Origin of the sequence: Sphingomonas humi, assembly GCF_039536725.1 — a bacterium.
Taxonomy (GTDB): Bacteria; Pseudomonadota; Alphaproteobacteria; order Sphingomonadales; family Sphingomonadaceae; genus Sphingomicrobium; species Sphingomicrobium humi.
The window spans coordinates 1,419,820-1,477,490 of the sequence record NZ_BAAAZD010000001.1 but is presented as its reverse complement, the minus strand read 5'-3'; the positions used below and the strand labels follow the sequence as shown (position 1 = coordinate 1,477,490).

Here is a 57,671-nt window from a genome sequence, read left to right as displayed (position 1 = left end):
CGCCCTCGCCGAGACCGATGCCTCGGTCCTCGCCTTCCTCCCCGGCGTCGCCGAGATCGAGCGCACGGCCGACGCGCTCGGCGCCCTGTCCCCGGACATCGTCCTCCACCGCCTCCACGGCGCCATCGACCCCTCGGCCCAGCGCGCTGCCCTCGCTGCTCCGGCTCCCGGCACCCGCAAGCTGGTGCTCTCGACGGCGATCGCCGAAACCAGCGTCACCCTCGATCACGTCGCCGCGGTGGTCGACAGCGGCCTTGCCCGCCGTCCCCGCTACGATCGCGGCGCCGGCCTCACCCGCCTCGTTACCGAACGCGCCAGCCGCGCCGCTGTCACCCAGCGCGCGGGCCGCGCCGCCCGCCAGCGCCCCGGCACTGCCTACCGCCTGTGGGAAGAAGCCGCCTTCAACGCGCTTCCCGCCCACGATCCGCCCGAAATCCTCGAAGCCGACCTTTCCAGCCTCCTTCTCATCTGCCTAGGCTGGGGCGAAGCCGATCCTTCGCGGCTTCCCTTCCTCGATCCGCCCCCCGCCGCAGCCCTCTCCGAAGCCCGCCGGCGTCTCACCGCGCTCGGCGCCATTACCGAGGATGGCCGCCTCACCGACCACGGCCGGGCCATCGCCCGCCTTCCGCTGGAACCCCGGCTAGCGCATATGATGATCGACGCGTCGGCCCGCGGGTTCGGCCAATCCGCCGCGGATGCCGCCGTCCTCCTCACCGAACGCGGCCTTGGCGGTAACGACCCTGACCTCGAACTGCGCCTGCGCCGCTGGCGAAGCGATCGCGGCAGGCGCGCCGACGCTGCCCGCGGCCTTGCCAAGCGCTGGCTGCGATTGGCCGGCGCGTCGGACGGTGGCGGCGACCACCTCGCTGAAGCGCTCGCGCTCGCCTTCCCCGACCGCCTCGCGCGCCGCCGCGATCCTTCGGGCGAGCATTGGCAGTCGGTCGGCGGTCGCGGCTTTCGGCTCGACCCCAGCTCCTCCCTGGCTTCCTCGCAATGGCTCGCCATCGCCGAAGTCGCCGGGACCGCCGCGGGTGCGCGCATCCTTTCCGCCGCCGCGATCAGCGAGGAACAGGTCCTCGCGCTCTTTGCGGGACGGATAGAGACGCGCCACGACGGCGCCTTCGATCCGGCCACCGGCAGTGTCCTCCCGACCCGCAGCCGGCGACTTGGCGCCATCCGCCTCGCTTCCGGCCCGGATCCGAGCCCCGACCCGCTGGCCATCGCCGCCGCCCTTTTCGAAGGCGTCGCCGAGCACGGCCTCCACCTTCTCCCCTGGAGCGAGGATGCGATGGCCCTCCGCCACCGGGCCGCCTTTGCCGCCGCCTTCGATCCCACGCTGCCGGATCTGTCCGACGAGGCCCTTACCGCATCGCTCGATGAATGGCTGGCCCCACTGGTCACGGGCCGGCGCCGCTTGTCCGACATCTCGCCCGGCGCCCTGACCCAGGCCCTTCAGAACCTGCTCGGCTGGGACGGCCAGCAGCGCGTGGACCGGCAGGCGCCGAGCCACTTTCGCTCTGCCGCCGGGTCGGCCCACCCGATCGACTATTCGGCTCCAGGCGGGCCGACGGTCGAGGTCCGAGCCCAGGCGCTATTCGGTATGGCCGCCCACCCTTCGGTCGCTGGCGGCAAGGTCCCGCTTACCCTCGCCATCACCTCGCCGGCGGGCCGGCCGATCCAGACCAGCCGCGACCTTCCCTCCTTCTGGGCCGGCAGCTGGCGCGAGGTCGCCAAGGAAATGCGCGGCCGCTACCCCCGGCACCCCTGGCCGGACGATCCAGCTTCCGCGCCCCCGACCCTCCGCGCCAAACCGCGCTCTTGATTTCGCAGGCTCCTTCCGCCACGTGCGCAGCCCCATGCCTACCGCTCGCATCATCGAACAGGATCGCAAGACCACCCAGTCCGGCCGGGCCAAGGCCGGCAAGTGGACCCTGGAGTTCGAAAACGAGCGCGCCCAGCGCCACGACCCGCTGACGGGCTGGGTCGGCAATGCCACCACCGCGACACAGGTGCGCCTGGCGTTCGCCACCCGGGAGCAGGCGATCGCCTACGCCGACAAGCATGGGTTTGAGTATCGCATCGTCTCCGCGCCGCCGGTAAAGCTCAAGCTGCAGGCCTACGCCGACAACTTCCGCTAAGCGGCTTGTTCGCGCAGCCGTAACGAGTTAGGCTGCCTCTTGCCGGATCGCCTCCTGTTGGAGAGCGCCGGTGCCCCCATCCCTGTTTCTTGTTGTCGGCACGCGTCCCGAAGCGATCAAGCTTGCGCCCCTGGCCCACGCGCTCGCCGCAGCGGGCTTGACGCCTACCTTGGTGGTGACCGGTCAGCACAGTCTGCTCGACCCCGCCGAATACGGCCTCGGTACGTACCCCGCGCTTCGGCTTCATTGCCCGTCAAAGGAGGATCCGCGCCTTCACGCTGAAGCCGTTGCCAGCACCCTCGCGCCCTTCCTGCGCGGCGCGGCGCGACCCGACCTGATGATCGTTCAGGGCGACACCTCGAGCGCGCTTGGCGGAGCGCTGGCAGCAGTGGCGGCCGGGATCCCCCTCGCCCATGTCGAAGCGGGCTTGCGCAGCCATGACCTTGCCCTGCCGTGGCCCGAGGAGGGCAACCGGGTCGAGATCGACCGCCTTGCCAGCCTGTTATTCGCGGCAACCGAGGAAAATGCCGCCAATCTCGTCGCGGAAAAGGTCCGCGGCGAGATCCATGTTACCGGCAACACGGCGGTCGACGCCCTTTTCGCGATCCTCGACGACCTGCCCCCAAGGGTCGAAGGCCACGGCCTGCCGCGGCTGCTGGTTACCTGCCACCGCCGCGAAAACTGGGGAACGGCGTTCACCCCGATCGGCCTCGCCCTGATCGAGCTTGCACAGGTTCCCTGGCTGCGGATCGAGATGGTCCTGCACAGCAACCCGGCCATGGCGGCCGCGGCCCGCCTCCTCCTTGGCGGTCACCCGCGGATCCGCCTGCTGCAGCCGATGGAGCATCACGCGATGGTCGCGGCGATCCGTACCGCCCACATCCTCCTTAGCGATTCCGGCGGCATCCAGGAGGAAGCCCCTGCGCTCGGCGTCCCTCTGCTCGTCCTCCGCTCCACGACCGAGCGCCCGGAAGGCATTGCCAGCGGCAACAGCCTGCTGGTCGGAAACGACCGCTACGACATCGTCGACAATGTCCGCCGCCTGCTCGACGATCCCAGCGCCTACCGCGCCATGGCGGTGCCTGCCCTGCCCTTCGGCGACGGCAAGGCCGCCCCTCGTATTGCCGAACTGTGCGGCCAATGGCTTGCCCGCCAGCGCCGGCCCGACCACGCCCTCATCGCCTGATTGACGAACAGGGTCCACGCGGCCATATGCGCGCCTCGCACCGCAGCGGCCCCTTCGTCTAGCGGTCTAGGACGTCGCCCTCTCACGGCGAAAACACGGGTTCGAGTCCCGTAGGGGTCACCAGCGACTAAGTCTCTGATTTGATTGCGTTTTGTTCTCTGAGGCTTTCCGTATAAATGGCGGAAAACAGCCGTCCGTTAGCGGTGTTTTTCCGCGAGCCTATGCCAGAGACTTCTCTGAGCGCTTTCCTGAGTGGCAAACCTGCGCTTTTTCTCTTGGGCGGCATTGGCATGTCTTGAGACGAGTGGCCTAGCTCAGATGAGCAGCAACGCTTCCTGCTCGCTCCAGCGGAGCGGAAGACCGTCCAGGTTCTGCAGGCTTTTGCTGGTCAGCTGCAACGGCTGACGACCCTGCAGAATCGATTCGACAATCTTCGGTGAGAGGTAGCTCAGCCGGATCAGGCGCTTGAAGCGCTCGGTCGACCTTCCGAACTTGGCTGCAACTTCCTCGAGCGAAAGCTTCGGCTTCGCCAGGGCGAAGGCCTGAGCACGGGCTGCGTCTTGCAGGAGAATGATCAGCTGCTGGTTGCCCGCAGGCTGGTTTGAGATGGTCTTTTCACCAACGATCAGCTTGGCATCGTTGCCATGCCGAATGCGATTGAGCGCGCGCTTGATGGTCGATCCGTCCGCGAGTTCGATGGTCAGCTCGGCGTCGCCGATCACGACCCGACGAATATGCTGAAGGAAAGCCGTTCGCCGCTCGCCGCCGGCCGTGCCAATGAGCTCGGAGGAACCCGCATCGTCGATACTGGTGACTCTCGCCGCAAGATGTTCTGCCAGCAGTGATGCGCAGTGCTGCTCCATCGGCTCGGCAGCGACCCGGTATGCGGCAGGTCCGCCGACCTTAATCTGCTTGGCGTGGGTCACATAATAGCGGAACCGCTGGCCATTCCTGCAGGTATGCGCCGGACTCATCTTACGACCGTGCTGATCGAAGATCATGCCCTGCAGCAAGCTGGCTGATGCAAGCTTTGGAACCCGCATCTGTGCAGTACTGCGGGTCGCCAGGATCGCCCGGGCACGGTCGAACAGCGCTCGATCAAGAATCGCCTCGTGCTGGCCAGGGTAGGCCTTACCCTTGTGCTCCACCTCACCGATGTAGGTTCGATTGCTCAGCAGGCAGCGAAGCGCCCCGTAGTGGAATGGCGTTCCGCCCATTGGCTTGCCGGCGCGCTGTCGCAGCTTGGTAGTCAGCTCTTGCTCCCGCGACCAGAGGACCGTCGTCTGCACTGAGCCAAGCTCGGCGAATGCCTCAAAGACCGCCCGTACCGTCTTCGCCTCAGCCTCATTGATCACCAGCTTGCGCTCCACGACATCGTAGCCAAGCGGCACTGTGCCGCCCATCCACATGCCCTTGGCTTTGGAGGCAGCAATCTTGTCGCGCACCCGCTCGGCGCCGACCTCCCGCTCGAACTGGGCAAAGGAGAGCAGGACGTGGAGCATCAGCCGGCCCATGCTGGTCTTGGTGTTGAACGATTGCGTCACGCTGACGAAGCTCGCCCCATGCTTCTCCATGACCTCAATGATCCGCGCGAAGTCAGCGAGGCTGCGGGTTAGGCGATCAATCTTGTAGATGACGACGACATCGACCTTGCCGGCCGCGATGTCAGCCAGCAGACGCTTAAGTCCAGGCCGCTCCATGCTCCCGCCTGAAAAGCCGCCGTCGTCATAGCGCTCCCGGGTGACCGACCAGCCCTCATGCTTTTGGCTTAGGATGTAGGCCTCGCAGGAGTCATACTGCGCATCGAGGCTGTTGAACTCCTGCTCCAGCCCCTCGTCGCTCGACTTGCGGGTATAGATCGCGCAGCGGACCTTGCTCATTTGGGTAGCCCGAAAAAGCGGGGGCCAGACCAGCGAGTCCCGGTAATCAGGGTCGCAATCTCGCTCAGCGAGCCGTAGGTCCGTTCGTCATACCGGAGGCCTTCTTCAGTAACGTCCACGACATAGGTGCGTCCGCGCCAGCGGCGGACCAGGCGATTGCCCGGTCGAAGCTTCGGTCGGGCCGAGCCCCTGCCCTCTCCGGCCGAATTGAGCTGCCGAGCAAGAGCTGGATACAGACGTCCCAGAGCTCTCTCCTGCAGGCGGTGGGCTAGACCCCGGGCTAATAGGTCCGGCGTGAAGGCCGCTGGCGGCGCGATCTTGAACACCTCGCGCCAGCGCTGCTGGAGCCCCGCCCTGCCGAGCGTCGGCAGGGCAGCAACCTTTTCCTCGATGTCGATCATTCGGGCGCCACCGCACGATAGGTGCGCACACCATCGATCTTGTCGCTGTCGATGACGTAGCCCTTTTTGCGAAGGCCGGTCATTGCTGCCCGCGTAGTGTGCGGACGCCAGCCCATCGCCAACACCATCTGCTCAAGCGTGGCGCCCTCATGGCGCAGCAGCAGCGCTGCCAAGCTCTCCTGTTTGGATGGTGCTTTCGTTGATGCGGAAGGCGCAGCGTGAGGCTTGGTTCTGGCTTCAACCGAAGCCTCGGCCTTGCGACTGATGGAAGTCTTCGATTTCGTCATGTGAGTGCCTTTCGGTTTGAAGCGGCCATTTGCCGCTCCCACCACTCACAGCCCCGCCGGTCTGCCGGTCAGGGCAGCGGCGCTAACCCAGCACCGCGACTCACGCGCACACCAATGCTCGGTTCTCAAGGACAGTCGAGCGGCTTCTGCCAAGAACGTCCGCTTAGACCCACTCGCAGACGCTCAGGCCTGCCCGTAAGCGGACGATCATTCATCAAAGCAGGCTGCGGCCGAAAGGACCCACTCTCAGTCGCTCAGCAGTGGCTGCCTGCCTTCCGTTAGCGGACGATTGTTCATCGGCGTTAGCGCCGGCACGTGGCCCTTAGAAGCATATCGAATCTCAGGGTGTCAGATCAGATAAGGGACGGTGAAGCCTTCCCTATTAACTCGGCACGCATTGCGCGGCATCCATTCACTGGAGACTGGTCATCTCGAGCCGATAGCCGAAGCTCTGAATCGAGGTCAGCTTAAACCCTGCATCGCCCAGACTGAGACGCGAGCGCAAGCGTGAGATATGGACGTCCAGCGTTCGCGTCGGGAGGTCGGGGTTACGGCCCCACACGGCCTCGAGGAGATAGGTCCGGCTGAGCGGGCGGTGCATGTTCTGGAACAGCAGCAGCGCGAGGCCGAACTCCTTGTGGGTGAGGGTCAGCGTTTCGCCGGCAATAGTCACGGTGCACTGGCCGTGGTCAAAGGCGACGCCGTAGTGAGTCTCCACCCGGTCGCCGGTTGCGGCCGGCTTGTAGGTCCGCCGCAGCAATGCGGTGAGCCTGGCGAGGAGCACCTGCGGAACGATCGGCTTGACCACATAATCGTCCGCGCCGGCATCGAGCGCGGCGACCACCGCCTCGTCCTCGGCGCGGCTCGTGACCATGATAACCGGCGGACACGGATCGAGGTTCTGGCGGGCCCAGCGAAGGACATCAACGCCTTCGCCATCCGGCAAGTGCCAGTCCATCAGCAGCAGGTCGAAACTTTCTTGGCGGAAGGCGACCTTGGCCGAGCGGCAATCCGCGTAATGGTGGCAGCTGTGACCGGCGCTTTCCACGGTGGCCCCTATCAGATCGGCGAGCGATGAATCGTCTTCAAGCAACGCGATGCGCACACGAACTCCCTTCTTCCTGGCGCATAACGGAAGAACCTTTGTTTTTCATGCTTGGTGAGCACGTGCGTCGCTGGCTGTGGCCGCGCGATCACATCGGCTCGTCGATAGTCATGGTTACCGTTCTGGTAACCTTTGCTGCTTAGACCGACGGCATGCGTAACGAAACAGGCCTGCAGTTCCGCCTCGCCCAGGCTAAAGAGGCATGCATCGAACGAATGCAAGGTACCGCAGACTGGCTGATTGCCACCGATCCGTCCGATCGCGACGCCCTTCGCCAATGCGGACACCGCCTGGTCGGAACGCTCGGCAGCTTTGGGTTCGGCGATGCTGCGCGAAAGGCCTCGGCGCTCGAACGCGCCTGCGACGCAGAGCCGGAGCAGGTGCGACTGGCCGCTTTGACGCTGGCTGAGACCCTTCGTACCCTGCCGCGATGATCGATAGTCAGGAGGAACTGCGCCAGCGCGTCATCACGCGCTACGGCCTTGGCGAGAGCGACGAGGAAGCCTTCAACCAGCTTAGCAAGACGGTCGCCACCATATTCGACGTGCCGATCGCGTTGCTGACGGTACTTCGCCGCGATCGACAGATCTTTCAGGGGGTCTGTGGCCTCACTACCGGCGGCACCGATCGCGAAAGCGCCTTTTGCGGCCACACCGTTCGTCAATCGGAGGCGATGGTCGTTGAGGATGCGCTTGCGGATCCGCGATTTGCCGACAACGACCTGGTCACCGGAGCCCCCTTCATCCGCTTTTACGCAGGCGCGCCGATCACCATCAGCGGCGTGGCGATCGGGTCGCTCTGCATCATCGACACCAAGCCGCGCACCATCACCCCCGCGCAGCGACAGCAGCTGGCGGACCTCGCGGTGGTCGCGTCCAATCTCATCGAAACGCGTCTCGGTACCCTTGTCGCCGAAAAGCGCGAGCTCGAGCTCAAGCGGACGGCGCAGCTGCTGCGCGTCATGCTCGACAACGTCGATCAGGGCATCGCCTATTTCGATTCCGACCTAAAACTCGCGCTGTGGAACGACCGCTTTTTCGAACTGCACGGATTTGACGATGAAATGAAGCGGCGCGGCACCGATGCCGCGGAGATGCTGGAGAAGAGCCTTCGCTGGGGCTTGTTCGGACCGGATGCGGACGAAGCCATGCTGCCGGCCATGCTTGCGGCCATCCGCCACACCGTCCGGTCCGAAACCGAGATCTCGACCCGCGAAGGCCGGACGCTTCACTCGGTCCGCCTGCGGCTCGACGATGGCCAGGGGTTCATCGTCGCCGTTCGTGACCTTACCGCCGAGCGCATCAGCAACCGCGCGAAAGACGAGTTCATTTCGACCATCAGTCATGAACTGCGCACGCCGCTGACTGCCATCCGCGGTGCCATCGCCCTGCTCGGCGCCAGTCTTGGCACCGGAATCAACGACCGCGCCAGGCAGATGCTCGACATGGCACAGAAGAATGCCGCGCGGCTCAGCACCCTGATCGACGATATCCTCGACATCGAGCGGCTTACCCGCGGGCAGACCGGCTACATCCTGGTGCCGCTGCAGATGAGCGAAGTGATCGGCGACGCGGTGCAGCAGAATGAACCCTTCGCCGAGCGTCTGGACGTTCGCCTCGAAGCAGTGTCCGGAGAGCCGCTGTCGCTGACCGGCGACCCGGGACGCTTGCTCCAGGTCCTCACCAACCTTCTCTCCAACGCTACGCGGCACAGCCCGCCCGGCTCCGTTGTCGAGGTGGCCGGGATGCGCCGCGACCATTTGATCCGGGTCGAGGTGCGCGATTGCGGCTCCGGGGTACCGGAAAGCTTCGTCGACCGCCTGTTCGATCGCTTTTCCCAGGCGGTCGATGCCAATCGTCGCGGCCATGGCGGCACGGGTCTCGGCCTTGCCATCAGTCGCGCCATCGTCGAGCAGCATGGCGGCCGCATCGGCTATGAGCCCCGCGCCAGCGGCGGCTCCTGTTTCTGGATCGAACTGCCCGCATCATGAACGACCTGCGCACCATCATCCTGGTCGAGGACGACCCCGACATCGCCATTCTGGCCCAGCTTGCGCTGACGGAAATCGGCGGGTTCGAGGTTACGCACTACGGCTCCGGCCCGGCCCTGCTGGAGGACAGCGCGGCGATCGTGCCCGACCTCTACCTGCTCGATTACCGCTTGCCGGACATGACTGGGGAGGAACTGCTGGCCAGGCTGCGCGAGGATCCGCAATCCGCCGCAGTCCCGGCGATCTTCATGACGGCCAGCCTGATGCCGGATCGGATCAAAGCGTTAAAGGTGGCCGGTGCGATGGACGTCATTGCTAAGCCTTTCGACCCATTGACGCTTGCCGACGAATTACGCGCGCGCTTCCGTCACGCTCAATCCTGAGGGTGGCGGATTTCTGCGCGGCTACTGTCGCGCACCGCCGCCAGGCTGCGCACGGCCTCGTTGAGATCGACATGAGCCTCGGCCGCGAGCGCGATGATCTGGCCGCTCTGATTACGCAGATGCCAGCGGAAGCGGTCGTCGGAATCAAGGTAGATTTCAAACACCATAACCGGACCGCTAACACGGTTCGTCGCCAGCGCCGCGTAAACAAGTGTAAAGCACGGACGCGATGTAAACAGTTGTAAAAGCAGGTCCGGAGCCGCGCAATTTACAACTGTTGATGAGCGTTAACGGCAAGCCGTGGCTAATGGGGGTGTCGCGCAGGGCCGGTCGCTTCCCCCACGGGGTGCAACCAAGTCCACCAGTGCGCAGACGGCCGGCGTTCCCCTTTCGCTGATTGTCTGCAAGCTTGCGGTCGCGACCTCACGGTCGGTTCTGCGCATCCTTTCAAGGGAGCGCGCGGGAATGACGAGGCAAGCGACAGGACGGATCGGACGGCAGGCGCGTCTTGCGCTGTCGCTCGCCCTGTGCGCTGCATCGTCCACGGCCGCCGACGCCGAGGGCACCCCCGCCGGCAGCGAGATCGTCAACGTCGCGCAGCTGAGCTGGGTCGCCGGCGGCGAGCAGCGCACCGTTCAGTCCAACGCAGCTTCGCTCAAGGTCGACGAGCGGATCGACGTCGCCGTCGCCTCGCTCGACGGTGGCAGCGTACCGGTGGCGGCCGGCGACCAGAACAGGGTGCTGTCCTTTCGCGTCGTCAACGCCGGCAACGCACCCGAGGCATTCGTTCTCAGCGCCGTCGGCGCGATCGGCGGTGACCAGTGGGACCCGGCGATCACCAGCCTGGCCCTCGACACCAACGGCAATGGCCTGTTCGATCCGGGGGTCGACCAGACCTATCGTGCCGGCACGGACGATCCGCTGCTCAAGGCCGACGCCAGCATCACCGTTTTCGTCCTTGGTGGTGTTCCCGCCGGCCTTGCGGATGCCGCGGTCGGCCTTGCGTCGCTGCGCGCGACCGCGGTGACCGGCAGCGGCGCACCCGGCACCGTCTTCGCCGGCCGCGGTGAAGGCGGCACCGAAGCCGTCGTCGGGGGCACCACCGCTACCGCGATCACCCAGGGCAGCTACGTCGCCAGCCTAGCCGTGCCACAGCTCGCCAAGGCGCAGCAGATCGTCGATCCGAACGGCGGCAGCTCGGCGCTTCCCGGTGCGCTCATCACCTACACGTTGACGGCTAGCTACCAGGGGGCGGTGCCCACCAGCGGCGGGCTCGTCGAAGATCCGATTCCGGCCGGCACCAGCTACGTCGCCGGCTCGCTCAAGCTCAACGGCGCAAGCCTCACCGACGCCGCGGACGGCGATGCGGGCGAGGCCGGCACGGCTGGGATCCGCGTCGCCATCGGCGCCCTGTCGGCCAAGTCCAACGCCGTCATTTCCTTTCAAGTGCGTGTGAACAGCTAAGCTCAGGAGAGTTGTATCATGTTGAAGAAGATCATCATTTCGTTTGTAGCCAGCAGTCTGCTGGCCGGCGCTGCGCAAGCCCAAGGCGTCAGCCTGACGGCCCGCGTGCTGCAGGAAAAGACAGTCGAGGAAGCCGGCGTGAAGCGCGTCGTGCTGGTCCCGGCCGGCAACGTCACGCCGGGCCAGGAGGTCATCTATGACCTGAGCTACGCCAATGGCGGCGCCAAGCCTGCCGAGCAGGTGGTGCTGACCAATCCGGTCCCGGCGACTCTCGAATATGTCGCGGGCGACAGCGCCCTGGTCTCGGTCGACGGCGGCAAGACTTTCGCCGTCCTGACTTCCCTCAAGGTCGCCAACGCCGACGGCACGCAGCGACCCGCTGCGCCCAAGGACGTGACTCACGTGCGCTGGAACCTCGCCACGATCGCCCCGGGGGCAAGCGGCCACGTGCTCTTCAAGGCGCGCCTAAAATAGCCGGTTCGCCGGACCGCCTCACCCCGATTTCCTCCGGTCCATCCATCCCATCCACCACCATCGTAACAGCAGGGTAAGATCATCATGAAGAAGGCACTCTACATAGCGCTCGGCACGGCTTCGGCCCTGTCGTTCGCCACCGCCGTGACGGCGGCCGGCACGCCTGCCGGCACCGACGTCAACAACACGGCCACCATCGGTTACGCGACCGGCGGTGTCACCCAAGCGAACGTCAATTCCAACATCGCCACTTTCAAGGTCGACCAGAAGGTCAACCTGACCGTCGCCGAAGTCGGCGGCCTGGTCTCGCCGACCTCGCCCGGCGGCCTCAATTTCGTAACCACTTTCACCGTCACGAACACATCCAACGCGACGCTCGACTTCTCGCTGCTGGCAAGCCAGCTGGCGAGCGGACAGACGGTGGCGTTTGGCGGTACGGACAGTTTCAACCAGAACAACATTCGCGTGTTCGTCGACAGCAACAACAACGGCATCTACGACGCCGGCGTCGACGTCGCGACCTATGTCGATGAGCTCGCCGCCGACGCGACCCGCACCGTATTCATCGTCTCGGACACGCCGGCCGGCCAGGCTGACGCCAGCCTCGCGGGCGTCGTGCTGACCGCCACTGCCGCCGCAGGTGGCACGACCAATGCGCAGGGCAGCGACCTCGTCCAGTCGGCCGGCGCCGACAACCCGGCGGTGGTCGACATCGTCTTCGCCGACATCGCCGGCAAGACCGACGCGCTGCGCGACGGCAAGTCGTCGGCCGACGATACGTACAAGGTGGTCGCCCCGACCCTGGTGCTCGCCAAGAGCAGCAAGATCATCTCCGACCCGTTCAACGGCACCACCAACCCGAAGCGCATCCCGGGCGCGACCGTCGAATATTGCATCGTCGCCACCAACACCGGTGCCGGTGCGGCCAACTCGGCGATCATCAGTGATAATCTCGCCAGCGTCAGCGGCGTGACCTACCTCAACGGTTCGATCTTCACCGGCGTGACGGTTAGCAGCGGCACCTGCAACACCGACGGCACGCTGCAGACCGATGCGGCCGACGGCGACCAGAGCAACTTCAGCTCGAATACCGTCACTTCGAACCTCGGCACGATCAACGGCGGCGCCTCCTCGGCGATCCGCTTTCGCGTGACCATCAACTAAGCGTTCCGCCTCGCTTCTGGGCGAGGCGCCCCCCCCCCGCTGGGTGCCGCTCCTGACCGGCGCCCGGCGGGGTCTTTCTCCCCCTCCCATTCGGATGCTCGATGACCCGCTCAGCCCGCCTTTTCCTCGCCAGCCTGATCGCCCTCGCGGCGATACTGCTTGGTGTGAGCGGGCCGGCCATCGCAGCGCCGATCGAGAACCGCGCCAGCCTATCGCTGCAGCTCGGTGGGGCCCGTCAGACCTATTTTTCCAATACCGTGGTCGCCGACCGACTGCTCCCGCCCTCGCCGTCGAAGGTCATGTTCCTCCGTACCGCGAGCAGCGGTGGGGTGATCGTCCCGACCGACGGCGGGCTGTGCCGCGACGCCAAGGGCAGCTTCTCGTCGAGCGCCGCTGCGCGCGTGGCCGCCGATGGCAGTCAGCAGCAGATGGCGATCGAAACCGCGGCCGCCCACGCCGGCGACAAGCTGATCGTCTCTCTCACCGATGCCAATCGCAACACCGATCCCACCAGCCGTGAGTGGGTCGAGGTGACGCTCACCACCAGCAATGGCGATGAAGAACTCCTCCGCCTCCGTGAGACCGGCCCGGATACCGGCCTGTTCGCCGCCGAGTTCATGACCGCAAGCACGCCCCCGGCATCGACCCGCTTTGATTGCATCCTGTCGATCGATGTCGGAGCGGCGCTGCAGGCGAGCTACACCGACCCTGCCTACAGCTCGGACGTGTCCAAGGCGACGGTCGTCAGCGATCCGATCCAATATGTCTTCGACAGTCAGACCGGCGCGCTCCTCAATGGCGCCGAGATCACCCTGATCGACCGCGCTACTGGCCAGCCGGCCCTCGTTTTCGGCGACGATGGGGCAAGCCGCTTCCCGGCCACGGTGACCAGCGGCGGTATAGTGACGGACTCGGCTGGACGGACCTACAAGCTACCGGTCGGCGGTTTCCGATTCCCGGTCGTCGCGCCCGGCAATTACCAGCTGAAGATCGTGCCTCCTGCCGGCTACACTGCCGCGAGCCAGGTTCCCGCCGACCAGCTCCGCCAGCTGAGCGGCCCGTCCGGTCCGTTCCAGATCGATGCCCAGGGCTCCTACCTGCTGCCGTTCGTGGTCAACGGGCTTGCCCTCTTCCGCATCGACGTGCCGCTCGACCCGCGCCAGCTGCCGCTGCAGGTTCGCAAGACCGCCTCAGTCAGCGAGGCTAGCGCCGGCGATCTCATTCAGTATCGCGTGACGGTCGAGAACAGCAACGCGACCGTGGCCTTGAACGCCACGGTCCTGCTCGACAGCATGAGCATGGGGCTGCGCTACAAGTCCGGTTCGCTGCGCATTAATGGCAAGGCGACCGCCGACCCGGTCCTAGATGCGTCGGGCAACGGCTTTCGCCTGGCGCTCGGCAGCATGGCTGCCCGTTCGATCCGCGTCGTCACCTATGTCGTCCAGGTCACCGGAGCGGCCCCAACCGGCGAAGCGCTGAACAAGGTCGTCGCGACCGCGGGCGGAATCGCCACCAGCAACGAGGCACGCGCCGTCGTCGACATCCGCCCGTTCCTGATGAGCGATGCCGCGACCCTGATCGGCCGCGTTTTCGACGGCGGCTGCGATGCGCCCGAGACCAAGATGGCGGGTGTCCCCGGCATCCGTATCCTGATGGAGGACGGCAGCTACGTCCTGTCCGACCGTGAAGGCCTGTTCCACTTCGAGGGTATCCGTCCCGGCACCCACATCGTCCAACTCGACGTGGCCAGCCTGCCCGAGGGCTATGAGCCGGTGCAGTGCCTTCGCGACACACGTCACGGCGGCAGCGCCATCTCGCAATTCGCCGAAGTGCGCGGCGGCACTCTGTGGCGCACCAACTTCCACCTGCGTCGCACCGGCGCGAAGGAAGCGGCCCCTGCCCCTGCTCAGCCGGCCATCGCGCTTCCCACCGCGGCTTCGGCGGTCGACTGGTTCGCCGGTCAGCAGGCGGGCAACGCGCTGCTGTCCCCTAGTGAGGGCTTCAATCCTGCATCGCCGGCCGTCCGCGTGGTCGTGAAGCATGTCGCCGGCAGCAGCCTCAAGCTGCGCATGAACGGTGTCGCGGTGCCCGACATCAACCTCGACACCAGCGATGCGAGCAAGGACAAGAGCTTCCTCGTCACCCAGTACCAAGGCCTGCCGCTGAACGAAGGCGACAATCGCTTCGAGGTCGAGGTCCGCGGCGCCGGTGGTGCGCTGCTCGGAAAGTTTGCGCAGACGCTTCACTACGCCAACAGTGTGGCTCGCGCCGAGCTGGTCCCTTCCCAGTCGCGCCTGATCGCCGATGGCCGCACCCGCGCGATCGTCGCGGTGCGTCTCACCGACCGTGCCGGCAAGCCGGTCCGCAAGGGTGTCACCGGCACCTTCCAGCTGACCGCCCCCTATCGCGTCGCAAGCGACCTTGATCTCCAGCAGGCCCGCCAGCTGTCCGGCGCCGACCGCGCCCAGCCGACCTGGCAGGTGTCGACCGACGACGGAATCGCGCTGATCGAGCTTGCCCCGACCACCCAGGCCGGGTCGATCGAACTGGCCTTCACCCACCAGGTCGAACGCCGCCAGGTGCGCGAGGTCGTGCGTGGCTGGATGGCGCCGGGCGACCAGCCTTGGGTCGTCGTCGGCTTCGCCGCCGGTACCGCGGGCTTCAACGTTCTGGACGACCATGCCGAGCGGCTCGGCGGCAAGGGCGCGCCAAAGCGCTTCACCGACGGTCAGGTCGCCTTTTTCGCCAAGGGCCGGATTCTCGGCAAGTGGCTGCTGACCATGGCCTACGACACCGACAAGAAGACCGGCCGCGACGCCCGCCGTCCGCTCGGCGGAGTGATCGATCCGCAGCGCTATTACGAGCTCTACGCCGACGGCACCGAGCAGGCCTATGACGCCGCGAGCAGCCGCAAAGTCTACCTCCGCCTGGAGCGCCCACAATTCTACGCCCTGTTCGGCGACCTCGAAACCGGCTTCAACGACACGCAACTGGCCCGCTACAGCCGCAGCCTGACCGGCCTCAAGAGCGAGTTTCGCTCGAACAAGCTGGCGGTCCAAGCATTCGCCGCCGACACCGGCTTCCGCTTCGCGCGCGACGAGATCCAGGGCTCTGGCCTTGCCTCGCTCTATCGCCTCAGCCGCAACGACATCGTCATCAACTCGGACAAGGTGCGGGTCGAAGTGCGCGACCGCCTTCGCTCCAACCTCATCCTGTCGAACCGCGAGCTGACCCGCCACGCCGATTACGACATCAGCTACGAGGCCGGCAGCATCGACTTCCGCCAGCCGATCGCCAGCCGGGACGGCGAGGGCAATCCGATCTTCATCGTCGTCGAATACGAAACGCACGGCGAAGGCACGCGTCGCTGGAACGGTGGCCTGCGCGCCGTCGCCCGGGTTGCTGCTGGGCGTGCCGAAGTCGGCGCGACCGTGCTGCGCGATGCCGACCCGGCGCAAACCAGCGACCTGGCCGCCGTCGATGCCAAGGTCCGCCTTGGCGGCACTACCGAAGTCCGCGCCGAGATCGCCACCAGCCGCACCAACGCTGCGGGCGAGAAGAGCCAGGGCCAGGCCTATCTGCTCGAGGCCGAGCATCGCGGAGAGACGCTCGACGCCCTCGCCTACTTCCGCCAGCAGGACCTCGGCTTCGGGGTTGGCCAGCTCAACCGTGCGGAAGCCGGCACCCGCAAGTTCGGCGCCGACGTCCGGCTAGGCCGCGCACAGGGCTTTTCGCTGACCGTCGGCGGCTGGCACGAGGACATGCTGGCGACCGGCGCCAGCCGCGACGCGCTGCGCAGCCAAGTCGAATATCGTGCACCCCGCACCTCAATCCGCGCCGGCTATCAGTTCGCTCGCGATGACGTCCCTTCGGGCGAGACCCTGATCAGCCGGCAGGTCACCCTCGGCGGCTCGCAGCAGCTGTTCGGCAATCGCCTGCAGTTCGATGCCGATGCCGCGGTCGGCCTGGCCGGCAAGGGCGAGAGCCTCGACTTCCCCAACCGCTACCGCGCCGGCCTGTCCTGGGCGGTCCGCCCCGATGTCCGCCTGCTCGCCAGCCACGAGATCACCGATGGCGCCAAGGTCGACACCGCGACCACCAGCCTCGGCATCGAAGCGGCACCATGGCGCGGTATGCGCCTGGCGACCACGGTCAACCAGCAGGGCATGGGCGAGTTCGGCGGGCGCACCTACGGCCTCTATGGCATCAGCCAGTCGCTGATCCTCACCCCTCGCTGGAGCGTGGACCTCGCGGTCGACGGGAGCCGCACGCTGAAGGGCGCAATTGCCGCCGACAACATCGTCAACGTCAATCACCCGGTCGCCGCCGGCGGCTACCTCGACGAGGGCAAGACGATCAGCGACGACTTCTGGGCGGTGAGTGCTGGAGCTACCTATCGCACTCCAGTGCTGAGCTGGACCGCGCGTGCCGAGCTTCGCCGCGGCGACTTCGACGACCGGGTCGCGCTGTCGACCGCGCTGCTGCGGCAGACCCAGGATGGCATCAGCATGGCGGCCGCCGCTCGCTTCAGCCGCATTCGCAGCGCCGATGGCACCGTCGCCACGCTCGGCCTCGCCAATGGCTCGTTCGCCTGGCGGCCGCTGTGGTCGCGCTGGGCCGTGCTCGACAAGCTCGAGCTGCGCTGGGACGAGATCACCAACGGTCGCGGCGCCAGCGCGATCACCGCTCCCGGCGGCCTGCTCGGCTTCGACGGCCTGTCGGTGGTCGGCGATGCCCGCACTCGCCGGATCGTCAACAACCTTGCCCTCAACCTCGTCGGCGCGGCCGGCATCGACGACCGCGACACGGCGAAGCGCGCGTACCAGCGCTACCAGGTCTCGCTCTACTGGGGTTCGAAGTATGTCTTCGACACCTTCGGTGCCGACGATTATGCTGGCTTCAGCAACCTCATCGGTCTCGAAGTGCGCCGCGACCTCAGCGACCGGCTGGACTTCAGCCTTAATGCCGCGATCCGCCATGTCGCTTCTTCGGGCACCGTCGATTACCTGGTCGGCCCGTCGGTCGGGATCTCGCCCGTCAAGAACAGCTGGATGAGCCTCGGATACAACATCAAGGGCTTCCGCGATCGCGACTTCTCGGATGCCCGCTACACCCGCGCTGGTCCTTTTGTGACCCTGCGCCTCAAGTTCGACCAGGATACGCCCGCCGCTTTGTTCGGCCGGGCCGGGGGCAAGTGACGTGATCCGACTTCGATTGAGCAGGCTGTTCCTGGCACTTGTCGTCATCGCCTTCGGGCAGACAGCGATCGCCAACAATTGCGCCAGCCCGTCGCGCGCCGGCGCGGTGAGCGGCCTTTCGGGGATCGTGAACACCTATTATCCCGGCACCGCCTCGGCCGCTGCCGGCGCGACCAGCATCACGCTCGGCGCGGCCCAAGGCGCCTCCAACCCGATTGCTGCCGGCGACCTCCTGCTCGTCATCCAGATGCAGGACGCGACCATCGATATCACCAATGGTGCGAGCTACGGCGCCGCGACCATCAACAACAGTGGCCGCTATGAGTTCGTTCGCGCTGCCAGCAACGTCGCCCTGACCGGCGGGACGCTGACCTTGGTCGGCGGCAGCGGAGCCGGGCTCAGCTATGCCTACACCAACGCCGCTTACGGCGCCTCCGGACAACGCCGCTTCCAGGTGATCCGCGTTCCGCAATATTCGGACTTGACGCTGGGAGGAACGGTCACCGGCGCCGACTGGAACGGCACCAGCGGCGGCGTTGTCGTGCTCGACGTTGCCGGCACGCTCAACCTCAATGGCGGGACCATCAGCGCCGCCTCGCTCGGCTTCCGTGGCGGCGGCGGACGCGCGCTTGCAGGAGGCGCCGGCTTCAACACCGATTATCGAACGCTCGCAACCAACGCCGCTAACGCCAGCAAGGGCGAAAGCATCGCCGGCACGCCGCGCTACCTCAACGCCAGAAACAGCCTGCTCGACACCGGGGTCGAGGGATATGTGAACGGCAGCTACGGCCGAGGCGCACCGGCGACTGGCGGCGGCGGCGGTACCGACGGCAATCCCGGCGCCAACGACCAGAACACCGGCGGCGGCGGCGGTGCGGGCTATGGAGCAGGCGGACTCGGTGGACATGCCTGGTGCGGCACGGCACCGATCGGCTGCCCCCAGACCGGCGGCGTCGGCGGCCGCGCGGTCACCAGCCTTGCGGTCGACCGCGTGATCATGGGCGGCGGCGGCGGCGCGGGAAGCACCAACAACGCGACCGGCACCCCGGCCGCCGGCTTTGCGTCGAGCGGCGTCGACGGCGGCGGCATCGTCATTGTTCGCGCGGACAAGCTGCGCGGTTCGGGCACCATCAACGTCAGTGGCGAGAGCGCCAACAACAGCGTGCTCAACGATGGCAGCGGCGGTGGCGGCGCCGGCGGCAGCGCTCTTATCAGCGCTCTCGACGCCGCCGGTGCCAGTGTCACGGTCAATGCCAGCGGCGGCAATGGCGGCACCAACACCGGCGGCGGTGCGGCGCATGGACCGGGCGGCGGCGGTGGCGGCGGATTCGTCGCTAGCAGCTTCGCGCTGAGCGCCAACGTGACAGGCGGAACGGCCGGCACCACCGCCAACGGCGGCACGTTCGGTGCCTCTTACGGAGCGCAGGGCGGTAATGGCGGCGCGGGCGCGACCATCGTCACCTCGGCCATTCCCGGCATGTCGTCAGGCGCGGAATGCACCCCGGTCATCACCAAGGCCTTTTCGGTCTCGCCGATCGGCATTGGTCAAAGCTCGCGACTGACCGTGACCGTCCAGAACCGTAATCCGACGCTCGCCATGAGCTCGGTGGCCTTCACCGACATCTACCCGACCAGCATCGCGAACGCCGTGCTGCCGAATGCAACGACGGGCTGCGGCGGAAGCGTCTCGGCCTCTGCCAGCGGTTCCTCGCTGGCCCTGAGCGGCGGAAGCGTCGCCGCGGCCTCGACCTGCACGGTCGCCGCCGATGTAACCGGCAAAACGGCAGGCGACGCGGTCAACACAATTCCTGCAGGCGGCCTTACGGTTGCTTATGCAACCCAGACCGTCGCCTCGCTCAGTTCGGCCACGGCCACGCTGAAGGTCCTCGCCCCGCTCACCGCGTCTAAGGCTGGCGAGGTTTACTGGGACCCGATCAACCTTTTCGCCAACCCCAAGAACATTCCCGGCGCGATCGTCACCTACACGATCACCGTGGCCAACCCGAGCGGCCAGCAGACCGACCTCAACAGCGTGGTGCTGAGCGATGCCATTCCCGCCAACACCAAGATGCTGGTGCGCGATTTCGGCCTGGCTGGCAGCGGCCCGATCTCATTCGTCGATGGGGCAACGGCGAGCGGGCTGGCTTACAGCTACGTCGCCTTGTCGAGCACCGCCGATGACCTCGAATTTACCACCGCCGCGGCTCCCACTGCCTCTGACTGGGGATATGTCCCTACCGCCAATGCCGACGGTGTCGATCCCGCAGTAACCTTCTTCCGCGTCAAGCTGAAGAACCGGCTCGTCAGCAACGGCTCCTTTAGCATTCGCTTCCGAGCGTTGGTGCAATGAGCTGGCTTCCCTTCATGCGGCTAAGGGGTGGTAAGCTCGCGATGCGCGCCAAACATCCACTCCGAGTGTGCCCTGTACCTGACAATGCAACCACACTCCGACGCAAGGCTGAAACCGTCCGAACCGCAGAAGCGCGGCAGCAGCTTATTGAAACTGCAGAGTTGCTCGAGACCTTCAACGAGCCTCAAGGTAGAAACAAAAGAAGCACTAAATGAGTGCCTGATCGTGAATGCGGAAAGTCGTGTGCTTGAGGTCCAGCATGGGCGCGAAGCCGAAGCCACCGCAACACATGAACGGACGTCAGTTATCCGCACCAGCGAGCCACAATCCGCCAGTCCGCTTTCCACCAAAAAGCAGCTTGCCATGATCGATGGTGCGAAGGTCTGATACCCGAAGAGGGCGCTTGTCTCGAAGAGGCGAGCTGCGATCGTGGCGATCCAATCCCTCAACACGCTTAAGCCCGGCTTCAAAGTGCGTTAACTTCGCCGGCCTAAGGGGTCTGCCATCATGGGATTTCGGTTTAGGCGCTCGGTCCGGATACTGCCAGGCGTCAGGCTGAACCTCGGCACTGCCGGGATCAGCACGTCCATTGGGCCGCGTGGCGCTTCGGTCAACGTCGGGAAGCGGGGAACCAGAGCCAACGTCGGCTTACCGGGAACCGGCGTTTCTTACAGCACCCAATTGGGAGGAAAGCGACCGCAAGCTGTTGCCGGGCAAACCAACAGCAGCGCCGGGGGCTGTGCGGCCCTAGCTATCATCGTCGCCCTGCTCGCAGCCATCGGGACCTGTTCGAGCGACAGCAAGATCACGCAAGCCGCAGCGGCAGCAGACAGCGGCAAGGTCGCTTACGTCGCCGCCAGCGCCGCCAATTGCCGGATGGTTCCGGACAGCGCGGCGACGATTGTCACCAAGCTCGCGCGCGGTTCAAAGGCCAACGTGCTTGAGACTGGCAACGGATGGACCAAAGTAGAAGCCGGTGCGGCCGTATGCTGGGTCTCAACTCCCCTTCTGAGCGACGTGAAGCCAATCGATCCAGTCGAGCCTGTCCCCGATCCGAGCAGTCTTTCGTCGAGCCAGAGCCTTGGCCTTTACGCGGGCGCAGCGGACGCATCGAGGCGCCAATCGCGACCAGGCGCCTCCTCGCACCGATCATCATCAACTCGCTCTCGCCCACGCTCACACAAGCGGTTCTACGAAGACGCTGGATGCCCTTGTTCGGGCGACCGCGTCTGCATAGGCCCGCGGGGAGGACGCTATTGCATCACGTCGGGTGGCAACAAGCGATACGGCGTCTGACAGTAATCGACGTTGCCGGCGCGTGGCTCTCAAAGCACGGGTGCTCTCAAGAAGGTGATCTCCTCCGCACTTCATCAAGCTTTTGTTGAAGCTCCCCGGGTAACGCGCTTAGCTGACAGTGTAGATTCAAGCGGGGGTAAGTATGTCCAACGAGTTCGAACAAGTGGCTTTCGGTGGTGCCGAGTTTGCGGAAAACCCCGAGCCGCGTTGCCCATGCCTCCTCCTTCTAGACACGTCCGGCTCGATGAGCGGTCAGCCCATCAGCGAGCTGAACGCTGGCCTCACGACCTTCCGCGACGAGCTCAATGCCGATGCGCTGGCTGCCAAGCGGGTCGAGATCGCTATTGTCACTTTCGGTCCGGTTGAGGTCCAGTCTGACTTCACGTCGGTTTCTAACTTCTTCCCGCCTGAACTGCAGGCTGGTGGCGTGACCCCAATGGGTGAAGCCATTGAGCGTGGTCTCCAGATGCTCGAGGCTCGCAAGAACGAGTATCGAACGAACGGCGTGTCCTATTATCGTCCCTGGATCTTCCTCATAACCGATGGCGCTCCGACCGACTCCTGGCAGCGTGCCGCGGAGCAGGTGAAGGCTGGTGAAGCAGCCAAGCGCTTTATGTTCTATCCGGTGGCGGTGCAGGACGCCGACCTGCGGATTCTGTCACAGCTATCCGTCCGCGAGCCTTTGAAGCTGAAAGGCCTCGCTTTCGGCGAGCTGTTCAGGTGGCTCTCGAGCTCGCTGAGCTCGGTCTCGCGGTCAAACACGGATGATCAGGTTCCGCTCCAAAATCCAACCGCTCCCAACGGCTGGGCCGTAGCCGGCTGACGTGACCGCCTGGTCCTGGGCTGCCGCGAGTGTTCGCGGCACCTCGCATGTAAAAAATGGCACCCGCTGCCAGGACGCTAACCAGTGCAAGCAGGTAGGCGAAACCCTCGTAGCAATCGTCGCCGATGGGGCGGGAAGCGCTGAATTCGGCGGCGAGGGCGCAAGCCTCGTTGCCCGAACCATCATGCGCAGGGCCGAGCGAAGTTTGGCTGCCTCGCCTACCCTTCCGACGGAGGAGACGCTCTGGTCCTGGCTGGACGAGGTGCGTGATCTCCTTGCCTTGGCCGCGGAGCGCCGCGGATCGGTTCCACGCGCCTTTGCTTCGACGCTTATCGCTGTGCTGGCCAATCCGACCGAGACGCTCGTGCTGCATATTGGCGACGGCGCTGCCATCATGAAGTTCGCCGCCGAAGAGGAGTGGTCAGTGCCGCTGTGGCCGGCGCATGGAGAGTATGCCTCCACTACCTACTTTGTGACCGACGATCCCAGTCCTCAACTCCGGTTCGAGCGATTGGGCAAGGCGGCATCCGGGCTGGTCCTGATGACAGATGGGCTGGAGCGCCTCGCCCTCGACTTCAGCGCCAAGACGCCGTTTGCGCCATTCGTCACCAACATGGTGCGTCCGCTCGAGAGCAACGCTGGAACAGGGCGGAACGGAGATCTTTCGCTCCAGCTCAGGAGCTATCTCGACAGCGAGAAGGTGAACAGCCGCACGGACGACGACAAGACACTGGTCATTGCCGTTCGCCGATGAATAAGCCAGTCCTCTTCCGCTTCGACGGCACACAGCTGGCGCTTGGCGATCGTCTTGGTCGCGGCGGCGAAGGGGAAGTCTACGCGCTCGCCAACGACAATGCCCGCGCGGTGAAGGTCTACTCAGGTAATGGCGCCAGAGAACGTCAGGAAAAGATCCTGGCGATGGTGGCAGCTCGCCTATCGGAGCTCACCACGCTCGCTGCCTTTCCGATCGATCCTGTTCGGAAGCGCAATGGCGAGTTCGCCGGCTTCATCATGCGCAAGGTCAGTGGTCATAAGCCACTGTTCGAGCTCTACTCACCAGGAGCCCGCAAGAGCAGCTTTCCACAGGCGAATTACCCGTTTCTGGTCCGAACCGCGTCTAACTTCTCCAAGGCAATCGGCGCCGTCCATGCGAGCGGCTGCGTCATTGGCGACATCAATCCCTCCGGCATCTTCATCGCTGATGACGCCAGGGTCACGTTGATCGATGCGGACTCGTTCCAGCTCAGCCAGGGTGCAAAGCGCTTTCTCTGCAAGGTCGGAGTTCCCGATTACACGCCGCCCGAACTGCAAAGCATGTCGCTGGATGGCACGGTCAGAACGACCAATCACGATAACTTCGGCCTAGCCATTGTCGTCTTTCAGCTCCTTTTCATGGGCCGCCATCCATTCTCGGGATCCTACTCGAAGGGCGAAATGCCGATCGAGAAAGCAATCCGTGAGTTTCGCTTCGCTTATGGCAAGCGCCCCGTCGGCATGGTGCCACCTCCAGGGGCGCCGCTCTTCAAGCACTTCCCGCCAGCACTGGGTGGCGCATTCGAAGCTGCCTTTGGACCTGCCGCGAGCAGACCGAGCGCGAAAGACTGGATTGGTCTTCTCGACCAGCTGACTCGTGGTCTGAAGGGCTGCCGGGACAATAGCCTCCATCACTATTGGCAAGGCTCGCCTGAATGCCCGTGGTGCCGAATGGAACGGACGCAGGGCATCATGCTGTTCCTGCCTCCCTTCAAGGCAGCGTCACCGAGCGCCCCATCTCCAAGCAGTATCTCCTTCAATCTCGAGGCGGTTTGGCGAGCGATCGAGGCAATCGCACCCCCAGGTGCCTGCCCGCCAACCCCGAGGCTTCACGACATCTCGCCCGAGCCCTCGGCAGAAGCACGACGCCTTCGAGCCGAGGCCTGGAAGCAGAAAGGGCTGGGTGCTGGAGCAGTTGCACTCGCCGGCGCCATCCTGCTGGCAAGCCCTGGGCTGTGGATCTTCTACATTCCGGCCGGTTGGTTCGGCCTCGCGCGACTGTTCGGCAGCGCGGGTGACGTAGGCGGCCTCAAGAGCCAGCGCAGCAACCTTGACCGGCAATGGACAAAAGCCCTTGGCGATTGGCAGAATCGCTGCGGCAACGAGCCCTTCAGCAAGCTCAAGGCAGATCTTTATAAGGACAAGCAGGCCTATCAGGGCCTCTCCGCTGAGCTCAACCAGCGCCTTCAGTCTTATCAGCAGAACCGGCGGACCACTCAGCTCGAAGCATTCCTGAATGGCTTCTACATTCGAAGAGCGCAAATACCCGGCATCGGTCCGGCCAAGACGTCGACGCTTGCTTCCTATGGCTTCGCAACCGCAGCCGACATTACCACGCCGCACCGCATCGAACAGGTGCCAGGCTTCGGTCCGTCGAATGCCTACAAGCTGATTGCATGGCGGCGGCGCCTCGAAGCACAATTTGCCTACAATCCCAACCCTAATCAGGCTGACCAGGTTCAACTCAACAACATCAAGTCAGACATAAGCCGAAAGGAAGTCTCCCTTCGGCAGAAGTTGGCCGACGGACAGGCAGCCTTGACCAGGGCTGCCCAGCAGGCGCTCTCCTTACGTCAGGTGCCCGACGCTCAGCTTCAGAAGCTGCACGAGCAAAAGCTGCAGCTCGATGCGGACATCAAGCACGTTCACGGCTCATTCTCAGCCCCAATCGGCTGGGCCGCTGCCATATTCGCCATCATCGCCGTGCTCGTCGCCATCGGAAGCTGGACGCCTACAGCGCCCGTGGTTCAAACCTCCAACACTTCGACCAGCCTCACTCCTCCCGTTCCAAATGGCTTTGCGCCGGTCGACGCTTCTGACGAGGGCACGGGACCAGACCAAGTCACTCCTGAAGAAGAGTCGGCAGCCAGTTCTCACTACGCAGTGCGCGAGACGAACGTGAGGTTTCGTGCCAGCACTTCGACACCCATTATTGGCAAGCTTCCACGCGGAGCCCAAGTGATGGGAGTGGAGGTAACGCCGGAAGGCGAAACCAAGAAGTGGCTGAAGATCACGTCGGGACCCTACAAGGGCTATTACGCGTCGGCAGAGTGGAACCTATCTCTGAACGAACGGCCAGCGCTCGATACAAGCGCTACCGGTCAACGGATAATCCTCGAGAGCATTTCGGCCCTCCGCGAACCCGATCCGGATGCCGAAACCGTCAAGGAGCTGGTTGCGGGCACGCCGGTGACCCTGATCGGGTTGACGCCAGACGGCTATGCAGAAGTGTCGCTCAAGGGCGGCACGATCGTCTACGTCCCGCCCTCATTCCTAAGCGATCCTGCTTCAACATACGAAAACCCGTCGACCGGCGTGGACGACGGACCAGGTGTCCCGCTGGGCCAAGCGGTCACGGCGCCTATCCCGCATCAGGCCCTCGCATCACTGATTACAGCAGACGATTACCCCGCAAGCGCTCTCTACGCCCGCCAGGAGGGCAAGGTCAGAGTCTCGATCGACGTGGATGAGCGTGGCGGCGTATCGGACTGCACCATGATCGTGAGCAGTGGATTTCCCCTGCTGGACAACGCGACTTGCCGACTGATGCGGGCGAGAGCGAAGTTTGCGCCAGCTCAAGACGCAAGCGGCAATCCCGCCCCCTCCGCTACTACCGTGACCATATACTGGACGCTGCCGAGGCTCGATTAGCTAGCGCAGGGAAGACTCAGCGAATGTCTGCAACGGGTCGTAAGCGGACATTCTTAGTTTGGTCGAACGGCCGTCCGCTATACGAGTGCCGTACCCGAAAGAGGACCGTCCGCTTTCCACCAATTGCGGACGTTCGGCAGAACATTCAAAAACCCAGCTGTTCTCCTTACGATCGATTGAGATCAGCAGTTGACGTCGTGGGGTGAACGGCTCCGGCGAGGTGGGCACCTTATCTCTCAGGATGGCAATGGCGCACTCGCCTTCCCATATGCTTGAGGAAGGAGAGGCGCATGGCCGGCGGTTGGACGCGCGATGGCGCGGTTCAGGATCAGATTGATGATACAGTAGCGGACGCGGTGCTGGCCGCTCGGGCAAGCATGCCCAGTGGCGAGAGTGAGCCGTTCTGTACTGTGTGCGGAGATGACATCCCCATGGGTCGCCGCCGAGCAATGCCGGGAGTCCGCACCTGCGTGACATGCCAGAACGGTCGCGATCGACCATTGGCGTCAGCGTTCAATCGACGCGGCAGCAAGGACAGTCAGCTGCGTTGACACCTTTGTCTCTGCGAGGTTTCTCGTTTTCTAGACGTTCAAGGCGATTGTGGGGAACTGCTCTCCAAAAGCAGCTCCTCACTCATCACTCAGGCGGATGGCTGCTACGGCCGCCGATACCGGTGGTCGCGAACCAGCTTTCTTGATTCAAAATTGCCATTCATCACGGCGCTGATCGAGATGGTGCTCAGCAGCCCTTACTTCGCTGCCAAGAGCGTAAGTCTATGGATCTGCGGGGGCTCGACGAAGAGTTCTTCCGCCTTCTCCATCAACGCCGCAGCAACCTTGCCATCCAGATGGGTCAGCCGATCTCCCTCGGTATCGAATGTGTCGAAGATCGCGTATTCGCCATCGCCTTCTTGGATCGCATACCAAGTCAAGGTCCCAGGTTCGGCTTCAACTAGGGGTAGCGCGGAAGTGAGAAAGGCGGCGACATCGCTTTCCTTACCGGGTTTGGCCTTCAACGGCACGTACAGCGCAAGTTTCGGCATCTTTGACTCCTCGATAGAAACGACCAACTCCCGGCCGGTTACATAACGAGCGAGCGGGTGAGAACGATGCGTCCGCAATAGCGGACCACTACTCGCTCAATTAAATAGACCCTCGGGCTTTACAGCCGAAGGTCCGGAGTTCGAGCCCCTCGGAGCGAGGCTAACCTCAATATCTGGACTTCGACTAACGCTCGAGGCGAATGCCGCCTTTCCAAGGCTCATCATCAACGAACCAGCCATCGGCTATCGATTTAGGATCTGATTCACCCAGCGGCCGCTTACCGGGTGAAGCGTCGGATCCCTATATGCCAGGAACGGGCGCAAGCGAGTCGTCACGCTCCGCATGAACGAGCGTCCGCTATCCGCCTCAGTTCACCCGAAAGCAGCCGGTCGGCTAACCACCACCAGCCGACCCTTAGCAGGCCAGGCTAAACAGGGTCGCTTTTTGCACAGGCCTTCCACCAACCCTCGATAGGTTGTAGTCGAAATTGTGATCTCGTCCGGTGAAATGTCTGCAGCCTCGTCGCACAGTGCAGACCAGCTTGGTCAAAGACCAAGTGAAACGATGCTGACTTCGTTTGACTGGTCGGGTTTCCCACTGGGCTCGCCAGACCACTGGCCGAGCGCACTAAAAGTAGCCTTATCGCTCTGCGTCGGATCCAGCTTTCCCACGGCGATCTACTGCACTCGAGAACTCCGCCTAATCTACAATGACGCCTGGGCCCCGATTGCCGGCGAACGCCATCCATGGGCATTCGGCCGTCCTGGCGCCGAAGTCTGGGCCGATATCTGGCCCGTCGTCGGCCCTCAATTCGACGAGGTCTGGCGCACAGGTCAGGGCTTCGCGACGTTCGACCAGTTGCTCCCCATGCGCCGTGGCGGAGAGGTGCAGGAGACGTACTGGAACTACAGCTTCACCCCGATCCGCGACGAGGACGGCGAGATCGTCGGAATTCTTAATCAGGGCAATGAGACGACCGCCCGTGTGATGGGTGAACGAGCCCAGTCCTTTCGCCTCAACCTAGAACAGTCTCTTAGGACCCTCGACGATCCGGTCAGCGTGATGCGCATAGCAGCGGAGCAACTCGGGGCGACCATCGGTGTCGGCCGGGCCGGCTACGGCGAGATCGACGCCGAAGGCGAAATCATTCGCGTATCGCGCGACTGGACAAGAACAATGCCCAGCCTTGCTGGCGAAGCTCGCCTCCTCGACGGGTTTGGAGAAGCGATCGCGACCGAATTGCGCGCCGGTAGAACCCTTGTGGTCAACGACAGCGATTTTGATCCGCGCGTAACTGGGACCGGAGTGGCCGAAGCTTGGGCCAGTATGGTCCCTCGCGCGATCATCGCGGTGCCCCTCGTCAAGGAAGGTCGGCTCGTTGCCTTCCTCTACGCGCATGAGAGCAAGCCGCGGCAATGGAAAGCGACCGAGGTCGCGCTGATGCAGGATGCGGCCGAGCGCACCTGGGCAGCCGTCGAACGCGCCCGGGCCGAGCAGGCGCTGCATGAGTTGAACGAGACCCTAGAGGCGCAGGTCGAAGCCCGGTCTGCCGAACGAGACCGGCTCTGGAACCTGTCGCAGGATATGCTCGCGCGGGCGGACTTTACCGGCATGATGTCGGCTGTCAGCCCGGCCTGGACGCAGTTGCTCGGGTGGACCGAAGCTGAATTGCTTAGCCGTGGCTACGCAAGCTTCATGCATCCCGACGACATGCCGCCGACCCTTGCGGCGATCGAGGGGATGAGTGCGACCCGCCAGCCGGCGCGCTTCCAGAACCGGATTGCCACGGCCGACGGCGGATGGAAGCCGATCGAGTGGACGGTTGCCCCCGAAGCCGATGGGCGGAATTTCATCGCCGTCGGTCGTGACCTCAGCGATGCCAAGAAGCAGGAGGCCGAGCTCGCCGCCGCGCAGGAAGCGTTGCGGCAAAGCCAGAAGATGGAGGCGATGGGCAGCCTCACTGGCGGCGTGGCGCACGATTTCAACAATCTGCTGACCCCGATCATCGGCTCGCTCGACATGTTGGTGCGCAAGGGCATCGGCAGCGACCGCGAGCGCCGGCTGATCGATGGCGCCCTCCAGTCGGCCGAGCGCGCCAAGACACTTGTACAACGCTTGCTCGCGTTCGCCCGTCGGCAACCACTGCAATCAACTGCGGTGGATACCGCCACACTCATCAGGGGCATGGCGGACTTGATCGCCTCGACCGTCGGGCCGACCATCGACCTCAGCCTCGACGTGGACCCTGCGCTTCCCCCAGCCATCGCCGATGCCAACCAGCTCGAGATGGCGCTGCTGAATCTTGCGGTAAATGCGCGTGACGCGATGCCAAAGGGCGGGCAGCTCACCATCGCGGCGCGAAGCGAGCGCATTTCGGCACGGCATCCGGCCGGTATCGCGCGCGGCGACTATGTCCGGCTGAGCGTAAGCGACACGGGCGCCGGAATGGATGAGACGACGCTGCGGCGGGCGGTGGAGCCTTTCTTCTCGACCAAGGGCATCGGGAAAGGAACGGGCCTTGGACTTTCCATGGTGCACGGCCTTGCCGCGCAGCTCGGCGGCGGGCTGACCATCGACAGCGCTCCGAACCAGGGGACCAATGTCACCCTCTGGCTTCCTCTCAGCGCCAAGCCTGCGACCGGACAGGTGCCGTCGTCGAGACCGAGCCAGACACCGTTGACGCGCGGCACCGTGCTTTTGGTCGACGACGAGGATCTGGTGCGGATGAGCACTGCCGACATGCTCATCGAACTCGGGTTCGACGTCGTCGAAGCGACCTCGGGCGATGAAGCGCTAAAGCTGCTCGACGCCGGGCAGGCCCCCGACCTTCTCGTTACCGATCACCTCATGCCAGGGCTTAGCGGCGCCGACCTTGCGAGCTTGGCTCGAGCGCGGATCCCCGCATTACCAGTACTGATCGTCTCGGGATATGCGGAAGTCGACGGCATCTCGCCCGACCTCCCCCGCCTGACGAAACCTTTCCGCAACGCTGATCTTGCGGCGCAGTTGGCTGAAATCCTGCCGGTCATATGAAACGAAATTGCATGAACGCATCAGTGTCAGTCTGATCGCTATACGTTCCATGAAAGGACGATTTTGTGTGCAGCGGATTGCAGGTGCAGTGACCGCTTCGAGGCACCTAGCCGTCATCTTGATCCGCCTGAACGAACGGCAGTTAATCAGCCTTCTCACCGCAAAGCCGTCGGTCTGCTTCCCACCATCACAAGCCCATTCGCTCGTTTTCTCCTTGGCCGCTGTTGGCCTGAGGAGATGAAGCATGGGACATGCAATCTACGATCCCGGTCAGGACGACCGCCCCGCGTGGAATGTTGGCCGTAAGCTCGGTGCGAAGCGCCCGCTTCTACCCAAGCAGGTCTGGGCGGTGCGCTTCTTCCTAGAGCAGGAGCAACGACTTCGCGATCGCGCGCTCTTCGACCTTGCGATCGACAGCAAGCTCCGCGGATGCGACCTCGTGAAGATCAAGATTGATGAGGTGGTCAGTGGAGCCCGCATCCGCCAGCGAGCTATCATCGTCCAGAAAAAGACCGGCCGTCCGGTGCAATTCGAGCTTCTGGAGCCCGCCCGCACAAGCTTGCTTCAATGGCTCGAACGGCGCGGTGGTTCGCTTGAAGAGTATGTCTTTCCCAGCCGCGTCGATCGGCTCGCTCACATCAGCACCCGACAATACGCTCGCCTGGTTGACGAGTGGGTTACTGCGATTGGCCTGCGCCGCGAGGACTATGGCACTCATTCGCTCAGGCGCACGAAGGCAGCCCTGATCTACAAGCAAACAGGCAATCTGCGGGCCGTGCAGATCCTACTCGGCCACACAAAAATCGAGACGACGGTTCGATACCTTGGCGTTGAGGTGGAAGATGCCTTGGCGTTGGCTGAAGCAACCGAAATCTGACGATGGGATGGTGGGCTCGGTAGCCAGCCCACCATTTCCGCGGATCGAACCGTCGCCGAGACTCGATGGAGAGCGAGCCGTTGCAGCAGGATCAAGGCTGCTTCCGGCCGGTTATCCAGCAGAATACAATTTTTGCTAAATTGCATGATAACCCTGCAGAAAACTGCAAATTCTAAAGTCTGAATCTGGCCGGAAGCGGATGGTCTGCTTTTGATGCGCAGATCTAGAAAGCAGACACAGCTAGCTTCCTGCGATGGCCAGTATCACACCCTGAGCCGATATGGGCTTACTTCAGTTGACTGTCCTTGCTGCCCCTGCGGTTGATGCCGGCAGCGGCGGTGCGCCTATCGCGGCTTGACTGGCAATCGACGCAGGTGCGGGCTCCAGGCATCACGCGGCGGCGGCGTTCGGGAATTTCCTCGCCGCATACTACGCAATGGGTCTCGCCTTCGCCCTCGCCGGCGGCGAGGCGCGCCCGCGCCGCTAGCACCGCGTCCTTCACTGTGTCGTCAATCTGATCCTGTACCGCGCCGTCGCGCGTCCATCCGCCGGCCATAAGGAACTCCTACTCTGGCGAATGGGATAAACCACCAATGTCTGCTTTCGACCCAAAGCGGACAAGTGATGATGGCTAAGCTCGCTGGAGCTTGATGAGTCCTGTTGCGTTCTGCACGACCACATAACGGAAGGCTTCGCCTGTCTCTCCGATGAAAAGCCAACGCACATTGCTGGTTGGGTCTACGAGTGTGGTGTCCGAAACCGCCACGAACTCGATCGGTGCGGCTCTGGGGTATGTGACGACGTAACGGCCCCCGCGCCGCGCAACCTTCAACAGACCCCCATTAGGGCCGCGATACTCGCCGACGAACCGTTCTTGCGCTTGCTCACTAAGTTTGATCTCGACAACTTCTGGCGGCAAGCGAGTCCAATGAGAGGCGGCCACCCGCCACGTTCCGGCTTGCTTCACGAACGTGTCGGTGGCGCGGAGCAGTATCTCATGGTTGCCAGGCTGACGCTCTCGCACTTTGGCGGTGGCTACCGCAGTGGCGCTATACAGGACGACTTGCTGATCTTCGAAGACGAGTTCGGCCTTTTCCCGTTCCGTCCCGTAATGCGATACGGCGTTGGACCGGTCGAGGATGACGCCCGCCGTATTCGTAAGAACGAACTTATCGCTGACTAGACGCCGAACGGTCGGCTCGTCGCCGTCGGTATAGGCCTTCTGCCAAACCCTCTGAAGGCTTGCTATCTTTACTTCCTCCCGGCCGACACGCCCGGGTGGATCGGCTCTGCTGCCCGCTGGCAGCGTGATGAGTAACAGGACGTATAAGGAAGCTACCACCCGTCGCATAACAGCCCTCCAAGTGAGCGGTATCGCGCATCTTCACGGGAGAGCCAACGTCCGCTTTCCACCCATTGCGGACCGGCCGGAGTGGTGTGCGGTCATATTTTTGGAGCGGGTGCTCTAATTGTAGACGGTCAAGACGATAACCATCATGGCTCCGAAAAAACCGACGGCGGCAGTGATCCAGCCGATTTGCCTCGACCGCAGCCAGCCACAGCATCCGAGGCTCCCCAGCAAGGCAAGCGTTCCGACCATGAAGCCAAGGAGCATCGACATCTGAATGCGGGCACGGGGGAAGTCACTCACGAACGATGGGGCGTTCGGGTGATAGATGGCAATTTGCACTGTAGAGGCGATGACCGAAATAATGAATGCGACAGCAGCGACGACGGCCAGTGTGATCGTAACCGTTAACAGATGCCCTTCACGCTTGATCGTTAGCAGCGTCGCTAAAAAGGTGGCCGCGAACCCGCCGAGGAAAGCACTCAAAGATCCTATCTGTGACGCCAGCGTCGATATGTATGCAGGTGCAAGCAGTTCCACTTCGTGGAACAACCATGAACGCACTCCAAAGGCAACCGCACGCAGTCTCTGCCACATCTAACTCGCTGGTTCTCAATGTCCGCTTTCCACCCAAAGCAGACATTCAGCACTACGCCTGCCTCAGTGGCCGGCTGTGGTGGAAAGCGGAACGACCGCTTTCAAGTGCTGCTAGGCGGAAAGAAGACGTTCCCTCGTGCGGAGCTGGAACTGAGGCAAGTGGTCGCCAGCGCTACCAACCGGAGTGCAAGGATTTCTTAGCCGAACTAGAGTCTTTGGGGCGGCGGATCCTTGAACGGCGCCCTTACGTGGCAAACCAAGCCGCTTTCGAGAAAATCGAGTTCGACATCGCCTCCAAGATCCGTTGCCAAGACGCGCTTGAGCATCCGTGTCCCAAAGCCGGTCCGATCCGGCTTCACTACTGCCGGCCCACCTGCTTCCGTCCAGACGAGCGTGATCCAGTCATTGACCAATTGCCATTCAACGCTGACCTGGCCGCTGGCCGACAGAGCACCATACTTTTGCGCGTTTGTAGCTAGCTCGTGAAGCGCCAGCGTTAGGCTAACCGCGAAAGCCGGCGCGACGCGCAGTGCCGGACCGTCGATGATGCACCGCTGCCCCGAGCAGAACGGCCTGAGCGCCTGCTCGACTAGGTCGCGCAAATCGACGGTACCCCAGTTCTCGCGGGTTAGAAGATTGTGCGCAGTGGCAAGTGCGCTCAGTCGCCCCTCGTAGACTTTGATAGCCTGCTCAGGTTGCGGTGTTCCCTTGAATGTCTGGTATGCAAGGCTTTGCACCACTGCCAACGTGTTCTTTACGCGGTGGTTAAGCTCAGCGATCAGCAGCTCTTGGTGACGCTCCCAGCGTTTTCGTTCGGTCACGTCACGGCCGACCACGTGAAGCCCCATCGGTCGTCCTGCCTCATCAAAGGTCAGACCGGAGTTGATCTCCCAATACAGGGGCTGGCCGGATGCGCCGCGTACCCGCACATCGTATCGGGTCGTGCCGCCAGCTTCGAGTTTCTGCCGGAGCATCGACGTGGTCCGCTGATAATCTTCGATCGAGATAAACTCCGAAATCTTGCGGCCGATCGCCAGCTCGCGAGCTATGCCGACCGCCTCGGCCGCCGCCGGATTACAATCGGTTATGACCTGCTCGAGATCAGCCGTCAGAATAAGGTCGCTAGCTTGCTCGAAGACGCGGCGGTAACGTTCCTCGCTCGCGCTCGCCTGCGCTTCGGCACGGGCCCGCGCTACCTCGGCCCAGGTCCGCTCGGCCACGTCCTGCACCAGAAGCGAATCAAGTTCGGACCAGCTCCGGGGCTCGGCGGTATGAACGTAGAGCGCCGCGACTAGCCGGCCTCCGCGCACCAATGAGGCAGTGATAGCCGCTCGAGTCTCGATGGCGTCGAAGGCAGCAACGAAGGCGGGCGCGGATGTCCGGGGGTCCGTAGCGACGTCTCTCACCACAAGCGGTTCGCCGCGTCTCAGAGCCTCGTGGATCTCTGGCCCAAAGCCCGCAAGGTCGTGAGTGCCGTGACGCCCCGGGACACCGTTGGTCCAATTATCGAGGGTGGTGAAATAGCGCCCGCTTGCCTCGACATCTCCATATCCGACGCGGTTCGCTTCCAGGACCTCACCAAGCCGTTGCTGGGCGGCTGCAATGATTTCGCGCGGCTCATCGAGGGAACGCAAAGCGTCGCTGAGCTGCAGAAGGAAATTATTGCGGCGCTCAAGTAGGACCCGCTTAGTGGTCTCCATACAGACACAGAGAGCGCCGGGAACCTGGCCCTCTTCGTCGATGACGGGGCTGTAGGAAAAGGTGAACCATGCGTGTTCCAGCAGGCCGTGGCGTCGAAGCCGTACGGGCAGGTCCTCAAAGTAGCTTTCTTGCCCGCCGGCGGCCGCATCAATGATTGGTTCGACCGTCGCCCTGACGTCGGGCCAGACTTCGAAGAACGGGCGGCCCATCGCCGAAGGGTGCAGGTCGCCCAGAATCCTGACGTACGCGTCATTGTAGATGAGTGTGCGTTCGCCGCCCCAAACAAGGAACATCGGGAAGGGCGAGTTCAGAACGACTTGCACGACGTTCACCAGCGCAGCCGGCCAGCTGCCGCGAGGTCCGACTGGAGTCTTTCCCCAATCTAGATTGTTCAGGAGTTCACGAGTGGGAGAAGACGCGGACATCTGCACATCATGGCGCAGAACGGGAGTCACTCACAAGGAGCGACGAGCAAACACAGGTTGCTGCCGGCGAGATCACCCGAGGCAGCACTGTTGAACCTAGTTAGGGCCGTTGAGGCGACCGGCAGGAAACCCGATAATTGCTCAGTCGTGACTCCACTCGTGGGCGCGCGTCGCCAGTCCGCGGCCTCTCTTGCTCAGAGCCGGTATGAGCCATCGTCTGGCCGTGGTGGGAAGCGGAAGGGCAGCTTTCGGGCGGCGATTGGCGAAGTGGACATTCGTTCAGTCGCGCCGCGCCGGCAGCATTGCGCCCGTTACGGACGGTCATGGCGGCCGAGCGACCGCCAAAAAGCGGTCGTCCGTTCAGCTATGGCAATTTCCTCCTATGAGTGAGCAGCAACCCATGCTGCGAAAGCGAGGGTCAGCGGGACAGCGACGATAGCGAGCTTGTCGAGCAGCCTTTGCTTTCTCTTCCTTCGCGCCTTCTTGCGGCTCTCAACCAATCCAGCCCTCCAAGGTGGCAGCCAGCGTGACGGAGTGGTCAGTCCGGTGCCGCTTAAGTGCGGCAGGCTCGTGCTACCCTTCGGTCGTTGTCGTAACGCTGAATGTAGCGGACGCCTGCGATGCGGAGCATTCGGCAGTTCAGATTGACCCGGCCTGCGAAGGCCATGCCCAAGAGGCGTCCATACCGGTCTCTGCCTACCGGTTCGATCCGAACGGGGCCTAACCGCAGCGCTGAGCGCATAGCTTCCTTTGCCACGCGTGCCTGCCGATCGCTGCAAACGTGATCCCCGAACCTCTGCCGGCACGGTCTCGAGTTGGTCGGGTCGGGTGCATCGATCCCGAGCAAGCGCACCTCGCCCAAATTACGACAGCGTATCCCATCACCGTCGATCACCGTGGCAGCGAGGCAAAACAGCAAAGACATGCCCCCAGGTCTAAAGGGGTAAGTGGTGACCGGAAAGCGGGCCGAGCGCTGGTCTGCTCCGGGGACCATCTATCTGCACGGTCAGGCTCAGCGGTGTCGCCGTCGTGATCCGCCTTTCTCCGAGAGGCAGCCGCAGAAGCTAATGTCTGCTTTCGACCCATTGCGGACATTCACATCGAAACACTTGAGGTATTCTCATCACTGATGTGAAACCATTGGCTCATAACGATGAGGCGTCCGTTGAGATGTCGGGAAGCATGATTGACCAGAGACGAGGAAGATGAGGCGATTGTCGCCGTAGCGCTGCTCACTCGCAGCGAGCTGACTTCGTTGGGGCCCGCCTTCGCAAGAGCATGGCCAGTCGAGATGACCCCGTGTTTCGGGGAGCTGATAGCAGCTATCGATGATGCCGATCGTGAGTACTGGCGAACAAGGGACCCTTCTGCGGTAGAATAAGGCCGTACCCCTAGTAAATCACTGGTCGTAGCCAGTTAATTGAGATGAGTTAACGACGCGACTTGATTGAGCGTCGATCGCCAGCGGTCCGTTCTCAGTGTATTGGCGGCAATAACCAGACGCGTGAGAGGTAGTTCGGCCTTGGCATTGCACGAATGCAAGGCTAAGAGTGCCGACACTGGACGATGACTACCGCAAGCTTCCGTCCCGCTGAGAGACTCCCCGCGCTCCCGCTTGCAACAGAGGAGCGGCTATGGACCGCGAGTACTGCCTTCGTCGCCATCAGGAAGAGGTAGAGAAGGCAGCAGCAGCCGTAAATGAGGCAGCTGCCGCAGCACATGAACGACTAGCTCAAGCCTTCAAGGAAGCGGCTGAGCGGCCTGAGGCAACCAATGTTGTGTCTTTTCCTGCGCCAGATCGAATCTGAGACTCGACCAATAAGCTGCCACGGTTCTGTTGCTAAGTAGGTGCTACCGATCGTCCGCTGTCCACCCATATCGGACACTCGCGACGCTCTGACCGTAGCTCCTTTAGCAATCGCTGGAGGCTCACATGCTCAACCTGTCACTACCACTGCCTGCTCGGCCGGCTCCCAGCCGTAAGGCCACTGGCGCTAAACTGGCGCTCAAGCCGGTGCATGTTTAGGGCATCCGCATTCGCTTGCAGGTGGCATTGAAGGCGAGAGACCTGGCACTGTTCGACTTGGCACTCGATAGCAAACTGCGCGGCTGTGACTTGGTGGCTTTAAAGGTCTCCGACCTCGTTTCGGCCTCTGGCGTGCGATCCCGCGTGATGATCCTTCAGCGCAAAACCGGCCGACCTGTTCAGTTCGAGGTGACGGAACAAGTTCGACGCTCGATCGCAGCTTGGCTCACGCATAAGCGGCAGGCGCACGGTGACTGGCTCTTTCCCAGCCGCAGCAAGGCTGGCGCTCATCTGAGCACGCGGCAGTATGCTCGGCTGGTGGACAAGTGGGTAGCTTTAATCGGCCTCGATCCGGCTGCCTATGGCACTCATAGTATGCGCCGCACGAAAGTGTCCTTGCTCTACAAGAAGACCGGCAACCTTCGCGCCTGCCAGCTCCTGCTTGGCCACACCAAGCTGGAGAGCACTGTGCGATACTTGGGCGTCGAGGTAGATGATGCGCTGGAGCTGTCCGAAAGCCTCGAACTGAAGCTCGGTCAAGGAAGCCTCTTGCACGATCGTACCCCGTTTGTTCTTCAGCCTGCATGCGCCGACTCGGACCTGCTCAGCTCGAAGCTCTGGCGTTGGATGCGGTCGAGGAGGCCGCCGCCGCCTCCCACGTCACCCCTGTTGAGCGTACTAGAGGCTTGGCGCTTGCCCTTGCTTGGCTTCTGCATTGCAGCCGGCCGGATCAAGACCTGCCTCGCTGGCCATTTGAGAGCTTCTGGGAGGCTTTAGGCTGCGAAAGGGAGTACGACCGTTGGTCGGGCGTAAATGCGGCTGTGAACGCGATCTACGGCGCTCTGAAGGTCAGACGCGATCTCGACCGTATCAGCCGCCACGAAGCCCGAGCGAACCAGCGGCGGTCACGGACCGATGCCCCGCGAGCAACTCAGCGGGCGAACGTCTGATATGGGTGGAAAGCGGGCGCGCGCCTACTGTGGCGTGGCAGAGTTCAGGAGTGTTGAAATGGCCGTTATGACCTGCGCGAACGCGAACGGCTTCTGGAGCATCACGCTTTGCGGGACGCCCTTGCTCGTATGTTCGTGAGCACTGTCTCCGGACATGTAGACGACAGGCACATCGGGGATGAGTTCTCGGGCGTGGCGCGCGACTTCCCAGCCATCAACCTCGCTGTCAAGACGAATGTCCGTAATGAGGCCACTGAAGTCGGCATGCTCCGCGTCCAGCATTGCTATCGCTTCTTCGCCGCTCATCACCGGCCTTACCGAGAAGCCAGCATCCTCAAGCGCGTCTTGGACTGATACCGAGACAAGGGCCTCGTCCTCAGTCAGGAGGATAAGCAATGATGACTGCACGCGCTGCTCCGCAAGGCTATGAGTAGGAGCCCTCGCGAGGGTCACCTTGCGCGAGCAAAGCCAAGAAAAGCGGGCGTTAGAACTCTGCTACCAGACCTTCGCGTGCCAAGCTAGCTAATGTCCGCAATGGGTCGAAAGCAGACACTCGCTCATCCTAGAAAACGCTGAAAGTTGCAGGAAGGCGACGATCTGCTTCACACCTCCTCAGATGCAAAGCTGAGCTCGCCAACTACTTCATCAGACCGGTTTTAGCGGGGGCGTTCCCAACTGTGTCGCCAGGCGAACAAGCCAATTGTCAGGGGCAAGGTGGTGTAGGCCATAGCAGCCCAAACACCATATCGAGTAAACGAAACAGCAAGGGACACCGCTCCGGTATCAGCGAGTGTCGACCAGGTTCCCCGCTCTCCAACAGCCTTAGACTTGATTGTTCCCGTTAGCAGCTCACGCAGAACGTCGTGGAACAAGGCCGCCATGATGGTGGCCATCAAAGCGAAACCGCTGCCATAAATTGCGAAAAGAGCTGGTAAGCTCCCTCTGAAGCCAAGCCCCCGCCTGAGATCCCGACGCTTGTGACCGCCGCCATGCTTCGCAGCGGCTGAACGTGGATGAGCACGAGGAAGACGAGCAACAACGTCAGTGCCAAGGATCTACGATCTCCTGAACCCCTGAGCTTCCGCCAGCGAACATGCCCGAGCCAGAACAAGGCAATTACGGCGAAAGCGAATGCAAATGCAGGGATGTCGGAAAGGGCGCGCGAAAGTTGCTCGAGGTTCTTTGGTGCTTCGCTCCCCCCGATCACAAAAAGAGTGACGGCGAAGGCGAACTCCGAATCCGTGAACGCATCGATGCGTGCTGTGCTGTCCCCCATGACATCAGGCTACATCTTAAGCGGACTAGGGCAAGGTCGATACTCAAGGCCGGTTTAAGAGGTCCGTAAAGTGCGCAGTGAGTGAGAAGAGAACATCAGTCTAATCGGGTCTGGCACCGTGAACAGCGGGCCTCTGGAAGCGCCCTGAGCCCCATCGTGAGGCAGCCACCGGCCGTTTCTAGAGGCAGGTTCTCCTTGATATAGATTGACTTGTCGCAAGAGGGGCAGCGCTGGGTGTAGGCGAGCGTCCACTGGACGGCGCACATAAGCAGCCCCGTGACAGCGAGAGCCCACCCGCCCCAAGCTCCCCACCAACCTGCAAACAGGCCCAAAATGGCAAGCCAGAAGCCGCCAATTGCCATACCGCTTGCTGCCACGAGACGACTGCGATGCATTCCGTTGTCTTAGCCCGCCGTATCGGCCCCCACCATCCATCCAACCGAATGTCCGCAATGGGTCGAAATCGCACATCGGGAGGCTCGGGGAGATTCAAGCTTGGGCCGCTATGCAATGTGATTCATCTGCGGAGCCAATCTCGTTCAGTTGACATGAACCCAGAAGGGTCTGAGCGTCTGCTTCTGTTCGGGGGATTTGGGGGGGCATTATGCGCAGAAGTGTCAGTGTGACGGTAGCGATGGCGTTGGTGGTCGGAGCTTGCTCGTCCCGGCCTCGTGAATTTCGGCCTTACATGTCGGCAACGCCGTCCACGGTAAACCAGGCCAAGTTCGACGCTGATGTGCGCGAATGCCGGGATTTGCTGGTAGCCGGAAAGCTAGACAGCAGCGGCAAACTGGCTTCGGCCGGAGCCGGGGCAGCGGCCGGCGCAGCCACCGCTGTCGGTGGTGCCGCTTTAGCAAGCAGCGCTGGCTTATATGGCGGCATGGCGGTGGCAAGCGCGACAGTCGCGCTGCTACCCTTTGCGGCAGTAGGCGGTGCCTGGATGATGGCGAAGGCAAAGCGCAGCAAGAAGGAGAAAGCGATTCAGAGGGTCATGGCCGGCTGCCTGACCGATCGCGGCCACACAATCCTTGGTTGGGAAAAAACCGGCAAGAAGATGAAGGTCGATCCGATGAAACGACAAAAGCTGTAGACCTAGAGCGGCCCCCAGCGCCGCTGGAAATCTGCGACGACTTGTCGGCGCGGTAAACCCGCCAACGACGTTTGACGAGGACCTTGCTGCAAGGCTTGTTCACCTGCCCGGTGACGTTGCATTGATCGGCTACACGGCGATCCTGACCTGCGCCCTTGCTTGTGCACTGCGCGGACGACCGTGGCGAATGAACGTCGGACCAATGATCGGAGGGGTTGTGGGCCTGATCGTCTGGCTGAACATGCTCGGTCCGATGCTGTTACCCTGACGTCCGATCCCATTTTTCTTGACGCCGAGCGGCAAACTCGACTGTCCGCAATGGGTCGAAATCTGACGTAAGCGAGGATCAGAAATTGCTCAGCCAACCGTCATGACAATACGCATCTCTCAGCGGCAATCCTCTCCCAATGCGAGGAGAGAGCGCAATGCGGTGGTTCAAACCCTTTGGAATTGCATTCGTGCCAGTGTCGCCGGTTGGATGGTTGCTGACTGCGGCAACTACCGCATTCTGCGCAAACACATTTATGATCATAGACGGTCACTCAAATTCCGTGACTGACACCCTCTACGGCATCTTTCCCTTCTGGGTACCAGCCCTCTTAGCGCTGAGCTGGATCGCAGATCGAACCTGCGGACGAGGATCTGAAAGCGTCTGAAAAGGCATTCTCACCCTTAGGCCTAAGCAGAGTGAAGAGCGGACGGTGCCTCTCTCAATCGTGTTTAGGGTAGCGTCATTTACTTCGCAGCAACTATCCTACGTTATTGACCAGGAAAGTGACTTCGCGTGGTGTGGAGCAGGACCGTGAGCATCGAGGGATTCCAAAGCAGACCGGATCGTCAAGGCAAGCACCTAATAGGCTTTCTGCGGCGTCCTGGTCGTAATGTAGAACCAGCCACTTTTGAGGACGTCTCGGATCAAGGTTGCTCCCTTATGGGCGAGCTCAGTATCGGTGAGCACCTCATTGTCATGCTTCCGAAGATCGGCACTCGTGCTGCGCAGGTTCGCTGGTCCATCGGCGGGCGTGCGGGTCTCCAGTTCACCGAAATGACTAGCGGCTCACGCTGACGGCAAATGGTCCACCGCAAGCTATCCTTCGCTGCGCTTGGTCGTGAGCGGCAAGCTGGACCGTCCTGTTATGCAAAGCGCGACGTTCTCCATTCTCCTGTGGCGCCGAGAGCTAACCGCATCGCAGTCAACTTGCCGGCGGTGATGATTGCCGCGGACGGACATGAGACAAGCGTGATCATAAGGGATCTATCGTCGGCTGGGTTTCGACTTGAGCACCAAGACGACCTGTTTGTGGGCGACCTGATCACGCTGGTCATAGCGAAGGGGGAGCGGGTCGCTGCCACCGTCCAATGGAGCTTAGGCAACGAAGCTGGCGGCAGGTTCGCTTCACCTTCGGAGCTATCCGGCGGAAGGCCTGACTGACATCGAAAAAGGCTTGGTCGACGTCGGATGGTCTAAAAGCTTGACCGCATAACGCGCCCGTTGCTCGATTTCGTTCGATTGATCAATTTTTTGAGCGCTTCGGGGGTTGTCTTCGTATCTATCACACAAAATTTTCGACACCACCGACAGCATGGGCCGCCTGATTCGTAACGTGCTGCTGACGTTCGCACAGTTCGAGCATGAATTGCCGCCTCGAATGCGCGACAAGAGGATGGTGATGAAGCAAAGTGGGCGGTGGGCTGGCGGAAATCCGCCTCTTGGCTTCTGCCTCAGGCGTAGTCGGCTAATTCACGATCCGGCCGAAGTATTGGCAGTCAGCTGCATTTCGAGACGTACGCAAATTAGTAGAGCATCTCAGCCGTGTATAAGGCTCTTATGGCCGGCGAGCACCGTCGCAGCATAGGGCGGCAGGCTGATGGCAGCCGTGTCGGAGGAACACCCATCAGCCTCACTTCGCTGCACCACCTTCTGCAGAACCCTGCTTACATTGGTGAGGTGACGCACCGTGGCGAGCGGTTCCCGGGTCTTTCACGAGCCGATCGTCTCCAATATCGTCAGCGACGAGAAACATCTCTGCCTGTGTCGCCGTGCAACGAACCGTCTTGCCCAGACGAGCAACTCACAGCATTTATGGACCACGTGTGCAAGGCGCAGGGGCTTCTCTACCGACATCGCGACCTTTCCGTGGCGGAGCCTGCGTGGTCGGTAGGCAAGAAGCCCCTACACTTCTCGCGCCTGATCCGTCTCAATTATCTGGCACCGGATATTATCGCCGCGATAGTCGATGGACGTCGGCAGCTCGACTTACTCGCAAGGTGCTGATGAAGCAGGATCTTCCGCTCGATCGGGCGCTGCAGCGTAGGCAGCTGGGCTTCCATCCACTTCATATGATGCCCGAGCCACCGAACCCTGCTTAGGGGCTCCTCGATGAAATGAGGTAAGGCCTCTGCCATTAGGCAGTCGCAGCAGAAGCAGTTGAACGCACCGAAAGGTATGTCTTGTCTGTGGGCGGCGTAGGAAAGCCCAAAATGGCTCGCTGCTGATGCCAATCCGCAGGTAGAGGCGAATACAAAAGCTTCCACTCGGTGAGGTCAGAAGGCTGACGCCCGTCCATAATCGCTGCCTTGATATCAGGTGCCAGATAGTTGAGCCGCAACAGTCTTGAGAACTTGCTGGGAGTGAGTTTGAGCAACTGCGCATGCTTGTCCAAGTCTCGCGTGACGTCTTCCAGAAAGCTGACTTCCGCTTGCGCAGCCTTGTGCAAGAGCGTCACAAGGCGCTTGTTGAGACACTCACCGGGCCTGTGCTCATAAGGTAGGCCCAACTTAACCCGGTGCGGACCCAAGATCGTGTCTACCCGTAGAAGGTGCAGGTCGTTTTGTGATCTGGAGAGTTCTGGGACCGTGTTGAACAACCCTATGCCATTCCAGTTAAGGTATGCATCTAGGACGCGCAGGCTCACCCAGATACGGACCTCTGATTTAGCTACCTCGACCCGGCCGACCAGCCCTTCGAAGATCTGCCGGAGCTCTAGTCCTCCTGCGGCTGCGATCCTGTCCGCCGCGATGGGACCTAAGCGCTGCATCTCATACGCGAGATGCGGATCACCATACGCACGGCAGACAGCGTGTCGAAGCTTCTCGGTATCCCGAAGAAACGCCACGAGTGCACCAATAACCACTCCATCAACCTCAGCGCCCCTGATGCGAACGCGGTCACGCCTTTGTCCTTTTCGCAATTGCCTGCTGACCGTCTCATAATAGCGCTGAGGCCATCGCTTGCTGCCCCGCATCCGTGGCGCGAGAAGCCTGTCGGTCTCATCGAAAATAAGACCCGCGAGAGGGTGCACGCTGTAGTCTACCTTCCCGCTCTTCTTGGTACGCGTTGCAAGGACAACTTGTAATTGTTCCCATCGCTCAAGCGAGATGTAGGGCTCATGGCTCGCCCTGACCAACTCCCCATCCACGTATTGATAACCGGCGTATATTGGGTTGCGGAACATCTTCTGAGCCGAACCACCGTACCAGAGGGGCCGCCGACGTTTTGTCTTGAACCGGAAGGGAGAGACAAGCTTGCCCATTCCCTCTTGATCAAGCGCTCTCAGCAAGCCTGCAACACTCGGGTAATCGTCGAAGCGATCAAAGGCGGCCTGGACCAGTTCAGCCTCGCGGGGAATTTTCTCTAAGCGTCCCTTCTTCGAGACATAGCCAATCGGTGCCAAGCCACCGATGAAAAGGCCGCTCCGACGCATCGTGTTTTTCTTGTCGCGAATGCGATCTCCCATCATCTCGCGCTCAAACTGCGCGAAGGTGAGAAGGATGTTCAGCACCATCCTCCCCATGCTGTCTGACGTGTCGAAGGACTGCGTTACGCTAATGAAGGAGATGTCGAAGTGCTGAAACGCATCCATCAAACGGACGAAATCAGCTAGTGATCGAGTGAACCGGTCGATTTTGTAAAATACGATAGCATCTATGCGCCCTTCTCGAGCATCAGTGAGAAGCCGATGGAGTGCCGGCCGTTCCAGATTACCACCGGAGAACCCCTCATCATCATAGTACTGTGGCAACTCGACCCAGCCCTTGTGTGCTTGGCACTTGATGTAAGCGGAACACACCGCCCGTTGACCGGCGAGAGACGTCATCTCCTGGCCTGTCGGGCTCTCTGTACTCTTGCGCGTGTAGATCGCGCACCGAACCACATTCGACATCGAGGGAAGGTCTGGCATGCACCACCTCCTGCTGGAATGCATGCTACTCCTTCGAAGCGAGTCGTAAAAAGCGAAGGATTTCTCTTGCGCCGCCGCAAGGCTTGATCATCTTCAATGGAATGGAGAACTCAGAAGCTCTCGCACTTGCTGCCCTTTGGGGATCGATCCACAATCTCCGAGTGCTTGTGAATAGTGGCCTCGCAACTCCGGCCGACGTTGACTCGTTCGCGGAAGCCGTTCTCGAAGGCATAGGAGAAGGGTCAGAGACGGGCCTCGTTTGGGAACTCGAGCTCACTCCCTTGTTCGCGGAAATGAAGACTGCTGCCGCAGCGATGGCTCGCAAGCTAAAGGACGTCTAACCGATGAGCAGTATAGCTCCGCAATGGCTCGGCGCGAATCGTTGTAGGTAGCTGAACGAACGTCGGAGATCAGGCCGTGCTGACCCGAAAGCAGAAGGTCCGCTTTCCACCACGATCGGACGCTTAAGGGAGCCGGCCTATCGGCTGCAAGTGGCCGTACTCGGACTTTCCGGTCCTCGCGGAAAGCTAGGCTGACCGGACGTTCATTCACGAGCGCACACAGAACTTCAACTCCCTCTCTGCGTTACTGTCGTACACATAACAGATCGGGAGCTTCGGCAGTTATGCCCACCCACAAAGCCAAGCATGTTCTCATCTACGCCGCCATGCTCGCATCGAGCCCCGCACTGGGAGTTGTCCAGACGCCGCCAGCCATCGTTCCGGGTATGATGGTCGTCGACCCTAGCGGAGCAACCGTCGGAACGGTCTCGAGCGTCAAGGGGCAGGAACTGATTGTGAAAACTGACAAACACGAGGTACTCCTCCCAGTCACGTCCTTCACACCTAACGAGGGCAAGCTGTTGTTCGCACTATCTCAGGCGCAATTGAACGCGCAGACTGAGCAGGCAATCGCCGAGGCTAATGCCAGGCTCGTCGCCGGAACTTCAGTCTACGGCCAAGCCGGGACGCTTGCCGGCACGATTGAAGCGATCGATGACGCGACCGTGACCATCAAGCTTACCTCGGGATCGCTGATCCGCATTCCTCGCAACGGCATCGCGCCGGGGCCAAAAGGCGCCATCCTCGGGGTCAGCGCGGCCGAACTCCAAGCGCTTTCGGCTCAAGCGCAGAAGTAGCGCCATCCGCCGGGTTACGCCTTGTCTTGGCTAAGTGGGCGTGTAGCAGGGTCGCCCGGCGGATGATCCGAATTATAAGCGGCCTACAAGGGGAAGAAGGTAAGGATGGCTGCCATTCCGGCTGCCCAAGTGATGAGATTGAGCGGAAGGCCAACGCGAACGAAATCCATGTAGCTGTATTTGCCCAGCTGGTAGACGATGACGTTGGTCTGATAGCCAAATGGCGTCGCGAAGGCCGCGCTGGCCGCCATCATCACGGCGACCAAGAAGGGTCTTGGGCTCACACCTAGACTCTCTGCTAGCGCCACTGCGACGGGCGTGAAAAGAACGGCTACCGTGGCATTGGATAGCACCTCGGTCAGAAACAGGGTCGCACCATAAAACAGGGCGAGGGCGAGAACAGGTCCGAGCGGCTTTGACGCCCATACGAGGGCGTCGGACGCAGCGCTGGCAAGGCCGCTTTCCTCCAGCGCGATGCCAAGTACGACCATGCCGGCGATGAGGAGCAGGATCTCGGGCCGCAGGCCCTGATACGCTTCGTCAGCGCTGATCACGCGCAGCAAGATCAGCAACACCGCCCCCGCGAAGGCGGCCGCAGCGATAGGAGCGATGCCGACGCCCGCCGCGGCGATAACGCCGAGGAAGACCAGCATCGATAGAGCCGCACGGCGACGATCGAGATCAACATGCGGGCGAAACACTTCGGGCGCGCCGACTTGGGCGCCCGACATGTCGATAAGCTGATCTGCATCGTCGCGGGGTGGCTCGCTGGTGCTCGTCGCCCGGATGAGCCGACCGCTCAGCAGCAGGAGGTAAAGACCACCTGCCGCGGCGATGCAGAGGCCCACCGGGGTGATTTCGAAGAGGCCGAAGGTCGCCTGACCGGACACCCGCGCCATGTCGGCGACGAGGAGATTGGTCGAGGTACCGATAAGCGTACAGCAGCCGCCGAGGATGCACATGTAGGACAGGGGCATCAGAAAGCGCTTGGGGTCGAGATTTAGCTTTTCCGCGCTTTCCTTGATTACCGGTGCTGCAAGGACAACGATCGGCGTGTTGTTGAGAAAGGCCGAGGCCGTACCGCACAAACTAATGGTCAGCCATAATCCAAGCGCGCCAAGCTTTCGGCCCAAGTCGACCGCAGCAACGATCATCCGGTCCAGGAGACCGGACAGTTCCATCGCGTAAACGATGACAAATAGGGACGCGAGCGCGATCAACGCGGGGCTGGCGAAAGCTCCCTGAACCTCGCTTGGTCGCACCACGCCGCTGAACAAGAGCACCGCAGCGCCAGCAAGGGCGACGACATCCGATCGGACCTTGTCCCAGATCAGCGCCGCCACAACAGCCGCGAGCACGAGGAGGGTGACGAGTTGATCCGGCGTCATCGAGAGCCGCTTTGCGGCCTGCACGCCTGTTGTGGCAAGGAGAGATGAATGAAAGCGACAGTTGCCGCCGGGTCGGATGTGGACCAGCTACGAACGGAATGAGCGTGATCTTATGAATTGGCGAGCCCTCCTGGCAGGAGGCGTGTTTCTTGCGCTGCTGATCGCTGCGGTACTGATTGCGCGTCCCGGTACGAAGACGGTCGACGAGGTTTCGCCTCCGGCGCCCCGACCGGTGCAACCGGAACAGCCCACTACTCTTACGCCGCTTACCCGCGCCGACCTCATCGATGTGGCGGCAAGGGCGGCCGACGCGCATGCTCGGGGCGTCGCAATTGCCCCAGAGGACAACGCCTTGGTGGGCCGCCCGTTTACAGTGACGCTGCCGTTCGGCTGTGATGGACCGGCCGCGGCCGCTAGCGAGGCCCCGCTGCGCTGGAGCTACGATCCAGAGGCGGAAACCCTAAGGGTATGGGTGACCTCCAACATATGGACCGATGCCGCGCCAGTGCGGAAGGCAGCAGAAGGAATCGACTACGAGGCGGCCGAGGGATTCTGGATCGAGCGACCTTGGCTACGCAGTGGGGAGTGCCCCGTAACACCGCAGCTCAACGAAGCGGGCGCCGCTGCTCCGGGCGCTGCTGAGGGCAATGAGACAGCCGTGCAGGCCTCTTTGGACGAGACCGCAAGCCCGGGCGACAGCGAGACAGCGCTCGTTTCCGCTCGCCAGACCCTTGCGCTCGTGGAGCTGTTCGAACCCGGCTCGCGCCGGGCGGCCCGGCGCAACGGTCGACCTTACACAGTGGTCACCAAGCTCGCCCCGGACGCGATTGATCTCTCCAAAGGACTTCGCGTCGTGGTCACGGGCCGACTGGCGCGACTGACAGCGGGTGGGCCGGTCGCATGCGACGGCACGTTCATCAATGAGCGGCCGCTTTGCCTGATCGGCGTGGAAATCGACCGGGTGGCGATTACCGACGCATCGGGAGAACGGATTTTGGGTGAGTGGGGGAGCTAGCGTCGCTGACCGGGCGTTGCCGATCAACCCTAAAGCGGCTCCTGCTCGAGCAGGTCGCCGCTTCGCAGATCGTTCGCCTCTTTCCTTCCCGCAGGTGTCAGTACGGCAGCAGCGGCCGGTAAGGGACGGTTGCCCCTCAGTCCACTGCGCTCGATATCGGCGATGAGCGATTTCATCTCGGCGATTTCCTTGACCTGGTCGCGGGTGATGCGGTCGGCAAGATAGCGCACGCGCGGGTCACGAATGTCGGCTTCCCGCGAATTGTTGATGGCGATGGAATGATGCGGAATCATCGACTTCATGTAATCGACATCGCCGATCAGCGCCTGCGAACGGTTAATAGCAAGCAGGCCGATGCCACCGACGATCGCAATGGCGAGTACAGCGATCTTGAATGCCTGCGGCCGGTACATCGACCACATGAACGCCAGCATCACGGCCGTCATCACGCAGCCCATCACCAGTGACGACACCAGCCGCGTCATGCTGAATAGAGCATCCTCCCAGCGGTAGACCAGCTGATACATTAGGAAGAACATGATGACGGTGGACGTGACAATCATCGCCGCGAAACGGCCCCACCCCATTCCTTTGCCGGCGTGTTGATCCATTGCGCTGCTCCTTTGTCGAGCCAACGGGAGGCCGCGCCATAGGTTCACTTCGGCCGGTTAGGCCGCGGCTCGTTGCTTTCGATGTTCGATGACCCGCGCGATGGTGCCGCCCTGCACGATGACGGCGAACAGAACGACGAAATAAGTGGCGGTGAGGAGCAGGCTGCGCTCCTCGGTAAACGGGAGACTAAGCGCAAGGGCGACCGAGATGCCGCCGCGCAGGCCGCCCCAAATCAGGATCGGCGGAGCTAGCCGACCAAGATCGAGCAAAGGCCGCATGGCAGCAAGCGGTCCGAGCACCGACAGCGCCCGCGCAACCAGCAGTAACGGAATGGCGAGAACGCCGATCGCGATCGAGCCCGGCTCTAGGTGGATCGTGACAACCTCGAGGCCGATCAGCAGGAACAGGATCGCATTCAGAATGTCATCGATGAGCGACCAGAATTTGAGAAGGTAATCACGCGTCGTGTCGCTCATCGCATGCCTCGTCGGTTGCGGAAGTGAAGGCGCTGGTGCTCGAAACCACTGGCGACATCAGCGTGCTGATTGGCAACGACCTCGACGACCATCTGCTGGAAGGTGTTCGCGGCGCCTAAGTGCCATCGAGCTGCAGTGCGGCAGGAAACCAATTCCCTGGCTCGTCCGTCTCTTGAATCAGGAGGCGCAGATTGGCTGCAAACACCGCGCTCGAAGTGTTCGGGATCACGCTCGTCGGCGCGACCCCGGAAAACGGCAAGAAGCTTTTGCTCACCGTCGCTCTGGTCGCGCTGGTGCTGCTGTTCTCAGCCTTCGTGCGTCGCTTGCTGGCCCGCTCGCCCGGGGAGCAGCTCGGGTCGGGCAAGGTCCGCTTCTGGTTGCGTCAGGCCGTCGGGCTGGTCGCCGGTGCCGTTCTGGTGCTCGGCATTGTTTCCATCTGGTTCGACGACCCGGCTCGGCTGACCACCGGGCTTGGCCTTGTCACGGCTGGAATGGCCTTCGCACTCCAGCGCGTCATCACGGCGGTCGCAGGTTATTTCGTCATTCTGCGCGGCAAGACCTTTAACGTCGGTGACCGGATCGTCATGGGCGGGGTTCGCGGCGACGTGATCGCCTTATCTTTCATGCAGACCAAGATTCTCGAGATGGGGCAACCGCCGCCCGTCAACTCGGCCGAACCTGCCATGTGGGTGCATTCGCGGCAGTTCACCGGCCGCATTGTCACAGTCAGCAACGACAAGATCTTTGACGAACCGATCTACAACTACACCTATCATTTCCCCTACGTCTGGGAGGAAATTCGCCTTCCCGTCAGCTATCGCGACGATCGCGCGGCCGCGGAGACGATCCTCCTCGAGCCGGCGCAGCACCATGCGGTGCAGCAGCAGGACATCGAGCAGCACCACCTTGCACAGCTCGAGCGTCGCTATGGCATCCATATCGGCGACGTCGCGCCCAAGGTCTATTGGCGGCTGACCGACAATTGGCTGGAGCTGGCCGTTCGCTTCCTTTCGCCCGACCACGGCACCCGTGAAATCAAGGACGCGATGAGCCGTGAGATCCTCTCGCGACTGGACGCAGTAGGGATCGGCATCGCCTCCGCAACCTACGAGATCACCGGCCTGCCGGCGCTCACCGTCGAGCAGAAGGGCGTGTCGGCGTGAGCCTGACAACTCTGATCATCCTACTGACCGTTCTTGCCTTTGTGCTTGTGCATGTGTTCGGCGGGAAGCTCGCCTTTCTGTCGGGAACGCCGCGAAGCGTCTGGCTGTCGGCCGCCGGCGGGGTCTCGGTCGCCTATGTGTTCGTGCATCTGCTTCCCGAACTCGCCAAGCATCAGGAGGTGATCGGCGATCGCGCGCGCTCGGCGGGACTGCTCGGCGCGGTCGAGAGCCACGCCTATCTGATCGCCCTCTTCGGGCTCGGGCTGTTCTACGGAGTGGAGCGCTTCGCCCGCTCGGCCATGGGGGAGCGGCGACCGCAAGGCGAGGTAAGGTCCCCTAGCGTCTTCTGGGTGCACCTCGGTGCCTTTGCGCTCTACAACGTGCTGATCGGCTACCTGCTGCTGCACCGGGAGGAGAACGATCTTCGCGGGCTCATCGTCTACGCGGTGGCCATGAGCCTCCATTTCATTGTCAACGACCAAGGCCTGCGGCAGCAGCATGGCGAGACCTACCACCGCTATGGTCGTTGGATCCTTGCGGTCGCGCCCGTGGCTGGGCTGTTACTCGGCCTAACCACCAACGTGTCCGCGCTCCTGCTCAGCTCGCTATTTGCGGTCCTGGCCGGCGGAGTGATCTTGAATGTGCTGAAAGAGGAGCTCCCGGAAGACCGTCAGAGCCGCTTCTCAGCCTTCGCGCTCGGGGCCATCGCCTATTCCGCGTTGCTATTGCTGACCGCATGAACCGGCTCCGCGCCCATCTTAGCGCCATCCGGGCAAGCTACTGGTTCGTGCCGGGGCTGATGGCGTTATGCGGTATCCTGCTCGGCGGCTTCATGATCTGGGTCGATGCCAGTGTCGGCGCCAGCTGGATCGAAGGGCTGGGCTGGTATCAGCAGGTTCGCACCGACGGTGCCCGCGAAGTGCTGTCCACCATTGCCGGCTCGATGGTGACAGTTGCCGGCGTCGTCTTCTCGATCACCATCGTCGCCCTTTCCTATGCGTCGAGCCAATATGGTCCGCGCGTGCTCACCAACTTCATGAGCGATCGCGGCAATACCATCACGCTTGGGACCTTCATTGCCACCTTCCTCTACAGCCTGATGGTGCTGCGCACGATCCGCGGCGGCGAAGAAGACTTCGTGCCGCAGTATTCGGTAATCGTGGCATTGCTGCTGGCTGTGTGCTCGATTGGCGTGCTGATCTTCTTCATCCACCATGTCCTGCAGAGCATCCACATTAACCATGTGGTGGAAAGGATCGGCCGCCGACTGATCGAGGACGCAACGCTCCGCTTTCCCCGACTGATCGGCGAAGCGCCTAAGGCTCAACACGAGCCCCCGGCCTCTCTCAGCGGTGAGGTTGCGGTGACTGCCAGCGACCGAACCGGTTACATCCAATCGCTCGACGGCGATCGACTCGTCGAGATCGCAAGGCAGGTCGACGTGCTGATCAGGCTTCGCTACCGACCCGGCGATTTCGTCATGGAAGGGCGCGGACTGGCAGACATCGCACCGGAGGCGAACTGGTCGGAGGACTGCCACAATCAGCTTCGTGGCTGCTTCACCGTTGGAGCCAAGCGGACTCCAGACAGCGACCTCATGTTCCTCGTCAGCGAGCTGGTGGAGATTGCCGCGCGCGCTCTGTCGCCAGGAGTGAACGATCCGATGACGGCGGTCACCTGCCTCGACTGGCTGGGTGCCGGCGGCACCGAGTTTGCAACCCGCGAGTTGCCGGGCGCGGTTCGATTGGATGCTGATGGAGTGGCGCGCCTGATCGCCTTCGCCGACGACTTCGGCTTCTTTGTAGACCGCAGCTTCGGTCGCTTGCGCCAATATGCGGCGGCCGACACGATTGCCGCGCTACACTTCCTGCGAGTGCTTGGGGAGGTTGCCGCCGCATGCCGCCGGCCTGACCAGATCGACCGGCTTCGCGCCGAGGCATTCGCCTTCGCCGAGCTTGCCCGAGAGCGGCTCGAGGGAGCCAATGGCCGTGAGGTGCAGGAGCGCGCGACGGCCCTGCAGGCACTGCTGTCGCGCGGTGCTGGTGCGATCGACGCGCGGCAGGCTGCCTGGCTGGGCGGAAGCGCCTAAGCGCTGAGCATCAACACAGAACGGTCTGCCTCGCTGAGCGTTGTCAGTGCAGAGGTTTGCGCACTCCGCGCGCCATTCCAGCATCAACGGAGACCGTCAGTGCTTTCTCGTCTTGCGCTTGCCGCTGCTGCACTTGCAGCGGCGGCGAGCACCCCCGCCGCAGCCCAGCAATCCTCGCTCGACCGGGTGCTCGAAGCCCAGATACTGCTCGACCGCCAGCATCACTCGCCAGGAGTGATCGACGGCCGGCAGGGAAGCAATACGCGACGCGCCGTTCGCGCGTTCGAGGCGCAGCAGGGCCTACCCGTCGATGGAAAGCTTGATCCCGAAGTGATGTCCCGCCTTCGTGCCTCGTCAGCAGAGCCCCTGCTGATTGCCTATACGATCACCGAAAGCGACGTCGCGAACTTGGTCGACGTGCCGCCCGGCATGACAGCTCAGGCCTCGCTTGACCATCTCGGCTACGAGACCGCGTCCGAGGCTCTGGCCGAAAGATTTCACATGAGCGAGGCTTTTCTCAAGCGGCTCAATGCCGGGGCAACCTATGCGGCTGGAGAGACGATCAAGGTGGTCCGCCCGCGCTCCACCGAGATAGCAGAGCAGGTCGCGCGGATCGAGGTCGACAAAGGTCGCTCCGAAGTGCGGGCCTTCGGTGCGGCGGGAACGCTGCTCGCCACCTATCCGGGCACCATCGGCAGCGATCGCTTTCCCTCGCCAAGCGGAAGCATGGAAGTGCGTGCCGTCGCGCCCGCGCCTGCCTACTATTTCGACCCTTCAGGTCGCGATTGGGGACCCGACAAACGCCTGACCATTGCTGCGGGACCGAACAATCCGGTTGGCGGCACCTGGATCGACCTTACCAAGGAGGGCTACGGCATCCATGGATCGCCGGACCCCCGGCTGATCGGCAAGACCGCCAGCCACGGCTGCGTTCGCCTTACCAACTGGGACGCCGCCGAGCTCGGCAAGGCGGTGAAGCAAGGCACCGCCGTGGTCTTCGAGTAAGCCGCCCACATGTCCTCATCCGACGCCCCCTCTCGCAGCGATCTTGCCGAAGATCGCACGATCCTTGCCAACGAGAGAACCTTCGGCAGCTGGATGCGCACCAGTCTTGCCTGCATCGCCATCGGGGTCGGCTTCAAGGGCTTGTTCCCGAGCATGGAGCCATCTTGGGTGCCACGCGCGATTGCGACCGGTTTTCTGGTTCTTGCGGTGATTGTGATCGTGGCGGCAGAGAGGCGCGCATCGGCCGTCCTTGCACGGCTGGATTCGCACGTTGTACTCGCCACTAAGGGCCTCAATCTGCGCCTTTTTGCCTGGCTCATCGCCTTGGGTGCAAGTGCCCTCACGTTGGCGATCTGGACGACGCGGATCGGATAGAGGTTGTGGTGGAGCTTTGCACAAAGGAACAGCGCCGATACGACCTCGTTAGTCAGATACCCGACGCATTCGGTCGCCAACTCATGTACCGCACCTTTGCAGCGCGAGGATCATGCCGTTACCCGTTCCACCGCCGAGTTTGTTGAACAACGCCGTCCTTTTTCTTGATTTCGACGGCACTCTTGTTCCGATTGCGGATCGCCCCGACGCCATCTCTGTCGCGCCCTCACTCTTGCCGCTGCTGGAGCAGCTTCAGGTGAAGCTCGAGGGACGCGTAGTCTTGCTTAGCGGACGAGCAACGGCGGATGTCCGGCGATGGCTGAACCCAAGCAACGTGCGAGTGGTCGGAAGTCATGGGCTGGAGCGCGACGGCGCTGCGCCCCGGCGCTCGGCGGCGTTCGACGAATGCCTACCCTACCTGCGTGAGGTACAAGTGCAGCATGCGGGCGTGATCGTGGAAGAAAAACCGTTCGGGGCAGCGATCCATTTTCGCGAAGCACCCGACGCCGAAGCCGCGTGCCATGCAGCCGCTGTGCACGTCGCGGCAACCACCGATATGCGGGTCTTACCGGGCAAGATGGTGTTTGAAATCAAGCCTGCTGACGGCAACAAGGGCACTGCCATCGTGGCCATGATGAAGGAACCTGCCTTCACCCTCCGCAAACCCGTGTTCATCGGTGATGACGTCACCGATGAATATGGTTTTGCCGCCGTTCGCGATCTTGGCGGGGCGGGCATCCTCGTCGGGCCGGAACGGGAGACGGCCGCGCTGTTCGGGCTGGAGGCTGTCGATCAGGTTCACCGCTGGCTGACCCAGGCGTGCGAGGAAACGGCATGAGTACGCTGGACCTTTGGCCGATCGGCAATTGCCAGGTCAGCGCCTTACTCGACCGCGCTGGCACAATGGTCTGGGCCTGCGTCCCCCGGGTCGATGGCGATCCCTTATTCTCCAGCCTGCTCGGCGGAGAGGAGCGGGCTCGCGGCTTATGGGCGATCGATCTCGACGGGGAGGTGAGCGTCAAGCAATCCTACCAGCGTAACACACCTATTCTCGTCACCCGGAAGATCGATGACGCAGGCAATGTCATCGAGATCGTGGATTTTTGCCCTCGCTTCCAACGCCTTGGTCGCGCCTATCGTCCAGTCGCCTATGTCCGCATGGTCCGCCCGGTCAGTGGCAGCCCACGTATACGGGTACGGCTTCGCCCGACCCAGAGTTGGGGCGAGGCGGCCGAGCCGCTACCCGGCGGCTCCAACCATATTCGTTACGATCTTCCGGCCCTGCCGATGCGCCTCACGACCGACGCGCCGGTTACTCTGGTGCGTGAGGAACGGATGTTTAGACTGGAGCGGCCACTAGTCTTCTTCTTTGGACCCGACGAGCCTTTTACCGATGACCTATCGCGGGCCGCCAACGACATGCTTCGCAGCACGGCAGCGGAATGGCAGGAGTGGGTGCGCGGCCTCGCGACGCCGGTGGAATGGCAGGATGCCGTCATTCGCGCTGCCATCAGCCTCAAGCTCTGTCAGCACGAGGAGACTGGCGCGATTGTCGCGGCGCTTACGACGTCTATCCCCGAGCATGCCGGATCGCAGCGCAACTGGGATTATCGCTACTGCTGGATCCGCGACGCTTATTACACGGTGCAGGCGCTGAACCGCCTCGGCGCGCTCGATGTACTCGAAGGTTATCTAAGCTACCTCCGCAACATCGTCGACGAAGCCAGAGGCGGTCACATTCAGCCGCTTTACGGCCTCAGCGGCGAGGCCCGGCTGGAAGAGCGCATTGAGGAGGGGCTCGCCGGCTATCGAGGCATGGGCCCGGTCCGTGTCGGCAACCAGGCCTACGAGCAAGTCCAGCACGACGCGTACGGGCAGATCGTTCTGTCCAACGTCCAAGCCTTTTTCGACCAACGCCTTTTCCGCATGGCGACCGAAGAAGATTTTGCCGCGCTCGAGAAGGTCGGTGATCGCGCCTTCGACCTGTTCGATCAGCCTGACGCGGGGCTGTGGGAGCTTCGCACCCGCAAGCACGTCCATACCTACTCGGCAGCAATGTGCTGGGCGGCGTGCGATCGCCTCGCCCGCGCCGCAGAAGCGCTTGGTCTGGAGGACCGCGCAGGCCACTGGTCGGAGCGTGCGGCGACGGTCCGAGGCCGGATCGAGAAAGCCGCCTGGCGCGAGGATAGCCAGCGCATTTCCGCCACCTTCGAGGGAGACGACCTCGACGCCAGCCTGATCCAGCTCCTCGACCTTCGCTTCTTCACCCCCGACGATCCTCGCTTCAGCGGGACATTAAAGGCTGTGGAAGAAGGGCTGCGGCGCGGTTCGCACATGCTGCGTTACGCGACCGAGGACGACTTCGGGCTCCCCGAAACCGCCTTCAACGTCTGCACATTCTGGCTGATCGAAGCGCTTAAGGCGACCGGGCGCGAAGCCGACGCGCGCGCCTTGTTCGAAGAAATGCTTTCGCGCCGCACCTCCGCCGGATTGCTGTCGGAAGACATCGATCCGCAAACGGGCGAACTCTGGGGCAATTACCCGCAAACCTACTCGCTGGTCGGCACCATCAATTGCGCCGTCCTCCTCAGCAAACCATGGAGCTCGGTGCGATGAGCCGGCTGATCGTCATCTCGAACCGCGTGTCGGCCGCCACCGGCGGCGCGGCCGGCGCGCAGGGCGGCCTGTCCGTCGCCCTGACGTCGGCCCTGCGGGAAAGCGGCGGCCTGTGGTTCGGTTGGTCGGGCGAAGTTACCGACCAGTTTACCGGCCAAATAAGCTTTCACCGCGAGGACGGGGTCACCACCGCGACTGTCGATCTCGAGGAGCAGGACGTCGAGGAATATTACAACGGATACGCCAATCGGACGCTCTGGCCGCTATTCCATTATCGCATCGATCTAGCCGAATACGAACGCGGTTTTGCCGGTGGCTACCAGCGCGCCAACGAGCGCTTCGCCGAGACCGTCCTGCCGCTGATCGAGCCCGACGACACGGTTTGGGTGCAAGACTACCATATGATCCCGCTCGGGCAGGAGCTTCGTAAGCGCGGCTGCAAGAACCGGATCGGCTTCTTCCTCCATACGCCATGGCCGCCGCGGCGCCTGTTGTTGACGCTGCCCGAAGCATCCGACCTCGTCGCAACTCTGTTCGCCTATGACGTCATAGGCTTCCACACCGACGAATGGCTACAGTCCTTCGTCGACTTCGTGGTTCTGGAAAGTGGCGGCGTGTTCGAGGACAGCATTCTCCGGCTCGAGGGTCGCCAGATCCGCTTGATCACCTGCCCGATCGGTATCGACAGTGACGAGTTTGCGACATTGGCCAAGGGCGAGGAAGCCCGGAAGACCTTTCATCAGATGCGTGAAAGCGCCGGCGGCCGGGCCATGATGGTCGGGGTCGATCGGCTCGATTATTCGAAGGGGCTGGAAGAGCGCTTCCTCGGCTATGAGCGCTTCCTCATCGAGAACCCCGAAGAGCGAAAGGAGGTCTTCCTCCTCCAGATAGCTCCACCATCGAGGGTCACGGTGGAAAGCTATCAGCGAATTCGGAGCAGCCTAGAAGGGCTGTCAGGTCGCATCAACGGCGCCCATGCCGATTTCGACTGGGTGCCCATCCGCTACGTCAATCAGGGTTATCCCCGCGCCGTCCTAGCCGGCATCTACCGGGCAGCGCGGATCGCGCTGGTGACGCCTATCCGTGACGGTATGAATTTGGTGGCGAAGGAATTCGTCGCCGCACAGGATCCCGACGATCCCGGCGTCCTCATTCTTTCGCGCTTCGCCGGTGCCGCCGCGCAGCTCACCGAAGCGCTGTTGGTCAATCCCTACAGCGCCGAGGAGATGTCCGACGCTATCCGCAGCGCGCTAGCCATGCCGCAGGCCGAACGAATCCGCCGGTGGCAGGCCATGTTCAACGTGATCTGCGAGCAGGATGTCCTCTGGTGGCGGCGCCGATTTACCGATGCCTTGGAACGAAGCACCAGCGTGTAGTGCAATCAGATGCGAGGGTCCTTATGTCCGCTCTCGGTCACGATGATC

At 62.6% G+C, this 57,671-nt stretch carries 49 protein-coding genes and 1 tRNA gene (1 of these 50 running past the window's edge); 33 read left to right on the top strand and 17 right to left on the bottom strand.

All coding sequences use genetic code 11. The features are described 5' to 3' along the window. The 4 genes from hrpB to ABD729_RS07320 form a co-directional block, all read left to right on the top strand. Window positions 1-1,822, top strand: the 3' portion of a protein-coding gene (gene hrpB / locus ABD729_RS07335; protein ID WP_344709652.1) for an ATP-dependent helicase HrpB. The gene continues 629 nt to the left of window position 1, outside the view; 1,822 of the gene's 2,451 nt are visible here — the last part of the coding sequence; the start codon falls outside the window, past its left edge; the stop codon is at window positions 1,820-1,822. A 34-nt stretch (window positions 1,823-1,856) separates the two neighbouring features. Continuing rightward, the gene (locus ABD729_RS07330) at window positions 1,857-2,138 is read left to right on the top strand and encodes an NADH dehydrogenase ubiquinone Fe-S protein 4 (RefSeq protein WP_344709503.1); all 282 of its coding nucleotides are present in this window, start codon (window positions 1,857-1,859) and stop codon (window positions 2,136-2,138) included. Between the two features lie 70 nt (window positions 2,139-2,208). After that, complete coding sequence (gene wecB / locus ABD729_RS07325) at window positions 2,209-3,324, top strand: non-hydrolyzing UDP-N-acetylglucosamine 2-epimerase (RefSeq protein ID WP_344709502.1); 1,116 nt, start codon at window positions 2,209-2,211, stop codon at window positions 3,322-3,324. A 47-nt stretch (window positions 3,325-3,371) separates the two neighbouring features. Next, a tRNA-Glu gene (locus ABD729_RS07320) sits at window positions 3,372-3,447 on the top strand. Window positions 3,448-3,638: 191 nt separating this feature from the next. On the opposite strand, the gene ABD729_RS07315 is transcribed toward ABD729_RS07320, so the two are convergent. The 4 genes from ABD729_RS07315 to ABD729_RS07300 form a co-directional block, all read right to left on the bottom strand. Continuing rightward, the gene (locus tag ABD729_RS07315) at window positions 3,639-5,204 is read right to left on the bottom strand and encodes a recombinase family protein (RefSeq protein ID WP_344709501.1); all 1,566 of its coding nucleotides are present in this window, start codon (window positions 5,202-5,204) and stop codon (window positions 3,639-3,641) included. Beyond that, window positions 5,201-5,605: a DUF2924 domain-containing protein gene (locus ABD729_RS07310; protein ID WP_344709499.1), complete on the bottom strand. Its 405-nt coding sequence runs from the start codon at window positions 5,603-5,605 to the stop codon at window positions 5,201-5,203. Before ABD729_RS07310 ends, ABD729_RS07315 begins: the two co-directional genes overlap by 4 nt. Further along, window positions 5,602-5,892 carry a DUF3489 domain-containing protein gene (locus ABD729_RS07305; protein ID WP_344709498.1) on the bottom strand — a complete coding sequence of 97 codons (291 nt, stop codon included), beginning with the start codon at window positions 5,890-5,892 and terminating at the stop codon, window positions 5,602-5,604. The genes ABD729_RS07310 and ABD729_RS07305 overlap by 4 nt, the downstream gene beginning before the upstream one ends. A gap of 412 nt (window positions 5,893-6,304) precedes the next feature. After that, window positions 6,305-6,997 carry a response regulator transcription factor gene (locus ABD729_RS07300; RefSeq protein ID WP_344709497.1) on the bottom strand — a complete coding sequence of 231 codons (693 nt, stop codon included), beginning with the start codon at window positions 6,995-6,997 and terminating at the stop codon, window positions 6,305-6,307. A gap of 215 nt (window positions 6,998-7,212) precedes the next feature. Here ABD729_RS07300 and ABD729_RS07295 point away from each other — a divergent pair, with 215 nt between their 5' ends. From ABD729_RS07295 to ABD729_RS07285, 3 genes are read left to right on the top strand one after another with little or no spacing between them, the layout of a single operon-like run. After that, window positions 7,213-7,431, top strand: a complete 219-nt coding sequence (locus ABD729_RS07295; protein WP_344709496.1) for an Hpt domain-containing protein — start codon at window positions 7,213-7,215, stop codon at window positions 7,429-7,431. Next, on the top strand, window positions 7,428-8,987 hold the full coding sequence (locus tag ABD729_RS07290) for a sensor histidine kinase (protein WP_344709495.1): 1,560 nt from the start codon (window positions 7,428-7,430) through the stop codon (window positions 8,985-8,987). Before ABD729_RS07295 ends, ABD729_RS07290 begins: the two co-directional genes overlap by 4 nt. Further along, a complete protein-coding gene (locus tag ABD729_RS07285) occupies window positions 8,984-9,370 on the top strand; it encodes a response regulator (RefSeq protein ID WP_344709494.1) in 387 nt (128 codons plus the stop codon). The genes ABD729_RS07290 and ABD729_RS07285 overlap by 4 nt, the downstream gene beginning before the upstream one ends. Here the strand turns inward: ABD729_RS07285 and ABD729_RS07280 are convergent. Further along, window positions 9,361-9,537, bottom strand: coding sequence for a YegP family protein (locus ABD729_RS07280; protein ID WP_168068581.1), 177 nt, complete (start codon window positions 9,535-9,537; stop codon window positions 9,361-9,363). The two genes, ABD729_RS07285 and ABD729_RS07280, sit on opposite strands and share 10 nt — an antisense overlap. 298 nt (window positions 9,538-9,835) lie before the next feature. Between ABD729_RS07280 and ABD729_RS07275 the strand changes: the two genes are divergently transcribed. The 11 genes from ABD729_RS07275 to ABD729_RS07225 all read left to right on the top strand — a co-directional run bounded on the left by ABD729_RS07275 (window position 9,836) and on the right by ABD729_RS07225 (window position 26,374). Then, entirely contained in the window at window positions 9,836-10,834 is a 999-nt protein-coding gene (locus tag ABD729_RS07275) for a hypothetical protein (protein WP_344709493.1), read from the top strand. Between the two features lie 18 nt (window positions 10,835-10,852). After that, window positions 10,853-11,308, top strand: coding sequence for a hypothetical protein (locus ABD729_RS07270; RefSeq protein WP_344709491.1), 456 nt, complete (start codon window positions 10,853-10,855; stop codon window positions 11,306-11,308). Window positions 11,309-11,392: 84 nt separating this feature from the next. Continuing rightward, window positions 11,393-12,472 (top strand): hypothetical protein, encoded by a 1,080-nt coding sequence (locus ABD729_RS07265; protein WP_168068575.1) that lies wholly within the window; start codon window positions 11,393-11,395, stop codon window positions 12,470-12,472. Between the two features lie 101 nt (window positions 12,473-12,573). Then, window positions 12,574-17,670, top strand: a complete 5,097-nt coding sequence (locus tag ABD729_RS07260) for an MSCRAMM family protein (RefSeq protein WP_344709488.1) — start codon at window positions 12,574-12,576, stop codon at window positions 17,668-17,670. Between the two features lies 1 nt (window position 17,671). After that, window positions 17,672-20,020, top strand: a complete 2,349-nt coding sequence (locus ABD729_RS07255; RefSeq protein ID WP_344709487.1) for a DUF7933 domain-containing protein — start codon at window positions 17,672-17,674, stop codon at window positions 20,018-20,020. Window positions 20,021-20,104: 84 nt separating this feature from the next. After that, window positions 20,105-20,407, top strand: a complete 303-nt coding sequence (locus ABD729_RS07250; protein WP_344709486.1) for a hypothetical protein — start codon at window positions 20,105-20,107, stop codon at window positions 20,405-20,407. A 120-nt stretch (window positions 20,408-20,527) separates the two neighbouring features. After that, window positions 20,528-21,316 (top strand): DUF4236 domain-containing protein, encoded by a 789-nt coding sequence (locus ABD729_RS07245; RefSeq protein WP_344709485.1) that lies wholly within the window; start codon window positions 20,528-20,530, stop codon window positions 21,314-21,316. Between the two features lie 142 nt (window positions 21,317-21,458). Beyond that, complete coding sequence (locus ABD729_RS07240; protein WP_344709484.1) at window positions 21,459-22,139, top strand: vWA domain-containing protein; 681 nt, start codon at window positions 21,459-21,461, stop codon at window positions 22,137-22,139. A 1-nt stretch (window position 22,140) separates the two neighbouring features. Further along, window positions 22,141-22,893: a PP2C family serine/threonine-protein phosphatase gene (locus ABD729_RS07235; RefSeq protein WP_344709483.1), complete on the top strand. Its 753-nt coding sequence runs from the start codon at window positions 22,141-22,143 to the stop codon at window positions 22,891-22,893. Beyond that, a complete protein-coding gene (locus ABD729_RS07230; protein ID WP_344709482.1) occupies window positions 22,890-25,823 on the top strand; it encodes a TonB family protein in 2,934 nt (977 codons plus the stop codon). Before ABD729_RS07235 ends, ABD729_RS07230 begins: the two co-directional genes overlap by 4 nt. 290 nt (window positions 25,824-26,113) lie before the next feature. Further along, a complete protein-coding gene (locus ABD729_RS07225; RefSeq protein WP_168068274.1) occupies window positions 26,114-26,374 on the top strand; it encodes a DksA/TraR family C4-type zinc finger protein in 261 nt (86 codons plus the stop codon). Between the two features lie 197 nt (window positions 26,375-26,571). Here ABD729_RS07225 and ABD729_RS07220 read toward each other — a convergent pair whose 3' ends face one another. Further along, on the bottom strand, window positions 26,572-26,865 hold the full coding sequence (locus ABD729_RS07220; protein ID WP_344709481.1) for a putative quinol monooxygenase: 294 nt from the start codon (window positions 26,863-26,865) through the stop codon (window positions 26,572-26,574). 490 nt (window positions 26,866-27,355) lie between these two features. Here ABD729_RS07220 and ABD729_RS07215 point away from each other — a divergent pair, with 490 nt between their 5' ends. Then, on the top strand, window positions 27,356-29,899 hold the full coding sequence (locus ABD729_RS07215) for an ATP-binding protein (protein WP_344709480.1): 2,544 nt from the start codon (window positions 27,356-27,358) through the stop codon (window positions 29,897-29,899). Window positions 29,900-30,143: 244 nt separating this feature from the next. Next, window positions 30,144-30,776: a tyrosine-type recombinase/integrase gene (locus tag ABD729_RS07210; RefSeq protein WP_344709479.1), complete on the top strand. Its 633-nt coding sequence runs from the start codon at window positions 30,144-30,146 to the stop codon at window positions 30,774-30,776. A 286-nt stretch (window positions 30,777-31,062) separates the two neighbouring features. On the opposite strand, the gene ABD729_RS07205 is transcribed toward ABD729_RS07210, so the two are convergent. The 5 genes from ABD729_RS07205 to ABD729_RS13855 form a co-directional block, all read right to left on the bottom strand. Beyond that, window positions 31,063-31,332 (bottom strand): DksA/TraR family C4-type zinc finger protein, encoded by a 270-nt coding sequence (locus ABD729_RS07205; protein ID WP_344709478.1) that lies wholly within the window; start codon window positions 31,330-31,332, stop codon window positions 31,063-31,065. A gap of 75 nt (window positions 31,333-31,407) precedes the next feature. Beyond that, on the bottom strand, window positions 31,408-32,127 hold the full coding sequence (locus ABD729_RS07200; protein WP_344709477.1) for a nuclear transport factor 2 family protein: 720 nt from the start codon (window positions 32,125-32,127) through the stop codon (window positions 31,408-31,410). 114 nt (window positions 32,128-32,241) lie between these two features. Further along, window positions 32,242-32,664: a hypothetical protein gene (locus tag ABD729_RS07195; protein ID WP_344709476.1), complete on the bottom strand. Its 423-nt coding sequence runs from the start codon at window positions 32,662-32,664 to the stop codon at window positions 32,242-32,244. Between the two features lie 263 nt (window positions 32,665-32,927). Continuing rightward, on the bottom strand, window positions 32,928-34,754 hold the full coding sequence (locus tag ABD729_RS07190; RefSeq protein WP_344709475.1) for a PAS domain-containing sensor histidine kinase: 1,827 nt from the start codon (window positions 34,752-34,754) through the stop codon (window positions 32,928-32,930). A 646-nt stretch (window positions 34,755-35,400) separates the two neighbouring features. After that, window positions 35,401-35,772, bottom strand: a complete 372-nt coding sequence (locus tag ABD729_RS13855) for a thermonuclease family protein (RefSeq protein WP_425564858.1) — start codon at window positions 35,770-35,772, stop codon at window positions 35,401-35,403. Between the two features lie 1,122 nt (window positions 35,773-36,894). On the opposite strand from ABD729_RS13855, the gene ABD729_RS07185 reads away from it, so the two are divergent. Next, window positions 36,895-37,650 carry a tyrosine-type recombinase/integrase gene (locus tag ABD729_RS07185; protein WP_344709651.1) on the top strand — a complete coding sequence of 252 codons (756 nt, stop codon included), beginning with the start codon at window positions 36,895-36,897 and terminating at the stop codon, window positions 37,648-37,650. Window positions 37,651-37,847: 197 nt separating this feature from the next. Here the strand turns inward: ABD729_RS07185 and ABD729_RS07180 are convergent, their stop codons facing one another. After that, window positions 37,848-38,276, bottom strand: a complete 429-nt coding sequence (locus tag ABD729_RS07180; RefSeq protein ID WP_344709474.1) for a response regulator — start codon at window positions 38,274-38,276, stop codon at window positions 37,848-37,850. A gap of 439 nt (window positions 38,277-38,715) precedes the next feature. Further along, complete coding sequence (locus ABD729_RS07175; protein WP_344709473.1) at window positions 38,716-39,099, bottom strand: TMEM175 family protein; 384 nt, start codon at window positions 39,097-39,099, stop codon at window positions 38,716-38,718. A gap of 688 nt (window positions 39,100-39,787) precedes the next feature. Between ABD729_RS07175 and ABD729_RS07170 the strand changes: the two genes are divergently transcribed. Together ABD729_RS07170 and ABD729_RS13850 are read left to right on the top strand one after the other, a co-directional pair. Further along, window positions 39,788-40,189, top strand: a complete 402-nt coding sequence (locus ABD729_RS07170; RefSeq protein ID WP_344709472.1) for a hypothetical protein — start codon at window positions 39,788-39,790, stop codon at window positions 40,187-40,189. A 1,072-nt stretch (window positions 40,190-41,261) separates the two neighbouring features. Further along, entirely contained in the window at window positions 41,262-41,621 is a 360-nt protein-coding gene (locus ABD729_RS13850; RefSeq protein WP_425564857.1) for a PilZ domain-containing protein, read from the top strand. A gap of 973 nt (window positions 41,622-42,594) precedes the next feature. On the opposite strand, the gene ABD729_RS07165 is transcribed toward ABD729_RS13850, so the two are convergent. Continuing rightward, window positions 42,595-44,370: a recombinase family protein gene (locus ABD729_RS07165; RefSeq protein ID WP_344709471.1), complete on the bottom strand. Its 1,776-nt coding sequence runs from the start codon at window positions 44,368-44,370 to the stop codon at window positions 42,595-42,597. Window positions 44,371-44,995: 625 nt separating this feature from the next. Between ABD729_RS07165 and ABD729_RS07160 the strand changes: the two genes are divergently transcribed. Beyond that, entirely contained in the window at window positions 44,996-45,508 is a 513-nt protein-coding gene (locus ABD729_RS07160) for a hypothetical protein (RefSeq protein ID WP_344709470.1), read from the top strand. Window positions 45,509-45,591: 83 nt separating this feature from the next. On the opposite strand, the gene ABD729_RS07155 is transcribed toward ABD729_RS07160, so the two are convergent. Then, window positions 45,592-46,896 carry an SLC13 family permease gene (locus ABD729_RS07155; protein WP_344709469.1) on the bottom strand — a complete coding sequence of 435 codons (1,305 nt, stop codon included), beginning with the start codon at window positions 46,894-46,896 and terminating at the stop codon, window positions 45,592-45,594. Between the two features lie 142 nt (window positions 46,897-47,038). On the opposite strand from ABD729_RS07155, the gene ABD729_RS07150 reads away from it, so the two are divergent. After that, window positions 47,039-47,911 (top strand): hypothetical protein, encoded by an 873-nt coding sequence (locus ABD729_RS07150; RefSeq protein WP_344709468.1) that lies wholly within the window; start codon window positions 47,039-47,041, stop codon window positions 47,909-47,911. A 29-nt stretch (window positions 47,912-47,940) separates the two neighbouring features. On the opposite strand, the gene ABD729_RS07145 is transcribed toward ABD729_RS07150, so the two are convergent. Both ABD729_RS07145 and ABD729_RS07140 read right to left on the bottom strand, forming a co-directional pair. Continuing rightward, window positions 47,941-48,522, bottom strand: coding sequence for a DUF305 domain-containing protein (locus ABD729_RS07145; RefSeq protein ID WP_344709467.1), 582 nt, complete (start codon window positions 48,520-48,522; stop codon window positions 47,941-47,943). Window positions 48,523-48,579: 57 nt separating this feature from the next. Beyond that, the gene (locus ABD729_RS07140) at window positions 48,580-48,999 is read right to left on the bottom strand and encodes a cation:proton antiporter domain-containing protein (RefSeq protein ID WP_344709466.1); all 420 of its coding nucleotides are present in this window, start codon (window positions 48,997-48,999) and stop codon (window positions 48,580-48,582) included. A gap of 191 nt (window positions 49,000-49,190) precedes the next feature. Between ABD729_RS07140 and ABD729_RS07135 the strand changes: the two genes are divergently transcribed. The 8 genes from ABD729_RS07135 (at window position 49,191) to ABD729_RS07100 (ending at window position 57,623) form a co-directional block, all read left to right on the top strand. After that, window positions 49,191-50,162 (top strand): mechanosensitive ion channel family protein, encoded by a 972-nt coding sequence (locus tag ABD729_RS07135; RefSeq protein ID WP_344709465.1) that lies wholly within the window; start codon window positions 49,191-49,193, stop codon window positions 50,160-50,162. Next, a complete protein-coding gene (locus ABD729_RS07130; RefSeq protein WP_344709464.1) occupies window positions 50,159-50,902 on the top strand; it encodes a hypothetical protein in 744 nt (247 codons plus the stop codon). The genes ABD729_RS07135 and ABD729_RS07130 overlap by 4 nt, the downstream gene beginning before the upstream one ends. After that, window positions 50,899-52,251 (top strand): DUF2254 domain-containing protein, encoded by a 1,353-nt coding sequence (locus tag ABD729_RS07125; RefSeq protein WP_344709463.1) that lies wholly within the window; start codon window positions 50,899-50,901, stop codon window positions 52,249-52,251. Before ABD729_RS07130 ends, ABD729_RS07125 begins: the two co-directional genes overlap by 4 nt. A 99-nt stretch (window positions 52,252-52,350) precedes the next feature. Next, the gene (locus ABD729_RS07120) at window positions 52,351-53,256 is read left to right on the top strand and encodes a L,D-transpeptidase family protein (protein WP_344709462.1); all 906 of its coding nucleotides are present in this window, start codon (window positions 52,351-52,353) and stop codon (window positions 53,254-53,256) included. A gap of 9 nt (window positions 53,257-53,265) precedes the next feature. Beyond that, the gene (locus tag ABD729_RS07115; protein WP_344709461.1) at window positions 53,266-53,631 is read left to right on the top strand and encodes a YidH family protein; all 366 of its coding nucleotides are present in this window, start codon (window positions 53,266-53,268) and stop codon (window positions 53,629-53,631) included. 142 nt (window positions 53,632-53,773) lie between these two features. After that, complete coding sequence (otsB, locus tag ABD729_RS07110; protein ID WP_344709460.1) at window positions 53,774-54,469, top strand: trehalose-phosphatase; 696 nt, start codon at window positions 53,774-53,776, stop codon at window positions 54,467-54,469. Then, the gene (locus ABD729_RS07105) at window positions 54,466-56,247 is read left to right on the top strand and encodes a glycoside hydrolase family 15 protein (RefSeq protein ID WP_344709459.1); all 1,782 of its coding nucleotides are present in this window, start codon (window positions 54,466-54,468) and stop codon (window positions 56,245-56,247) included. Before otsB ends, ABD729_RS07105 begins: the two co-directional genes overlap by 4 nt. Beyond that, window positions 56,244-57,623 (top strand): alpha,alpha-trehalose-phosphate synthase (UDP-forming), encoded by a 1,380-nt coding sequence (locus ABD729_RS07100; RefSeq protein WP_344709458.1) that lies wholly within the window; start codon window positions 56,244-56,246, stop codon window positions 57,621-57,623. Before ABD729_RS07105 ends, ABD729_RS07100 begins: the two co-directional genes overlap by 4 nt. The last annotated feature ends 48 nt before the right edge of the window (window positions 57,624-57,671 follow it).

Coding starts and splice junctions, on each gene's coding strand:
- ABD729_RS07330 (WP_344709503.1), top strand. CDS start 1,857: ATGCCTACCGCTCGCATCATCGAACAGGATCGCAAGACCACCCAGTCC.
- ABD729_RS07315 (WP_344709501.1), bottom strand. CDS start 5,204: ATGAGCAAGGTCCGCTGCGCGATCTATACCCGCAAGTCGAGCGACGAG.
- ABD729_RS07310 (WP_344709499.1), bottom strand. CDS start 5,605: ATGATCGACATCGAGGAAAAGGTTGCTGCCCTGCCGACGCTCGGCAGG.
- ABD729_RS07305 (WP_344709498.1), bottom strand. CDS start 5,892: ATGACGAAATCGAAGACTTCCATCAGTCGCAAGGCCGAGGCTTCGGTT.
- ABD729_RS07295 (WP_344709496.1), top strand. CDS start 7,213: ATGCAAGGTACCGCAGACTGGCTGATTGCCACCGATCCGTCCGATCGC.
- ABD729_RS07290 (WP_344709495.1), top strand. CDS start 7,428: ATGATCGATAGTCAGGAGGAACTGCGCCAGCGCGTCATCACGCGCTAC.
- ABD729_RS07285 (WP_344709494.1), top strand. CDS start 8,984: ATGAACGACCTGCGCACCATCATCCTGGTCGAGGACGACCCCGACATC.
- ABD729_RS07280 (WP_168068581.1), bottom strand. CDS start 9,537: ATGGTGTTTGAAATCTACCTTGATTCCGACGACCGCTTCCGCTGGCAT.
- ABD729_RS07275 (WP_344709493.1), top strand. CDS start 9,836: ATGACGAGGCAAGCGACAGGACGGATCGGACGGCAGGCGCGTCTTGCG.
- ABD729_RS07270 (WP_344709491.1), top strand. CDS start 10,853: ATGTTGAAGAAGATCATCATTTCGTTTGTAGCCAGCAGTCTGCTGGCC.
- ABD729_RS07265 (WP_168068575.1), top strand. CDS start 11,393: ATGAAGAAGGCACTCTACATAGCGCTCGGCACGGCTTCGGCCCTGTCG.
- ABD729_RS07260 (WP_344709488.1), top strand. CDS start 12,574: ATGACCCGCTCAGCCCGCCTTTTCCTCGCCAGCCTGATCGCCCTCGCG.
- ABD729_RS07250 (WP_344709486.1), top strand. CDS start 20,105: ATGCAACCACACTCCGACGCAAGGCTGAAACCGTCCGAACCGCAGAAG.
- ABD729_RS07245 (WP_344709485.1), top strand. CDS start 20,528: ATGGGATTTCGGTTTAGGCGCTCGGTCCGGATACTGCCAGGCGTCAGG.
- ABD729_RS07240 (WP_344709484.1), top strand. CDS start 21,459: ATGTCCAACGAGTTCGAACAAGTGGCTTTCGGTGGTGCCGAGTTTGCG.
- ABD729_RS07230 (WP_344709482.1), top strand. CDS start 22,890: ATGAATAAGCCAGTCCTCTTCCGCTTCGACGGCACACAGCTGGCGCTT.
- ABD729_RS07225 (WP_168068274.1), top strand. CDS start 26,114: ATGGCCGGCGGTTGGACGCGCGATGGCGCGGTTCAGGATCAGATTGAT.
- ABD729_RS07220 (WP_344709481.1), bottom strand. CDS start 26,865: ATGCCGAAACTTGCGCTGTACGTGCCGTTGAAGGCCAAACCCGGTAAG.
- ABD729_RS07210 (WP_344709479.1), top strand. CDS start 30,144: ATGGGACATGCAATCTACGATCCCGGTCAGGACGACCGCCCCGCGTGG.
- ABD729_RS07205 (WP_344709478.1), bottom strand. CDS start 31,332: ATGGCCGGCGGATGGACGCGCGACGGCGCGGTACAGGATCAGATTGAC.
- ABD729_RS07200 (WP_344709477.1), bottom strand. CDS start 32,127: ATGCGACGGGTGGTAGCTTCCTTATACGTCCTGTTACTCATCACGCTG.
- ABD729_RS13855 (WP_425564858.1), bottom strand. CDS start 35,772: ATGTCTTTGCTGTTTTGCCTCGCTGCCACGGTGATCGACGGTGATGGG.
- ABD729_RS07175 (WP_344709473.1), bottom strand. CDS start 39,099: ATGGGGGACAGCACAGCACGCATCGATGCGTTCACGGATTCGGAGTTC.
- ABD729_RS07170 (WP_344709472.1), top strand. CDS start 39,788: ATGTCGGCAACGCCGTCCACGGTAAACCAGGCCAAGTTCGACGCTGAT.
- ABD729_RS13850 (WP_425564857.1), top strand. CDS start 41,262: ATGGTCCACCGCAAGCTATCCTTCGCTGCGCTTGGTCGTGAGCGGCAA.
- ABD729_RS07165 (WP_344709471.1), bottom strand. CDS start 44,370: ATGCCAGACCTTCCCTCGATGTCGAATGTGGTTCGGTGCGCGATCTAC.
- ABD729_RS07160 (WP_344709470.1), top strand. CDS start 44,996: ATGCCCACCCACAAAGCCAAGCATGTTCTCATCTACGCCGCCATGCTC.
- ABD729_RS07155 (WP_344709469.1), bottom strand. CDS start 46,896: ATGACGCCGGATCAACTCGTCACCCTCCTCGTGCTCGCGGCTGTTGTG.
- ABD729_RS07145 (WP_344709467.1), bottom strand. CDS start 48,522: ATGGATCAACACGCCGGCAAAGGAATGGGGTGGGGCCGTTTCGCGGCG.
- ABD729_RS07140 (WP_344709466.1), bottom strand. CDS start 48,999: ATGAGCGACACGACGCGTGATTACCTTCTCAAATTCTGGTCGCTCATC.
- ABD729_RS07125 (WP_344709463.1), top strand. CDS start 50,899: ATGAACCGGCTCCGCGCCCATCTTAGCGCCATCCGGGCAAGCTACTGG.
- ABD729_RS07115 (WP_344709461.1), top strand. CDS start 53,266: ATGTCCTCATCCGACGCCCCCTCTCGCAGCGATCTTGCCGAAGATCGC.
- ABD729_RS07105 (WP_344709459.1), top strand. CDS start 54,466: ATGAGTACGCTGGACCTTTGGCCGATCGGCAATTGCCAGGTCAGCGCC.
- ABD729_RS07100 (WP_344709458.1), top strand. CDS start 56,244: ATGAGCCGGCTGATCGTCATCTCGAACCGCGTGTCGGCCGCCACCGGC.